The sequence below is a fragment of the Xanthomonas sp. Leaf148 genome, assembly GCF_001423585.1.
Lineage (GTDB): Bacteria > Pseudomonadota > Gammaproteobacteria > Xanthomonadales > Xanthomonadaceae > Xanthomonas.
Genome location: NZ_LMOP01000012.1, coordinates 403,063 through 459,087 on the forward strand (window position 1 = coordinate 403,063; position 56,025 = coordinate 459,087).

53 protein-coding genes, 1 other RNA gene and 1 pseudogene (2 of these 55 cut by a window edge) are annotated in these 56,025 nt (G+C 65.8%); 16 read left to right on the forward strand and 39 right to left on the reverse strand.

The features are described 5' to 3' along the window. The 5 genes from dcp to arfB all read right to left on the reverse strand — a co-directional run. Positions 1-1,021: the 5' portion of a peptidyl-dipeptidase Dcp gene (gene dcp / locus ASF90_RS18840; RefSeq protein ID WP_055853671.1), read on the reverse strand. Its footprint begins 1,160 nt before the window's first position; only the first 1,021 of its 2,181 coding nucleotides appear in the window; the start codon lies at positions 1,019-1,021; its stop codon lies beyond the left edge, outside the window. 254 nt (positions 1,022-1,275) lie between these two features. Beyond that, positions 1,276-2,286 carry an isoaspartyl peptidase/L-asparaginase gene (locus tag ASF90_RS18845; RefSeq protein WP_055853673.1) on the reverse strand — a complete coding sequence of 337 codons (1,011 nt, stop codon included), beginning with the start codon at positions 2,284-2,286 and terminating at the stop codon, positions 1,276-1,278. A gap of 208 nt (positions 2,287-2,494) precedes the next feature. Then, positions 2,495-2,854 carry a DUF6869 domain-containing protein gene (locus ASF90_RS23680; RefSeq protein ID WP_153066515.1) on the reverse strand — a complete coding sequence of 120 codons (360 nt, stop codon included), beginning with the start codon at positions 2,852-2,854 and terminating at the stop codon, positions 2,495-2,497. Positions 2,855-2,921: 67 nt separating this feature from the next. After that, positions 2,922-3,551: a lysophosphatidylcholine acyltransferase gene (locus ASF90_RS18850; protein ID WP_055853674.1), complete on the reverse strand. Its 630-nt coding sequence runs from the start codon at positions 3,549-3,551 to the stop codon at positions 2,922-2,924. 2 nt (positions 3,552-3,553) lie between these two features. Continuing rightward, complete coding sequence (gene arfB, locus ASF90_RS18855; protein WP_011257289.1) at positions 3,554-3,985, reverse strand: alternative ribosome rescue aminoacyl-tRNA hydrolase ArfB; 432 nt, start codon at positions 3,983-3,985, stop codon at positions 3,554-3,556. A gap of 57 nt (positions 3,986-4,042) precedes the next feature. Between arfB and ASF90_RS18860 the strand changes: the two genes are divergently transcribed. Continuing rightward, positions 4,043-4,618 (forward strand): DUF2059 domain-containing protein, encoded by a 576-nt coding sequence (locus ASF90_RS18860; RefSeq protein ID WP_193552578.1) that lies wholly within the window; start codon positions 4,043-4,045, stop codon positions 4,616-4,618. A 955-nt stretch (positions 4,619-5,573) separates the two neighbouring features. Here the strand turns inward: ASF90_RS18860 and ASF90_RS18865 are convergent. Continuing rightward, positions 5,574-6,344, reverse strand: coding sequence for a pseudouridine synthase (locus ASF90_RS18865; RefSeq protein WP_055853677.1), 771 nt, complete (start codon positions 6,342-6,344; stop codon positions 5,574-5,576). Between the two features lie 81 nt (positions 6,345-6,425). Here ASF90_RS18865 and ASF90_RS18870 point away from each other — a divergent pair, with 81 nt between their 5' ends. Further along, a complete protein-coding gene (locus ASF90_RS18870; RefSeq protein WP_055853679.1) occupies positions 6,426-6,887 on the forward strand; it encodes a thioredoxin family protein in 462 nt (153 codons plus the stop codon). A gap of 171 nt (positions 6,888-7,058) precedes the next feature. On the opposite strand, the gene ubiB is transcribed toward ASF90_RS18870, so the two are convergent. Together ubiB and ASF90_RS18880 are read right to left on the reverse strand one after the other, a co-directional pair. After that, entirely contained in the window at positions 7,059-8,732 is a 1,674-nt protein-coding gene (ubiB, locus tag ASF90_RS18875) for a ubiquinone biosynthesis regulatory protein kinase UbiB (protein ID WP_055853682.1), read from the reverse strand. Beyond that, entirely contained in the window at positions 8,729-9,373 is a 645-nt protein-coding gene (locus tag ASF90_RS18880; protein WP_055853684.1) for an SCP2 sterol-binding domain-containing protein, read from the reverse strand. Before ASF90_RS18880 ends, ubiB begins: the two co-directional genes overlap by 4 nt. 369 nt (positions 9,374-9,742) lie before the next feature. On the opposite strand from ASF90_RS18880, the gene ddlA reads away from it, so the two are divergent. Both ddlA and ASF90_RS18890 read left to right on the forward strand, forming a co-directional pair. Continuing rightward, a complete protein-coding gene (ddlA, locus tag ASF90_RS18885) occupies positions 9,743-10,849 on the forward strand; it encodes a D-alanine--D-alanine ligase (RefSeq protein ID WP_055853685.1) in 1,107 nt (368 codons plus the stop codon). Next, positions 10,846-11,328, forward strand: a complete 483-nt coding sequence (locus ASF90_RS18890; protein WP_055853687.1) for a GNAT family N-acetyltransferase — start codon at positions 10,846-10,848, stop codon at positions 11,326-11,328. The genes ddlA and ASF90_RS18890 overlap by 4 nt, the downstream gene beginning before the upstream one ends. A 115-nt stretch (positions 11,329-11,443) precedes the next feature. Here ASF90_RS18890 and ASF90_RS22930 read toward each other — a convergent pair whose 3' ends face one another. Together ASF90_RS22930 and oleD are read right to left on the reverse strand one after the other, a co-directional pair. Beyond that, complete coding sequence (locus ASF90_RS22930) at positions 11,444-11,602, reverse strand: DUF1328 domain-containing protein (RefSeq protein WP_003468167.1); 159 nt, start codon at positions 11,600-11,602, stop codon at positions 11,444-11,446. 64 nt (positions 11,603-11,666) lie between these two features. Next, positions 11,667-12,677: a 2-alkyl-3-oxoalkanoate reductase gene (gene oleD, locus ASF90_RS18895; protein ID WP_055853689.1), complete on the reverse strand. Its 1,011-nt coding sequence runs from the start codon at positions 12,675-12,677 to the stop codon at positions 11,667-11,669. Positions 12,678-13,061: 384 nt separating this feature from the next. Between oleD and ASF90_RS18900 the strand changes: the two genes are divergently transcribed. Beyond that, positions 13,062-14,030, forward strand: a complete 969-nt coding sequence (locus tag ASF90_RS18900) for a serine hydrolase (protein WP_193552577.1) — start codon at positions 13,062-13,064, stop codon at positions 14,028-14,030. A gap of 5 nt (positions 14,031-14,035) precedes the next feature. Here ASF90_RS18900 and ASF90_RS22935 read toward each other — a convergent pair. The 3 genes from ASF90_RS22935 to oleC form a co-directional block, all read right to left on the reverse strand. After that, a non-coding RNA gene (locus ASF90_RS22935) (sX9 sRNA) lies at positions 14,036-14,111 on the reverse strand. A 243-nt stretch (positions 14,112-14,354) separates the two neighbouring features. Further along, entirely contained in the window at positions 14,355-15,908 is a 1,554-nt protein-coding gene (locus ASF90_RS18905) for a winged helix-turn-helix domain-containing protein (protein ID WP_055853693.1), read from the reverse strand. Positions 15,909-15,916: 8 nt separating this feature from the next. Next, a complete protein-coding gene (gene oleC / locus ASF90_RS18910) occupies positions 15,917-17,569 on the reverse strand; it encodes an olefin beta-lactone synthetase (RefSeq protein WP_055853694.1) in 1,653 nt (550 codons plus the stop codon). Positions 17,570-17,890: 321 nt separating this feature from the next. Here oleC and ASF90_RS18915 point away from each other — a divergent pair, with 321 nt between their 5' ends. Continuing rightward, on the forward strand, positions 17,891-18,274 hold the full coding sequence (locus tag ASF90_RS18915; RefSeq protein WP_055853696.1) for a YkgJ family cysteine cluster protein: 384 nt from the start codon (positions 17,891-17,893) through the stop codon (positions 18,272-18,274). A 57-nt stretch (positions 18,275-18,331) separates the two neighbouring features. Here ASF90_RS18915 and ASF90_RS18920 read toward each other — a convergent pair whose 3' ends face one another. From ASF90_RS18920 to ASF90_RS18935, 4 genes are all read right to left on the reverse strand, one after another. Then, positions 18,332-19,234, reverse strand: a complete 903-nt coding sequence (locus tag ASF90_RS18920; protein ID WP_055853698.1) for an alpha/beta fold hydrolase — start codon at positions 19,232-19,234, stop codon at positions 18,332-18,334. Positions 19,235-19,407: 173 nt separating this feature from the next. Beyond that, complete coding sequence (locus ASF90_RS18925) at positions 19,408-20,577, reverse strand: Fic family protein (protein ID WP_193552552.1); 1,170 nt, start codon at positions 20,575-20,577, stop codon at positions 19,408-19,410. Positions 20,578-20,695: 118 nt separating this feature from the next. Then, on the reverse strand, positions 20,696-21,712 hold the full coding sequence (locus ASF90_RS18930) for a 3-oxoacyl-ACP synthase III (RefSeq protein WP_055853700.1): 1,017 nt from the start codon (positions 21,710-21,712) through the stop codon (positions 20,696-20,698). A gap of 101 nt (positions 21,713-21,813) precedes the next feature. Then, positions 21,814-22,134, reverse strand: a complete 321-nt coding sequence (locus ASF90_RS18935; protein ID WP_055853702.1) for a DUF4156 domain-containing protein — start codon at positions 22,132-22,134, stop codon at positions 21,814-21,816. A 386-nt stretch (positions 22,135-22,520) separates the two neighbouring features. Between ASF90_RS18935 and ASF90_RS18940 the strand changes: the two genes are divergently transcribed. Further along, a complete protein-coding gene (locus ASF90_RS18940; RefSeq protein WP_055853704.1) occupies positions 22,521-22,982 on the forward strand; it encodes a hypothetical protein in 462 nt (153 codons plus the stop codon). Positions 22,983-23,008: 26 nt separating this feature from the next. Then, positions 23,009-23,485: a tRNA (cytidine(34)-2'-O)-methyltransferase gene (locus ASF90_RS18945; protein WP_055853706.1), complete on the forward strand. Its 477-nt coding sequence runs from the start codon at positions 23,009-23,011 to the stop codon at positions 23,483-23,485. Between the two features lie 334 nt (positions 23,486-23,819). Here the strand turns inward: ASF90_RS18945 and ASF90_RS18950 are convergent, their stop codons facing one another. The 6 genes from ASF90_RS18950 to poxB form a co-directional block, all read right to left on the reverse strand. After that, a complete protein-coding gene (locus ASF90_RS18950; protein WP_055853708.1) occupies positions 23,820-25,040 on the reverse strand; it encodes an MFS transporter in 1,221 nt (406 codons plus the stop codon). Between the two features lie 97 nt (positions 25,041-25,137). After that, positions 25,138-25,749 (reverse strand): hypothetical protein, encoded by a 612-nt coding sequence (locus ASF90_RS18955; protein ID WP_055853709.1) that lies wholly within the window; start codon positions 25,747-25,749, stop codon positions 25,138-25,140. 132 nt (positions 25,750-25,881) lie between these two features. Further along, positions 25,882-26,676 carry a hypothetical protein gene (locus ASF90_RS18960; RefSeq protein ID WP_055853711.1) on the reverse strand — a complete coding sequence of 265 codons (795 nt, stop codon included), beginning with the start codon at positions 26,674-26,676 and terminating at the stop codon, positions 25,882-25,884. Positions 26,677-27,085: 409 nt separating this feature from the next. Next, complete coding sequence (locus ASF90_RS18965) at positions 27,086-28,426, reverse strand: sigma-54 dependent transcriptional regulator (RefSeq protein WP_055853713.1); 1,341 nt, start codon at positions 28,424-28,426, stop codon at positions 27,086-27,088. Next, on the reverse strand, positions 28,411-29,853 hold the full coding sequence (locus ASF90_RS18970; RefSeq protein ID WP_055853715.1) for a HAMP domain-containing sensor histidine kinase: 1,443 nt from the start codon (positions 29,851-29,853) through the stop codon (positions 28,411-28,413). Before ASF90_RS18970 ends, ASF90_RS18965 begins: the two co-directional genes overlap by 16 nt. Before the next feature lie 44 nt (positions 29,854-29,897). Continuing rightward, positions 29,898-31,607, reverse strand: coding sequence for a ubiquinone-dependent pyruvate dehydrogenase (gene poxB / locus ASF90_RS18975; RefSeq protein WP_193552576.1), 1,710 nt, complete (start codon positions 31,605-31,607; stop codon positions 29,898-29,900). Positions 31,608-31,969: 362 nt separating this feature from the next. Here poxB and ASF90_RS18980 point away from each other — a divergent pair, with 362 nt between their 5' ends. Next, the gene (locus tag ASF90_RS18980) at positions 31,970-32,566 is read left to right on the forward strand and encodes an Ax21 family protein (RefSeq protein WP_055853980.1); all 597 of its coding nucleotides are present in this window, start codon (positions 31,970-31,972) and stop codon (positions 32,564-32,566) included. Between the two features lie 283 nt (positions 32,567-32,849). Here ASF90_RS18980 and ASF90_RS18985 read toward each other — a convergent pair whose 3' ends face one another. The 6 genes from ASF90_RS18985 to ASF90_RS19015 all read right to left on the reverse strand — a co-directional run bounded on the left by ASF90_RS18985 (position 32,850) and on the right by ASF90_RS19015 (position 37,013). Continuing rightward, positions 32,850-33,875: an NAD(P)H-dependent glycerol-3-phosphate dehydrogenase gene (locus ASF90_RS18985; protein ID WP_055853719.1), complete on the reverse strand. Its 1,026-nt coding sequence runs from the start codon at positions 33,873-33,875 to the stop codon at positions 32,850-32,852. Positions 33,876-33,890: 15 nt separating this feature from the next. Next, positions 33,891-34,406, reverse strand: a complete 516-nt coding sequence (gene secB / locus ASF90_RS18990; RefSeq protein WP_055853720.1) for a protein-export chaperone SecB — start codon at positions 34,404-34,406, stop codon at positions 33,891-33,893. Between the two features lie 109 nt (positions 34,407-34,515). Then, a complete protein-coding gene (locus ASF90_RS18995) occupies positions 34,516-34,950 on the reverse strand; it encodes a rhodanese-like domain-containing protein (RefSeq protein WP_055853722.1) in 435 nt (144 codons plus the stop codon). 76 nt (positions 34,951-35,026) lie between these two features. Further along, the gene (locus tag ASF90_RS19000; protein WP_055853724.1) at positions 35,027-35,449 is read right to left on the reverse strand and encodes a hypothetical protein; all 423 of its coding nucleotides are present in this window, start codon (positions 35,447-35,449) and stop codon (positions 35,027-35,029) included. A gap of 30 nt (positions 35,450-35,479) precedes the next feature. Continuing rightward, complete coding sequence (locus ASF90_RS19005) at positions 35,480-35,950, reverse strand: YiiD C-terminal domain-containing protein (RefSeq protein ID WP_055853726.1); 471 nt, start codon at positions 35,948-35,950, stop codon at positions 35,480-35,482. Positions 35,951-36,203: 253 nt separating this feature from the next. Beyond that, positions 36,204-37,013 (reverse strand): glycosyltransferase family 25 protein, encoded by an 810-nt coding sequence (locus tag ASF90_RS19015; protein ID WP_055853730.1) that lies wholly within the window; start codon positions 37,011-37,013, stop codon positions 36,204-36,206. 263 nt (positions 37,014-37,276) lie between these two features. Here ASF90_RS19015 and ASF90_RS19020 point away from each other — a divergent pair, with 263 nt between their 5' ends. The 3 genes from ASF90_RS19020 to ASF90_RS19030 all read left to right on the forward strand — a co-directional run bounded on the left by ASF90_RS19020 (position 37,277) and on the right by ASF90_RS19030 (position 40,483). Beyond that, complete coding sequence (locus ASF90_RS19020; RefSeq protein ID WP_082473619.1) at positions 37,277-38,140, forward strand: uroporphyrinogen-III synthase; 864 nt, start codon at positions 37,277-37,279, stop codon at positions 38,138-38,140. A gap of 103 nt (positions 38,141-38,243) precedes the next feature. Beyond that, complete coding sequence (locus ASF90_RS19025; RefSeq protein WP_055853735.1) at positions 38,244-39,221, forward strand: uroporphyrinogen-III C-methyltransferase; 978 nt, start codon at positions 38,244-38,246, stop codon at positions 39,219-39,221. Continuing rightward, positions 39,218-40,483: a heme biosynthesis HemY N-terminal domain-containing protein gene (locus ASF90_RS19030; protein WP_055853736.1), complete on the forward strand. Its 1,266-nt coding sequence runs from the start codon at positions 39,218-39,220 to the stop codon at positions 40,481-40,483. The genes ASF90_RS19025 and ASF90_RS19030 overlap by 4 nt, the downstream gene beginning before the upstream one ends. 55 nt (positions 40,484-40,538) lie before the next feature. Here ASF90_RS19030 and ASF90_RS19035 read toward each other — a convergent pair whose 3' ends face one another. Next, positions 40,539-41,081, reverse strand: coding sequence for a hypothetical protein (locus ASF90_RS19035; RefSeq protein WP_055853738.1), 543 nt, complete (start codon positions 41,079-41,081; stop codon positions 40,539-40,541). Between the two features lie 122 nt (positions 41,082-41,203). After that, entirely contained in the window at positions 41,204-42,499 is a 1,296-nt protein-coding gene (locus ASF90_RS19040) for an acetyl-CoA C-acetyltransferase (RefSeq protein WP_055853739.1), read from the reverse strand. An 88-nt stretch (positions 42,500-42,587) separates the two neighbouring features. On the opposite strand from ASF90_RS19040, the gene ASF90_RS19045 reads away from it, so the two are divergent. Both ASF90_RS19045 and ASF90_RS24545 read left to right on the forward strand, forming a co-directional pair. Beyond that, positions 42,588-43,472, forward strand: coding sequence for a hypothetical protein (locus ASF90_RS19045; RefSeq protein ID WP_055853741.1), 885 nt, complete (start codon positions 42,588-42,590; stop codon positions 43,470-43,472). A gap of 40 nt (positions 43,473-43,512) precedes the next feature. Then, a pseudogene (locus ASF90_RS24545) lies at positions 43,513-43,897 on the forward strand (glyoxalase). Positions 43,898-44,329: 432 nt separating this feature from the next. Here ASF90_RS24545 and ASF90_RS19055 read toward each other — a convergent pair. From ASF90_RS19055 to glnA, 7 genes are all read right to left on the reverse strand, one after another. Next, entirely contained in the window at positions 44,330-44,977 is a 648-nt protein-coding gene (locus ASF90_RS19055; protein ID WP_055853744.1) for a superoxide dismutase family protein, read from the reverse strand. 47 nt (positions 44,978-45,024) lie between these two features. Further along, complete coding sequence (locus tag ASF90_RS19060) at positions 45,025-45,624, reverse strand: superoxide dismutase family protein (RefSeq protein WP_055853746.1); 600 nt, start codon at positions 45,622-45,624, stop codon at positions 45,025-45,027. A gap of 783 nt (positions 45,625-46,407) precedes the next feature. After that, positions 46,408-47,835: a nitrogen regulation protein NR(I) gene (gene ntrC / locus ASF90_RS19065; RefSeq protein WP_055853748.1), complete on the reverse strand. Its 1,428-nt coding sequence runs from the start codon at positions 47,833-47,835 to the stop codon at positions 46,408-46,410. Beyond that, on the reverse strand, positions 47,828-48,883 hold the full coding sequence (locus ASF90_RS19070; protein ID WP_055853749.1) for an ATP-binding protein: 1,056 nt from the start codon (positions 48,881-48,883) through the stop codon (positions 47,828-47,830). The genes ntrC and ASF90_RS19070 overlap by 8 nt, the downstream gene beginning before the upstream one ends. A gap of 265 nt (positions 48,884-49,148) precedes the next feature. Then, positions 49,149-50,591 carry an ammonium transporter gene (locus ASF90_RS19075; RefSeq protein WP_055853751.1) on the reverse strand — a complete coding sequence of 481 codons (1,443 nt, stop codon included), beginning with the start codon at positions 50,589-50,591 and terminating at the stop codon, positions 49,149-49,151. Between the two features lie 22 nt (positions 50,592-50,613). After that, positions 50,614-50,952 (reverse strand): P-II family nitrogen regulator, encoded by a 339-nt coding sequence (locus ASF90_RS19080; protein WP_002808480.1) that lies wholly within the window; start codon positions 50,950-50,952, stop codon positions 50,614-50,616. Between the two features lie 274 nt (positions 50,953-51,226). Then, positions 51,227-52,636 carry a type I glutamate--ammonia ligase gene (gene glnA / locus ASF90_RS19085; protein WP_055853753.1) on the reverse strand — a complete coding sequence of 470 codons (1,410 nt, stop codon included), beginning with the start codon at positions 52,634-52,636 and terminating at the stop codon, positions 51,227-51,229. 224 nt (positions 52,637-52,860) lie between these two features. On the opposite strand from glnA, the gene ASF90_RS19090 reads away from it, so the two are divergent. Both ASF90_RS19090 and ASF90_RS19095 read left to right on the forward strand, forming a co-directional pair. Continuing rightward, entirely contained in the window at positions 52,861-53,655 is a 795-nt protein-coding gene (locus ASF90_RS19090; RefSeq protein WP_055853755.1) for an undecaprenyl-diphosphate phosphatase, read from the forward strand. 249 nt (positions 53,656-53,904) lie between these two features. Then, positions 53,905-54,720, forward strand: a complete 816-nt coding sequence (locus ASF90_RS19095) for an META and DUF4377 domain-containing protein (protein WP_055853757.1) — start codon at positions 53,905-53,907, stop codon at positions 54,718-54,720. 720 nt (positions 54,721-55,440) lie between these two features. Here the strand turns inward: ASF90_RS19095 and ASF90_RS19100 are convergent. Beyond that, positions 55,441-56,025, reverse strand: the 3' portion of a protein-coding gene (locus ASF90_RS19100) for a YbhB/YbcL family Raf kinase inhibitor-like protein (RefSeq protein ID WP_055853760.1). 27 nt of this gene lie beyond the right edge of the window; only the last 585 of its 612 coding nucleotides appear in the window; its start codon lies beyond the right edge, outside the window; the stop codon is at positions 55,441-55,443.

Here is a 56,025-nt window from a genome sequence, read left to right on the forward strand (position 1 = left end):
GCAGCTTCAGCGCCGCTTCCGGAGTCTTGGCCATCTGGTTGCCCAGGCTATAAGCGGCGTAATTGTCGAAGCCGAGCAACTTGGCTTTTTGTGCACGCAGCTGCGCCAGACGCTGGATGGTCTGGCGGGTGTCGTTGGCATCGCCCTTTTCTGCACGGGTTTCGGAAGCCTTCAACACCTCGGCACGCAGCGCGCGATCTTTCAACGACGCCAGTACCGGCTGCTGGGTCGTGTTCTGCAAGGTCAGAAGATACTTGCCATCGAGCTTGCGTGCCTTGGCGGCATCGGCGGCGGCGGCAATATCGCCTTCGCTCAGGCCGTCGAGTTTGGCCTTGTCATCGACCACCACTGCACCGGCAGCGGAGGCTGCAACCAGACGCGTATGGAACTGGGTGGATAGCGTGGTTTCTTCCACGTTGAGCTTGCGCAGGCTGTCCTTGTCGGCATCGGAGAGCTGCGCGCCAGCGCGCACCAGGTCTTCGTAATCATGCTCGACCAGACGCTTTTGTTCCGGCTCCAGGTTCAGCGTGTCGCGCTGGTCGTACAGGGTTTTGACGCGCGCGAACAGCTTCGGGTCGAGGTTGATCTCGTCCTTGTGCGCGGCCAGCTTGGGCGCGATCTCTTCCTGGATTTTCTGGCGTGCGTCGCTGGTATCGGCCTGCACCAGCCCGAAGAAGATGCGCGACACGCGCGTCAGCGTTTCGCCACTGCGCTCCATCGCTTCGATGGTGTTGTCGAAGGTGGGCGCTTCGGTGTTGTCGGCGATCTTGCGCACGTCGGCCAGATGCAGGCGCATGCCTTCTTCGAACGCGGGCAGGTAATCGCTGTCCTTGATCTTGTCGAACGGCGGCGCCTGGAACGGCAGGGTGCTGGCGCTCAACAACGGGTTCGGCGCAGCGTCGGCGGCCGGGGTGGTGGTCTTTTCGGGCACGGTGGTGGACTCCTTACCGGATGGCTCTTTTCCAGAACATGCGGCCAGTGCCAGGGTGATGGCGGCGGCCAGAACGACGGTACGCGACATGGCGTGTGATTCCTGAGTGGGTACGGCAGCCGATCACGCTAGCGGGTTTGCGCGGTGCTGGCATGTGCCGTTGGATTGGATGGATGCAGCGGTTTGGGGACGGTGCAGGCAAGCGCGCAGCCGCAGGCTCGGCACGCCTGGCCGGTGTGAGCGACACGGTGCAGCAGGGGGTTTTGCGGCTTTCCTGGGTTCGATCGCGAGATAGCACTCAGTCGAAACGGTAAGCGGGTCCGGGACCCGGCCGACCCCGTCCGTCAGAGCGTCTCGTCCTTGAAGATCGCCACATGCGGGCTGCCGTCGGCGCCGATCCAGCCGCGGTACATGCCTTCGGTATTGAACGGGAAGGCGATGTTGCCTTGCGCATCCAGCGCAATGGCACCGCCATCGCCGCCTGCCTTGGGAATCTGCTGATCGATGACCGCATCGGCCGCCTGTTGCAGCGACTGCCCGGCGTATTTCATGCGCGCACAGATGTCGTAGGCCGCCACCGCACGGATATAGAACTCGCCCCAGCCAGTGCCGGACACCGCGCACTGCGCATTGGCATAGGTGCCGGCGCCGATGATGGGCGCGTCGCCGACACGGCCGTAACGCTTGTTGGTCATGCCGCCGGTGGACGTGCCGGCAGCCAGATGGCCGTCGCGATCCAGCGCGAGCGCGCCGACGGTGCCGAAGTGCTTCGCGGTTTCCAGGTCGAGCGCGGCCTGTGCCTGGCGGTCGCCGCTTTCGGCCTTGAGCGCTTTTTGCAGTTGTTGCCAACGCTTGTCGGTACGGAAATAGCTGGGCTCGACCAAGGTGACACCCTGCTCGCGCGCAAACTGCTCGGCACCGTCGCCGACCAGCATCACGTGCTTGGAACGGTCCATGACGCTGCGCGCCAGCAGAATCGGGTTCTTGACCGTGTGCACGCCGGCAATCGCGCCGGCCTTGCCGCTGGCGCCATCCATGATTGCCGCATCCAACTCGTTCTTGCCGTCGTGAGTGAACACCGCACCGCGCCCGGCGTTGAACTGCGGCGCGTCCTCCAGCACGGTGATGGTGGCGGCCACCGCATCCACCGCGCTGCCGCCGCGCGTCAACACCGCATGGCCGGCACGCAGCGCGCGTTGCATCGCCTCACGTGCCTGCGCTTGTTCGTCGGGCGAAAGACTGGATTTTTCCACGCCCGCGCCCCCATGGATCACCAGCATCGGCGTGGCGGCCAGCGCGGGGCCGGCACAGAGCAGTAGTGAGAGGCATAGCGCGCGAGCGGACGAAGCGATCATGGTGTTTCCTCACTGCAAGTTGGTTGAGTGACCAGGTGGTGTCGGGCATGGCGGCAAGCGCGATCAGCGAAGGCGGGTTCGACATATTCGCCAATGCCGGTGCGCTCTATCGGCTGCGCGGTGGGGTCGCACTAACACCGGGTGATAGCCGAAAATCAGGAGTTAGCTGATCCGCAAAGTAAATTAGGCTCGAATGAACTGTTGAGCGTCACCAAGTGGAACTCCTTGCTACCTCTAAACGCGCCCACACCTCTGGTGTGCCGCTCTTCCACACGCCGCCAAGTAAATGACGAAATGCCGGATTACGGCGTGCCTCCAGCTCGATTCGCTCAATATAGTCGAGCCCGGAATCATGAATTAGATCTTCAAGTGGCCCAGCCGCGAGCACGCCAATCACGGAATCGGGAGGATTCTTGCCCAGGACTGCGAGAATCGTGCTCCAAGATTCATCACTGCCTGGAGCATCCATGAATCTTTTAACCGCCCACCAAAGCGGGTGGTTTTCGTTTGTGCCCGCGCCATCTTGCTGAAAGGCGATGTACGCCGATGCCCAAGTTTCAATGTCCATCAGCCCTCCATACCGCTTTACATAAGTTGGGAGACCCTGAGCAACTTTTCGGCTGCTCTCCCGCCCCTCACAACGTATCGCGATGCTTACCGCGCCACGGCCGGTACCAGGTGCGAATGGCGGCGATGTCGGCGGCCATGTCGGTGCCGGTCCAGAACGGTTCGCCGATGCCCACGGTCTTGCTGGGGTAGTCGAAATACACCGGCAGGATCGGCACCTTGGCGTCGGACGCGATCTTCCAGAAACCGGCCTTCCACTGCTCCACACGCTTGCGCGTGCCTTCGGGGGTGATCACGTACCACATCTGTTCGGAGTTGCGGATCAACCGCACCGCCTGGCCGATGGTGCCCTGCGGCGAGCTGCGGTCCAGCGGGATGGCGCCCAGCTTGCGCAGCAGCGGCCCCAGCGGCCACCAGAACAGCTGCGCCTTGCCCAGCACGCGCACATCGAAGCCGAGCGCGAACTTGGCGGCAAAGCCCACAAAGCCATCCCAGTTGGACGAGTGCGGCGCCACGATCATCACCAACTTGGGCTCGTCGGGCAGCCGCCCAAGCAGCCGCCAGCCGGTCAGGCGCAGAGCGGTACGGCCCAACCAGCGGCCGAAGCGACCGTGCGCACGCGGCATTCTGGGCGGGGTTGACTGCAGCAGGATGTTGGCCTGTGTGACCGGCGGCAACGATGGGTCGGTGTGACTCACGCTTACTCCCAGTGGGACGCAGAGCGTCCACGCTTGATATGGCTGCGCTCACGCTTGGCATCCAGCCGCCGCAGCTTGGCACCGTGACTCGGTTTGGTAGCGACCCGACGCTTGGGCACCGACAGGCATGCACTGATGATCTCGGCCAGCCGCTCGCGCGCATCGTCGCGGTTGCGGTCCTGGGTGCGAAAGCGCTGCGCGTCGATCACCAGCACGCCCTCGGCGGTCATGCGGCGGTCGCGACGCGACAACAGCCGCGCACGCAACGGCTCGGGCAGCGAGGGCGACCCCGCCACGTCGAAACGCAGTTCCACCGCGGTGGACACCTTGTTGACGTTCTGCCCGCCCGCGCCGCTGGCGCGCACGAAGCGTTCGACGAGTTCGCTGGGCGGAATCGTCAGGCTGGGGGTGATCTGGATCGGGTCGCTGGCCATTAGCCCGCGATTGTATCGGCAGCGGCGTGGACGCGCGCGCGAACGCCAGCTTCCCGTATCCTGCGGCCGGTTCCCCGATCGCAGGATGCTCCGATGACACCTCATTCGTTCGCCGCCGCAGGCGCGCTTGCCCGCCGCCTGCTGCTGCTCGCCCTGCTGGCGGTGGCCGCCCCGGCCGCGCTGGCGCAGGCACCCACCGATGCCGACGTCAACCGTCTGCTGGCCGCCTCGCGCGCGCAGACCATGCTCGACACCATGCTGCCGCAGATCGAAGCGATGCAGCAGCAGCAATTCGCCCAGCTCACCGCGCAGCGCCAGTTCGACGCCGATCAGCAGGCGCAGCTGCAACGCATCCAGGAACGCACCCGCCAGACCGTGCGCAAGGCGCTGTCGTGGTCGGAGCTGCGCCCGATGTACGTGGACATCTACAAGCGCTCGTTCTCGCGCGAGGACGTGCTGGCGATGGCCGAGTTCTACGAGAGCTCGGCCGGCCAGAGCCTGCTGGACAAGACCCCGGCGCTGACCCAGAACCTGATGGGCGCCATCCAGCAAAAGATGCTGCCGCTGTTTGCCGATCTGCAGAAGGATTTGGAGAAGATCGTCAACGAGCCTGCTGCGACCAAGAAGCCCTGAAAGGACGGCAGTCGGGAATGAGGAGTGGGAATTCGTCGGTGCGCGATTCCTGCAACGGTTGCTGATGCGGGTTGCGTGCAGTGCCGGTTACGGGAGTGCTTCACCTTTTCAGCTGGCGGAAGACGACTGTCTTGGCGCTTCTGCCGCCGGAAGAGCTGCTGCCTTGAGCCCGCAGTGGCGAGCGTGCCCCCATCCGCCCTTCGGGCACCTTCCCCCGCAGGCGAGGGAAGGAAGCAACGCGGGGAAGGCGACCAGGGAGGGCGGCAACACGGAAAGGCGAACATTGCGCGTCGCGCTTGAGCCCCTCTCCCGCCTGCGGGAGAGGGGTTGGGGTGAGGGGATGCTTGCGCAGATCTCTAGCAGGCTGAGTGGACGTTTCGATCAGGCTCAGTGGACGTTTCGATCTCTCTTGGCGCTTCTGCCGCCGGAGGAACTGCTGTCTTGAGCCAGCAGCTGCGAGCGTGCCCCCATCCGCCCTTCGGGCACCTTCCCCCGCAGGCGAGGGAAGGAAGCAATTCGGAAGGTGACCAGGGAGGACGGCAGCGCGGGAAGGCGAACATTGCGCGTTGCGCTTGAGTCCCTCTCCCGCCTGCGGGAGAGGGGTTGGGGTGAGGGGATGCTTGCGCAGCTGTCTAGCAGGCTGAGTGGACGTCTCGATCAGGCTCAGTGGACGTTTCGATCTCTCTTGGCACTTCTGCCGCCGGAAGAGCTGCTGTCTTGAGCCCGCAGTGGCGAGCGTGCCCCCATCCGCCCTTCGGGCACCTTCCCCCGCAGGCGAGGGAAGGAAGCAACTCGGAAGGCGACCAGGGAGGGCGGCAACACAGGAAGGCGAACATTGCGCGTCGCGCTTGAGCCCCTCTCCCGCCTGCGGGAGAGGGGTTGGGGTGAGGGGACGCTTGCGCAGATGTCTAGCAGGCTGAGTGGACGTTTCGACCTCTGAACCAGGCACGCCACATCACGCTGGTTGCAGGACTCCCAACCCCGCAATCTCCCACCCAAACAACGCACACGCCTTGGCAAATTCCACATCCAGCGGCGCGGTGATGCTGATGCGCCTGCCATCGGCCGGATGCGGAAATTCCAGGCGTTCGGCGTGCAACAGCATGCGGTGGATACCGAGCATGCGGAAACTGCGGTTGTGGCGTCCATCACCATGGCTGGTGTCGCCGATCATGTGATGCGACAGATGCTTCATGTGCCGGCGAATCTGCCGAAAGCGCCCGGTCTGCGGTTGGCAGCGCAGCAGCGCATACCGCGAGGTGGCAAAGCCGGTGGACGGAATTTCCAGCTCGCCGGTCGCCAGCCGCTGGAAGTGCGTCACCGCCGGCTTCTTGACCGGTTTGCCGGGGCCGCCATCCAGGTCGTGGTCGACGATGAACCGATCCTCGGCCGGCCAGCCGCGGCACACGGTCAGATAATTTTTATCCACCTCGCCAGCCATCAAGGCCTTGCCCAGCGCGCTGGCGCTGTCGCGGTCGAACGCCAGCAGCAGGCAGCCGCTGGTCGCGCGGTCGAGCCGATGCACCAGGAAGATCGGTTTGCCCAGTTGCTCGCGCAGGCGATCGGCGAGAAAGTCGTCCTCGCCGCGCGCCAGCTTGCTGTCGTGGACCATCAGGCCCGCGGGTTTGTCGACGACGGCCAGGACATCGTCCTGGTAGAGAATCTGCAGATGCTTGGGGGATATGCTCACCGGCGGATTATCCGCATCGCTGACACCGCATGCCACTGCGCTGCGCTATCCACGCGCCCGTTGACCGCATCAGGCCGCTGGCACAGCATGCCGATTCCCCCTCACGGAGCGTCCCCCATGCGCACCTGGCTCCTGCTTTGCCTGCTGGCGGTCGCTCCGCTGGCGCAGTCTTCGACCCTGCCGTACGACGACCATGCCGACGCCGGCACCCAGCTGCGCGATGCGCTGGCCGCCGGCAAGAAAACCCACAAACCCACGCTGGTGATTTTCGGCGCCAACTGGTGCCACGACTGCCGTGCGCTGGATACCTCGCTGCACAGCGCAAAGAACGCGCCGCTGATCGACCGCTCGTTTGTTGTGGTCAAGGTGGACGTGGGTAATTTCGACCACAACCTGGACATCAGCCAGCGCTACGGCGACCCGATCCAGAACGGCATCCCGGCTGCGGTGGTGGTATCGCCGGCCGGCACGCTGCTCTACACCACGCGTGCCGGCGAGCTGGCCAACGCACGCCAGATGAGCGACGACGGCATCTATCAGTTCTTCGACCAAGTGGCGCACGCCCACCGCGCGCCCTGACGCGCGGGTGTGCAGGGTTGGCGGTGCGGGCTCACACCAGGGCGCGAACCGCCAGCCGTTGGTGTGTGCCCGGCAACATCGCGCTGCATGTCACGGCAGCGGTGTGCAGCGATGCGCTGCACGCGGGCAGTGCAGCAGCGTGCACGCGCGGATTGTCGCGCAGCCAGTTGCCTAGCGACGCAGCCACGCGACCAGCAACGCGACCGACCCGGCGCCGCCGCTGATCCAGCTCCACACCGGCACCGTGCCCAGGTACCAGCCATCCGGATGCAGGCCGTACAACACGGCTGCCACCACCAACAGTCCGCTACCGGTGATGGCCGTGACCACGCGGGTCTGCAGCTTGCGCAGGCTGATGTCCAGCGCGCGCAATTCGCTCGAACGGATGTACAGCTGATGCCGGCCTTCCACCTGCTGCTTCAACCAGCTGTGCACCAGGCGCGGCATGTCCGGTGCGTGGGTCATGATTTCCGGTAGCCGCTTGCTCAACTCGCCCAGCATGCGCCGCGGGCTGTAACGCTCGCGCAGGATGCGCTCCAGCACCGGTCGCGCCACCGCCCAGATATCCAGCTTGGGATCGAGCTGACGGCCCACGCCTTCGATGTTGAGCAGCGTCTTCTGCAGCAGGATCAACTGCGGCTGCAAGGTCAACTCGTAGCGCTGCGCCACGCGAAACAACTTGATCAGCACCTGCGCCAACGAAATTTCCGACAGCGGCCGGGTGAAGTACGGCTCGCACACCGAGCGCGCGGCCGCTTCCAGCTCGTCGATGCGCACGTTGGACGGCATCCAGCCCGCCTCCACGTGCAGCTCGGCCATGCGGCGATAATCCTTGTGGAAGATCGCCATGAAGTTCTCGGCCAGGTAGTACTGATCTTCCTGCGAGAGCTGGCCCATGATGCCGAAATCCAGCGCGATGAAACGCGGATTGAGGCGCCGCTCCGGGTCCGAGTCGACCCAGATGTTGCCGGCGTGCGCATCGGCATGGAAGAAGTTGTCGCGGAACACTTGCGTGTAGAACACGCGCACGCCCTTGGCCGCCAGCGCCTTACGGTCGATGCCGGCAGCATCGAGCTTGGCGATATCGTCGGACGGAATGCCGTACACGCGCTCCAGCGTGAGCGCGCGCTCGGCGGTGTGCGACCAGATCACTTCCGGCACGTACAGATCGTCCGAGCCTTCCCAGAACCGGCGCAGCACGCTGGCATTGGCGCCTTCGCGCTGCAGATCGAGTTCGGCCGACAAGGTGCCTTCGATCTCGGCCACCACTTCGCGCGGACGGATCTTGTCGGCGCGCGGATGGGTGCGTTCGACCAGCGTGGCCAGCGAATGCAGCAGCGCGATATCGGCGTCGATCTGACGCTCGATGTCCGGGCGCAACACCTTGACCACCACTTCGCGGCGCACGCCGTTGGCGTCCGGCGGCAAGGTGGCCGCATGCACCTGCGCGATCGAGGCCGATGCCAGCGGCACGGTGTCGAAGGAAGCGAATGCCACGCTGACCGGCAGGCCCAGCGCACCTTCCACGATCAGGCGCGCGGCCTGCCCATCGAACGGCTTGACCCGGTCCTGCAGCAAGGTGAGTTCTTCGGCCACATCGGCGGGAATCAGGTCGCGGCGGGTCGACAGGATCTGCCCGAACTTGACGAAGATCGGGCCGAGTTCCTGCAACGCCAATCGCAGCCGTGCACCGCGCGATTGCGCGGCGATTTCGGCGCTGGCACGCGGCACGAACGGCTTGGCCAAGCGCAGCCAGCGTTCGGCGGCGGTGCCTTGCAGCAGGTCGTCCAGGCGATAGCGCAAGATCACCCGGCCAATGCGGCTGGCCCGCAAAATCGCCTTCATGCCGCGCCTCCGGCGGTAAGCAGGCGGGTCACGCGCGCGGCCATCCGCTCCACGTCGTCGCGCAGCTCGTCCACGTCATCGTGGAAGGCCTCGAGCTCGGCACGCGGCACCACATCGCGCGATTCTTCGGTGACGAATTCGGCCGCGCTATGCGCCAGATCCGAGGCGCTGCGACGCGCCTGCTGCAACGCTGCACGCACCGCGCCGGCGATCTGCACGCCCAGGATCTCGCCGAACACCGCCACGAACGGCAACTGCCAATCCGGGTCGAAGCGGCCGGCCAGTTGCTGCAGCTGACGCGCCAGTTCCGCATCGCCGGAGACCTTGAGTCGCCCCGCCGGTGCACCACTGCGGCGCGCGTTGGCCAGAAACGGCAGCTGCCCCAGCAACCCGGCCAGGCTGCTGCGCACCGCCAGATCCGGCTCGTGTGTCTGATCGACCGGGCCGACCAGCAGCCGGCGCTCGTGCACGCGGATCTGCAGCGCCAAGGCGGGCGCGTCCAGGGTCAGCGCGATGCGCTGGCCTTCCAGCGGCAACAGGGCATCGCGGGTATCCGGGTCCAGCGCGAGTGCGCGATTGAGCGCGGCCTGCAGGGCCTGGCCGGCGAGCGGCTTGAGGGAGTTGAAGAATGATCCGGGCATGGGCGCATTCTACCGCCCCTGCATGTCGCAGCTGACTGACGGTGATGAGGCGTTGCGCGCTGGGGGCTGTTGCGGTGGCCATGGCAGGCGCTTGTCTGGCAGTAGAGCGATCAATGCGGGGGCCGCTGCCTGGATTGTCTGGATTGTCTGGATTGTCTGGATTGCCTGGATTGCCTGGCAGGCCGGCGCTGCACCGCGGCTCGCCGGGATGCTGCGCTTTGTAGGCCGCACGTCATCGGCCATCGCGCCCTGCGGCGATGAGCGCGGCGTCCGTGCACAGCTGCCGACCGCGCAGGATCTGCCGACTTCCTTCGGCCGGCCGGTCACGGGCATGCTGGCGCCTTCTCGAACAGTTGGCAGGAGCAGGCGATGCGCAAGATCCGGGTCGGTCTCATCTTTGGCGGCAAATCCGCCGAGCACGAGGTTTCGCTGCAATCGGCGCGCAACCTCCTGGACGCGCTCGACCCGCAGCGCTTCGAGCCGGTGCTGATCGGCATCGACAAGCAGGGCCAGTGGCATCTGAGCGCGCCGGACAGCTTTCTGCACGATGCCGACGACCCGGGCCGGATCGCCTTGCACCGCAGCGGCCGCTCGGTGGCGGTGCTACCCGGCGCCGAGCACGCGCAGCTGCGGCCGGTGGATACCGAGCAGGCACTGGCACAGATCGATGTGGTGTTTCCGATCGTGCACGGCACCCTGGGCGAGGACGGCTCGCTGCAGGGCTTGTTGCGCATGGCCAACCTGCCCTTCGTCGGCTCCGGCGTGCTTGGTTCGGCGGTGGCGATGGACAAGGACATGGCCAAGCGCGTGCTGCGCGATGCCGGCCTGGCGGTGGCGCCGTTTGTCTGCTTCAACCGCCACACCGCCGCGCAGGCCGATGTGGATGCGCTGATCGCGCAGTTGGGGTTGCCGCTGTTCGTCAAGCCGGCCAACCAGGGCTCATCGGTGGGCGTCAGCCAGGTGCGCAGCGCGGACGCCTTTGCCGCCGCGCTCGCATTGGCGTTGTCCTACGACCACAAGGTGCTGGTGGAAGCGGCCATTGTCGGTCGCGAGATCGAATGCGCAGTGCTGGGCAATGCCACGCCACAGGCCAGCGTGTGCGGCGAGGTGGTGGTACACGATGCGTTTTATTCGTACGACACCAAATACATCAGCGCAGATGGCGCCGACATCGTGATCCCCGCCGATCTCGATGCGCAGACGCAGCAGCGCATCCAGCAACTTGCGGTGCAGGCGTATCAAGCGCTGGACTGTGCCGGCATGGCACGCGTGGATGTGTTCCTGTGTGCTGACGGGCGCATCGTGATCAACGAGGTCAATACGCTGCCTGGCTTCACCAGCATAAGCATGTATCCAAAGTTATGGCAGGCAAGCGGGCTGGACTATCGTAGCTTGATCACGCAGTTGATCGAGCTGGCCTTGCAACGGCATGCGGACGATCAACTGCTGCGCAGCGCGGTGGACGCGCGCGCATGAGTGCGGCGCAGTTACGCGCAGTGCAAGCGCACGACCATGCGGCACTGCTCGCACTCAACAATACGCACGCCACCGCACTGTCGTTGCTCGATGCCGATGGGCTCACCGCTTTATTGCAGATGGCCTGGCACGCCCGCCTCGTCCCACCGGCCGACGGCCTGTTGATCGCACTGGATCAGAGCGCTGCCTATGCCAATGCAAACTTTGCATGGCTGGCGGAGCGCTTCGCGCGCTTTGTGTACGTGGACCGCATCGTGATCGCCGCCCATGCGCAGCGACGCGGCCTTGCGGTGCAGCTGTACGACGACCTCATCCGCAGCGCGCGTGCAGCAGCGCAACCGCGCGTGGTGTGCGAAGTCAATCTAAGCCCGCCCAACCCGGCCTCACTGGCATTGCATCGACACCTGGGATTCGTGCCGATCGGCGATGCGCTGCTGGCCAATGGCAAGCAAGTGCAATACCTGGAAAAGCTGCTGTGAGATGCAAAAACCCCGCTGACAACCGCCATAACGCACATGGCCCGCCTCCTTGCGGAAGCGGGCCATGTGAGCGCCGACCGGCAGCGCCGCTGCCGTGACGTATCGCGGTGAGGCGTTAGACCTTGCCGCGACGGAACATCGAGATCACTGCCAGGATCAGGAACACCACGAACAGGATCCAGGCGATGTTGGTCGCCGCACCGGCGATACCGCTGAAGCCCAGCACAGCGGCGATGATGGCGATGACGAAAAAGATGATGGCGTAATGCAGCATGGCAAGGGTTCCAGAAGTTGTCGTGCCGAATCGGCGCAGACGTATCCTGATCAGATGGCGGTCTTTATCGAGTGATGGCGATGTCGTTGGAAGATGAGGATCGCAGCCGATTCAGGCCTTCTTCGATGCTGATACGCGGTACATAGCCGAAGTCGCGGCGCGCTGGTTCCATGCTGTACCAATGCGGCGTACACAGCTGTTCGACCAAGAACCGCGTCAACGGCACTTCGCCAGGCAGACGCAACAGTGGCCATAAGGTTTCGCACACCGCACCGATGCGATACGCGGTCTTGAACGACAACGAGCGCGTCACTGCCGGCGCGTCCACGGCCGCGAGCAAGCGATTGAGCAACTCGCGCATCGGCAACGGTTCGCCGTTGGAAATGAAGTACGCCTTGCCCGCGCAGGCAGCACCCTGCGCAAGATGGTCGAACGCATCGAAATGCGCTTGCGCGGCGTTGTCGATGTACGTGCTGTCCACCAGGTTGCTGCCATCGCCCACCATGCGCAGGCGACCGGCGCGCGCGCGCGCCGCCAGCCGCGGCAACAGATGATTGTCGCCCGGCCCCCAGATCAACCGCGGACGCAATGCCACCGTGGCCAGCTGCGCATCGTTGGCCGCCAGGACCGCACGCTCGGCGATCGCCTTGGTCGCTGCGTACGCGGCGCGCAGGTCTTCGCCATACGGCACTTCGTCGGCGCCCAGGCCCTCCACCGGATGGGTGGCGCGATGGGTGACGCTGGGCGTGGAGGTGTAGATCAGCCGCGGCACGCCATTGGCGCGGCACGCGTCGAGCACGTTCTGCGTGCCCACCACATTGGCCTGGTGATAGCTGTCGTAGCTGCCCCAGGCGCCGGCCTTGGCGGCGTTGTGAAACACCGCATCGATGCCGCTGAAGGCATGCCGCACGGCCTGCGGGTCGGCCAGGTCGCCACGGATCTGGCCCACGCCCAGCGTCTGCAGCACCGGGTAATCGCCGCGCTGGAAACTCACCACCTCGTGCCCGCGCGCACGCAAGCCGCGGCACAACGCCTGGCCAAGAAATCCACCACCGCCGGTCACCAGCACTTTCATCACGCCACACCCATCGCTCCTGCAGGGCGCACACAATAGCCGGACAGGACCGTCAGGGCGACGCAGCGTGCATTTTTTCTCGCGAGCGGCGCGGCTAACCCTTTGATCGCAAAGACCTTCATAATTCTTCATTGCGGCATCAGGCAGTTCATTCGCGGCGCAGGCGTCATGGCCGGACCCTCGATCGCTGGAGTTGTCATGACCCGCCTGTCACTGCTGTTGCTGCCCCTGCTTTACGTCTCCACGCTGCACGCCGCGGCGCCAGTTGCCACCTCGACAGCAGCAGCGCCCGCGCCGCCGGCCGCCACACCGCCAGCCCTGGACGACGGCTGGCCGGTCGCCAACGCTGCCGCCAAGGGCTGGAACCTTCCGCTGCTGGCGCAGATGGAGCAGGCGCTCGCCGCCGATCTGGCCCCCTCCACCACCAGCCTGGTGATCGCACGCGACGGCGCATTGGTCTACGAGCGCTACCTGGGCGATGCCGATCGACAGACCCTGCACGACACCCGCTCGTTGACCAAGAGCGTGACCGGATTGCTGGTCGGGGCGGCCATCGCGCGCAAGCTGATCCCCGACGTGCAGGCCAAGGTCTACGACGCTTTTGGCGAGCGGCACTGGCAGCACCCCGATCCGCGCAAGCGTGCGATCACCGTCGAAGACCTGCTGACGATGAGCTCGCAGCTGGAATGCAACGACGAAAATACATTTTCGGCCGGCAACGAAGAACGCATGTACGTGAGTGCGGACTGGACGCAGTTCGCGCTGGATCTGCCGATCCGCGGCTATGCGCCGTGGACGCCGCGGCCCGCACAGAGCCCGCACGGCCGCGCGTTTTCGTATTGCACCGCCGGCTCCTTCCTGCTGGGTGCGATGCTGGAAAAAGTCGCCGGCGAGCCGCTGCCGGCCTTTTCGGCGCAGGTGCTGGAAACACCGCTGGGCATCGAGCGGGCGCAGTGGAACCTGTCGTCCGAAGGTGTGGGCATGGGCGGTGGCGGCACCCGCTATCGCAGCCGCGACCTGGCAAAACTCGGCCAACTGCTGCTGGCGCACGGCCGCTGGCAAGGCCGCCAGGTGATTCCTGCCGACTGGGTGCAGGCGATGACCAGCGTGCACGCGCAGGCGCGCGAGGATGCCGATTACGGCTATCTGATCTGGCACTTCCGGTTTCCGGTGCGCGGTGTGCAACGCGATACCTGGGCGATGTCCGGCAATGGCGGCAACTACGTGTTCGTGGTGCCTGACGAGCGCCTGGTGGTGGTGCTCACGCGCAGCGCGTACAACACGCGGCAGATGCACCAACAGTCGCAGCGCTTGCTGACAGACTACGTGCTCAAGGCGCTGCCTGAGCACTGAGAGCCGGTAAAACAACGTCGCAAGCAGTCGTCAGCTGGGTGTGGACGGCGCGCTCTGACTCGGCATGTCCGCGTGGAACATGCCAGACCGAGCACCGTTCGCACCTGCCTGGCGGTGAACGCAGCTGTCAGTTAGCCACTCCAAACACGGGTTGGCGTGCATGGCGTGTTCGCCACCCGGACCTGGCAACCGATGCGACACCACACCGGCGCGCCGTAGGGCGCGGCCGGTGCCTGCTGCGCGCAGATCTCGATGGCTCACTCTGGATCTGACCTCACCGTCTGAGCATGCAGTCGGCCCGCCCGGAGCACGCTCACCCAAGTGTCAGTCGTCGTTGGATGTTGCCTGCGCACGCAGCACATCGGCACGCCGTACCTGCCCACGCTGGGCAGCAAGATCGGCATCGATACGTGCCAGCAACGCGGCAAACTCCGGCGACCCGCGCAATGGCTGCAGCAGCGGCGATTGACGCAAATAGCCGGCGTTGCGGTAGCCGGCGGCCTCGGCGCGTTGCAAGGCGCGCATCGCCGCGTCGGGCGCATCCGCACTCAGCAACAGCACCGCGGCATCGACTGCATCAAACGGGTCGCCACCACGCGCGACGCTGCCGAGCAACTCCTGCGCATGCGCGTGCAGCGTGGCGGCTGGCGGAGGCGGCTCGGCGTGCAGCGCCCACACCACCGTCTGTGCAAAGCTGCCCTGTGGGCGCAGCTGCAAGGCCTGCCGCGCTGCGCTGCGTGCAAGCGCGGTGTCGCCACGCGACCACGCCAGCTGCGCCTGCAACAAGGACAGCCCGGCATAGTCGGTGCCGCGGCCCAATGCGTCGTTCAATGCCGTCTGCGTCTCTGCCGCGCGGCCATGCTCGAACAGAAACGTGGGCCAGGCCAGATTGGAAAACGCATCGTCCGGATACAGCTGAAAGTTCTGCCGATAGCGTGCTTCGGCGCCACTCGCATAGCCGAGCAGGCTCAGGTTGCTGGCAATCTGGATCGGCAGAAAGCGCACGCGTTTTGGCTCGCGCACGGCCAGGTTGGCCGACAGCGCCTGCACCAGTTTGCCCTGTCGCTCGTACAGGTAGGCGGCCGAGCCGCGCACGGCATCGGCCGCCGGATCCAGCTGCAACGCCTGCTCGTAGGCGGCCAGTGCAGCGCCATTGCGGCCCTGGCAATCCAGCGCGTAACCACGCGCGGCGTAGGCTGCCGCAAGACGCGGTTGCGCCTTGATCACCGCATCGGCCAATTGCTGGGCCTGCTGTGCAAATCCGCCGTCGCTATCGTATTGGCACACGCGTGCGGCGTAGGCGCGACTGAGCCCGAGCTGGGCCTGCCGATCGTCCGGCGCTTGCTGCAGGCGTTGGCGATACAGACCGATTGCGCGGTCGTTGTCGTCGCGCTGGCCGATGCCGGCGTAGTAGTCGGCACGCTGCAACAACGCCGCCTTCGCGGGTGGTGCGTCGCCGCGCTGCACCCACCAGGCCGCAGCGCCGCCTGCAACGACCAGCATCGCCACAACAGCGGCGATCCACACGCCACGCCGCCGTGGCGCAGGCACAGGCGGCGCCTGTTCCTGCTGCACCGGCACGCACAGTTGATACCCCTGCCCCCGTACCGAGCGCAGATAGCGCGGCTGCCGCGAGTCGTCGCCCAAGGCCTGCCGTAGCAGCCGCACACGTTGGGTGACGGTTTCTTCGTTGACCAGCGCCGGTGCCCACACGTTCTGGATCAACGCGTCGAACTCCACCACGCGTTGACCCTGTTGCAGCATGTAGTGCAACAGGCGAAAACTCAGGCCGCCTACCTCAAGCGCCACGCCGTCGCGCTCCACGCGCTGCCGCGCCACATCGATGCGCAGATCATCCAGACGATAATGCGCGGACATCGTGGACGTCAGGAGCGCTGCTGCGCCGCCCAGACCGCCAGTTTTTCGCGGCCGATCTTGGCGTTGTGGCGAATATCGACCGGAAAGCCGGAATGCCGCAGAAAACGCGTGATACCGGCGGTATGCGGATGCGCAGCGCCCAGCGCACGCAATGCGGTTTGCACGTCCGCAAAAGCCGATGCCGACACGCCCGGCTGCAACTCCACGCACAGCACCGGTTGCTGTTGCCCGGGCGCACCCACACCGACCAAGGCGGTGCGCCGCACCTGCGGATGCACGTTGAACACCGGCTCCACCTGTTCGGTGTACAGCGGGCCGGTGGCCGTTTCCACACGATGGGTCTTGCGCCCGCAAAACCACAAGCGTCCTTCCGCATCGAAATAGCCGACATCGCCCATGCGGTGCACGATGCGCTCGCTGCCATCGTCGCTACGCTCACGGATCTTGGCGATCCGTGTGGCCGCATCGCGATTGAAGTAAGTATCGGTGGTGGTGGGGCCGGCGACGGTGATCTCGCCGACGTCGCCCACGGCCAGCACACGCGCGCCGCTCCAATCGGCAATGGCCGCATCGTCGATGGCGATGATGCGCACCTCATTGGGCGCGACCACCTGCCCCACGCAGGTGCCGGCACCGGCTTCGGTGGCGGCACGGGTCGCGTCAAGAGTGCGACCTTCGATCGCCGCTACCGGCAGACATTCGGTGGCGCCGTACGGGGTCCAGAATTGCGCATCGGCCGGCAGCAGCGCGCGGATGGTGGCCACCACATCGGGCGGCACCGGTGCGCCTGCCGACGTTGCCAGGCGCACGTTGGGCAGCGGCTGCCCATAGTCGGCCAGCACGCGCATCAGCGCCGGCGAGCCGAACAACTGCGTCACTCCGAAGCGGTTGAGCGCATCGTGCAGCTTGCGCGGGTCGGCGGTGGCCGGACGGGTCGGGTCCATATCCGGGATCACCGAGGTCAGCCCCAAGGCGGGATCGAACAAGGCAAACGGTGGAAACGTCGGCAGGTCCACGCCACCGGGCTGCATGCCGAAGGCGTTGCGCAGCAGCTCGATCTGCCCGACAAAATGCCGGTGCCGGTACACCACGCCCTTGGGAACGCCGGTGGAGCCGCTGGTGAACAGAATCGCCGCCACATCGTCCGGTGCGGTATCGGCCAGTTGGCTGCCAGCGCCGGCGCCATCGCGCTCTACGCGCGCCAGCGTCACCCCGCCCCAGCCGTAGCGTCCACCGACAGTGACGATCTGCTTGGCAGAGCGCGCCCAACGCAGCAACCGGCGCGCCAGCTGCGCGAGTGGAATGCCGATAAACGCCTGTGGCTGCGCTTCGTCCAGACACTGTTTGAGCGCGCGTTTGTCGATGCCCGGGTCGACCAACACCGGCACCGCACCGGCCTTGAACAACGCAAACATCAGCAGGAAGAACTCCGGCGACGGCCGCACCATCACTACCGCGCGCGCACCACGGCCGATGCCGTGCAGTGCCAGGCCGGCCGCGATCGCATCGCTGCGTGCATCCAGTTCGGCATAGCTCAAGGTCACGTCGTAGGCCGCAAACCCGTTGGCGGCGCGGCGGCCGGGGCAGCGGATGGCGATCTGATCGGGGCGCTCGCGCGCCAGCTGCGGCAAGGTGGCAGCGATATTGCAGAGAGTAGTCATCGCCGTATTATCACCCATGCACTTACGGTGCCGGCTGCTTGCATCTATCGCCAGGATCAGGCGTGCACTAGCCCTTGCAGGGATTGCGCGCCGCACGCCGCGATCGGACTAATCGAACGGGAGCCGACGTACGGATGCGGCGCCTGTTTGGCGCTATACGGCCTAACCACCGCGCAATGCATGCACGCCCTTTGTCGGTCTTGGCAGGTCCAGGCAGATGAATCGCTGACCTACGCGCTACCACGCCCCTTGTATCGCAGCACGGTTCGGTCAAAATGCCGCGCTCCCCACGCGATTTCGCCGCGCCAGGCCCGGCATTCCATGGCACACCCCTGCCTTACCTGCGGCGCTTGCTGCGCCTATTTCCGCGTCAGTTTCCACTGGAGCGAAGCCGATCCCGCATTGGGCGGCAGGGTGCCGATCGAACTGACCGACTCCTTGCGCACGCATGAGCGCGTGATGCGCGGCACCTCGCAATCGCAACCGCGCTGCATCGCCCTGGATGCGGACATCGGCCGCTACAGCCGCTGCAGCATCCACGATCGCCGCCCGTCCTCCTGCGCCGCCGTACCGGCCTCGCTGGAATTCGGCGAGCGCAGTGCGCAATGCGACAAGTCGCGCCTGGCGCATGGCCTGCATGCGCTGACGCAGGACGATTGGATCGGCGTGGACGACGCACAGCGCAATCCGCTGCCAACCTCGTGAACATGCCTCGCTGCTGACCTGCGCACCAGCGCATGGGTCAGCAGCGGCGTGCATCGCTTACAGCGGATGCGTGTCCAGAAACGTGCGGATCGCCGGCACCAACACGTCGTGCTTGTCTTCGAGCACGTAGTGATTGGCATCCTCGAATGCAGTCACGTCCGCATTCGGCAATGCGCGGCGAAAACCGGCCAGAAAGTGCTTGTCGAAGCAGATATCGCGCAGGCCCCAGGCGATAAATGCAGGGCGGTCGGCAAACGACGGCAATGCCTGTGCGGAACGCTCCAGCAACGACCAGCCCTTGTCGGCCGGCGACAGCGGAATGTCCTGCATGAAACGGATCGTGGAGATGCGGTTGCGCCAAGTGTTGTAGGGCGCCACATAGGCGCGCCGCACGGCCGAGGGCATGCGCTTTGATACGCCGAACCATGAGGCGCCGGACGAAAACGCATTGAAGGTGCGGATAAACCATTCGCCCGGCCGCCAATGGCGTCCCATCGCAATCTGCCACGGCATCGGCTTTTCCGGCGGCAGCGGGAATGCGGCAGTATTGGTGATCACCAATCGTTTGACCTGCGCGTGATGCGACAACGCCCAGCCGAACCCGATCATGCCGCCCCAGTCATGCACCGCCAGCGTGACCGGCCCGGTGATGCCCAGGTGCCGCAACAAGTTATCCAGATCGTCTACGCGCGACTGCAAGGTGTAGTCATAGCGCGGCTGCGCATCGGGTGCATCGTCCGGCTTGTCGGACAAACCCATGCCGATATGGTCGGGCACGATGCAGCGGTAGCGATCGGACAGCCCGCTGACCAGATGCCGCCACAGATAGCTCCACGACGGATTGCCGTGCAGCATCACGACCACCTCGCCATCGCGTGGACCCTCGTCCAGATACGACATCGCAACGCCGGGCCGCACATCGAGGCGCTTGGGGGTGAAGGGGTAGCCTGGGTAGTTCATTGATTTCTCGACTGTGTTGAATCCGGGCAATGCGCCTTATCACAGCATCTGCACATGCAGCCGGATCTCTCTCATGACTATTTTGACGTGTGGCCGGTACACCCGGCCACGACAGCGGCACGCACACCACACCAAACCGGCGGCAGCGCAACAGAGCGCGCACGTTACATCAGTCATAGCGGCTGCGCGCCCTCGCTGAGGATGCCGAGGTAGGCCTGGTACGCGAAGATGCGATGCCGCTGCTGTCCGGTGAGTTCGTTGACGATGTCCAGTTGCTCAAGGGTGCGTATTGCCGCGCGGATGGTCGGCGCGCTCAGCGACAGCTGCGGCGCAACCTGCGGCACGGACAAAACGACCCGGCGTGCAAAGTGCTCGAACACCAACCCGACATTGCCGGCACGCTGACCCAGCGCCGTAATCCTTGCGCGATCGCGTGCCAACAGCGCGAGCAGCCGCTGCGCGGTGTCGACCGCCTGTTGCGCTGTTTCCGCGACGCCATCCAGAAAGAAGCCCAGCCACCCTTCCCAATCGCCGGTTGTCCTGACTGCATTGAGGCGGTCGTAGTACTCGGCACGGCGACGTTTGAAGTACAGGCTCAGATACAGGCTGGGTGCGCGCAATACGCCTTCGCTGCACAAGATCAAGGTGATCAGCAAGCGCCCGAGGCGCCCGTTGCCATCGCTGAAAGGATGGATGGTCTCAAATTGCACATGCGCAAGCGCCGCCTTTACCAACGGCGGCGTCTGCCCGGGCAAGGCGTGCAAAAACTGTTCGAGCGCAGCCAGCGCTGCAGGCAGTGCATCCGGTGGTGGCGGGACGAACTGCGCCAGTGCAGGCGACGCGCCACCTATCCAGACCTGAGTCCGGCGAAATTCGCCCGGCTGTTTGCCAGCGCCGCGCCCGCCTTGCAGAAGCAAGGCATGTACTTCGCGCAACAGCCGCAGCGATAGCGGAAAGTCGTCCTCGCGTAATCGCCGAAGCCCATGATTGAGCGCGGCAACGTAGTTGGAGACTTCTTCGACATCGTCGATCGGCACACCGGGCGCGGCATCCATTTCAAACAGCAGCAGGTCCGATAGCGACGACTGCGTCCCTTCGATCTGCGACGATAGCAACGCTTCCTTGCGCACGTATTGATACAAGAACAGTTCCGGGTCGGGCAGCATCAGTGTGATGCCGTCCAGCCGTCCCAGCGCCTGGTCGGCGCGCTCCTTGCGCGCGACCAGCTCGGCCACAGTGAAGTCCAGTGCCGGTTGTGGTGGTAACGGATCCGGGATGAAAGCCTGATAGCGGCTTGCGGCCAAGGCCCCGGCGACGTAATGGCCTGTCGTGCGGTGTGGCATGGTTTTCCTTACAACCGACGACTGGGCCAGTAAGGAAACTTTTTTACCACTTTCTTTCCTAAGTAGCGATTCAGCGCGGCATAAATGAAGGCTTATGCCGCGCCCGAGCTGGCAACACTCACCAAACCACTTCCGCCATCGAGCAGTTCAGCCCCGAGCCGATGCCCATCAGTGCGATGCGGTCGCCCTTCTTCAAGCGGCCGAGCTCCTTGAGCTTGCTCAGCACGATCGGCACAGAGGCAGGGCCGATGTTGCCGTGTTCGCCGAAGATGGTCATGACCTTGGCTGGGTCGATGCCGAACGATTTCACGAACGAGGCGGTGTGCGGGCGGCTGACCTGATGGATGACGAACTGGTCCAGCTCGTCCACCGCCCAGCCCATCGCCTGCTTGGCGGCCAGGAAGGTCTTCTGTGCCAGCTTGATGCCTTCGATCAGCAGCAAGCGGGTGTCGGTGACCATGCGGTCCAGGTTGCCGCGGCACAGCTTGTTCCACTCGGTAGCCGAACGGGTCACGCCACCTTTGTAGCGCGGCGCGTCGGGCACCAGCTCGGTGCGCGCCATCACCATCGCGGCAGCGCCGCAGCCCAGGGTCAGCGCGGCGAGTTCGTTGCGGAACTCCTCCTCGGTGACGTCCGGAGAAGTCATGCGCTCCAGGGTCTTTTCATAGACCAGGTTGGCGGTTTCGCCATCGACGACCAACGCGTAGTCGATCTCGCCGCGTTCGAGCATGCGCGCAGCGATGTCCATGCCGTTGATGAAGGCAAGGCAGGCGTTGGCCACGTCGAAGGTCACGCAATGGTCGCTGACCCCCAGGTTGCCGGACACGATGGACGCCGTGGACGGCTCCAGGTAGTCGCGGCTCACCGAGGTGTTGACCAGCAGGCCGATCTTCTCGATGCCGATGCCGGCATCGATCAGCGCCTTGCGCGCGGCCTGGGTGGCGGCGTCGGATGCCTGGACATCCTGGTCCCACAAGCGCCGTGCATGGATACCGGCAACGTCGCCCAACACGTCGGTCTTGATCCCGAGGCGGTCGTAGGTCGGTTGCAGGCGCTCGTTGATTTCCTTGGAAGTCAGCGTATGCGGCGCATCAATATGCGCCAGTCCCGCGATGGAGACATTCTGGAAGAGCATCGAAGTAGCGCCATGGCGTCAGGCGAGGGGGCGTCAGTCTAGCCGCTGGCTGGTTTTACCGCATCTTTACATTTGAATCGCCCCCGCCCCAGCCCAACGGTTCAGCGCGGTGGGCAGCGGAAGGCGTTGAAACGCTGGCTTCCGTCGGCCGGCTGGCCCTGCGCCTGGACGGTATTGGCATTGGCGCCCGGGGCCTCGTTGCGCGCCAGGGTCTCCAGTTCTTCCTGCACACGCAGCGGGTTGCGGTTGTAGAAGCCGACCTTGCTCTTGACCGTCACCACCACCTCGCCCTGCTGCTGACAGCCAGCTGGCACAGGGCCTGCGGGCAATACCTGCACGCTCTTGCCGCTTTGTTCGATCGGCACCCAGGTGCACGCCGCGGTGGTGGTGGCAACCAGAACAGACAGCATCAGCACGCGCATAAGTCATCCACACCGAAGGGCAAAGCCGGATTGTGCCGCAGTTGTCCGGCGGTCAAACGCGTGCCCGGCATGCGCCATACGCCTCATTCAGCACACCGGCACTTGCGCATATCCGCCGCATGGAACTGATGGCGTCGCTGTCCATTGCCCGCAAACGCGTCCGGGTGTCCGGACGCGGACACCCGCAAAGATCAAATACATCTTTAAAAACAATGCTTTGAAGATGGCACGCGGTTTGCTCTATGCAACCGGCACCGGAAGCACGCAACAGAAAGCTGACTTTTTGCTGAACAAATAAACGACAGCCTCGAAAGTTCTTGCACATACCGAAACGGTGTACTACCTTACTACAACACCACTTGTCACCCACACCAAGAGACCTCGCCATGAAGACCCAGACCCTGCGCATCGCCCTCTCCGCCGCCCTCCTGGCCGGCACCACGTTCGCCGGTTTTGCCCAAGCCGCCAGCCTGACCACGCTGGACACCGTCCAGGTTCGCCCGGCCGCCGACCAGATCGCTCAGCAGACGCTGGAACGCAGCAGCGATATCCGCACCCTGACTGCCGTGCAGGTGCGCCCGTCCGCCGAGCAGCTGGCTGCCTTCGCTGCCGAACAGGCCGGCCCGCGCGTTGTCACCCTTGCCGCGGTGCAGGTCCGTCCGTCGGCCGAACAGCGCGCCGAGCTGGTGGTTCGCAGCAGCGCCGCCACTGCCCAGAGCGCCTCCGGCCAGACCGCCGCCGCGATCGGTGCGTTGATGGGTCAGGTCATGGTCAATCTGCCAGTGCCGCAGCTGCAGCCGTCGCCGGCCGAACTGGAAGCCCTGGTCAGCGCCGCCATCAGCCTTTAAGCGCGCGCGCAGCTACACTTGCGCGCATGTCAGCACCCGTCCTCGATGTCATCCTGTTTCAACCGGAAATTCCGCCCAACACGGGCAATGTGATTCGCTTGTGTGCCAACACCGGCGCGCGCCTGCACCTGATCGAGCCGCTCGGCTTCGACCTCAGCGACAAGCAGCTCAAGCGCGCGGGCCTGGACTATCACGAATACGCGACTCTGCAAGTGCACGCCGACCTGCCAACTGCCTTGGCTGCCATCGCGCCCACGCGTGTGTTTGCCCTGAGTACGCGCAGCACGGTGCGTTACGACACACCGCAGTTCGCCGACGGCGATGCGTTTTTGTTCGGCCCGGAAACCCGCGGCCTGCCGGCCGAGGTGCTGGAGTCGATCCCGCCGCAGCACCGGCTGCGTCTGCCAATGCGTCCGGACAATCGCAGCCTCAATCTGTCCAACACCGTTGCGGTGATGGTGTTCGAAGCCTGGCGGCAGTGGAACTTCGCTGGCGGTCAGTAGCCTCGACGCAACACCAACAGCAAGCACTGCGCGCCCGCTATCGGCAATCAGCAATCTGCATGGACCACTGCACGCTCGGTTCCTGAGCGAGATGCCCAGGCGTCTACCGATCACTTGCCGCAGGTGTTCCACAGACCTGGTCGACCACCACACACACGGCACTGCCCACGCCTTACAGCGCGATGATGATTGCCGTGTTGTCTGCATGCGCACTGCAGGTCTTCAGGCTTTACATCCAGGCTTGCGATTCTCGACAACACAGCGCAATGCACCACGCACCGCTGGCGATGGACGTCAATACACACGCGCTTTCTTGCACGCGCTTGCGCAGCCACTACGACGCGGTCTGCACGCCGGTCGCTGCCTGCAACAGGCCGCGGCAGCCAGCCCATAACGCCACTGCCAGCAAGGCGATTGCGCCCAGGCTCAAAAACGCGATGCGGTAGCCGAAGGCGTGCGCGAGCCAGCCGCCGAACGCCGGGCTGAGCGCCGCGCCAATCCCCTGCACCGTCATCACCGCGCCCTGGCCGACGTTGACCCGGCCGGTGCCGTGCAGCAAGCGCGCCACCAATGCCGGTACCACCACGCTTTGCAGACCGGCGCCGAGCCCATCGAGGATCTGCACCGGAAATACGCCCCAGCCGTGAATCACCGAGGCCGCCACCAGCGCGCGCAGCGGCAAGGCCATGAAGGCCAGCAGCAATACCCACCAATGCCCGTGCACGCGGATCCAGCGCATCGCCAGCAACGCAACCACCACCATCGTGGCTTGGGCGACCACAATCGTGGTGGCGGTCAGCGCGCTCGGGTCGCCGGCATGCGCGGCCACGATCGCCATGCCATACAACGGCAGCATCGCCGCGTTGCCCAGATGAAACAGCCCCAGCGTGACCGCCAGCAATGCAAGCGGCCGGCAGGTCAGCAACACCCGCCAGGCGCTCAATGCGTCTGCGCCATCGGCATGCCCCAGGCCGCGCGCAGCGCGATGGTCGATGGCGGTTGCCGGAATCGACAGCACGGCCGTCAGCGCCAACACGCCGAACACCGCCGTGAGCGCGAAGATCGCGCCAAACCCGTAGCGCCATCCCAACCAGCCGGCCAGCACCGCCGCCAGCATGTTGCCGGCGTGATTGGCGACCTGGTTGCGCGCCAGCTGATGATCGAACCCGCATGCACGCACCAGGCCCAACGTGATGCCGGTCAGCGCCGGGCCGATGCCGGCTGCCGCCAGCGCCGATGCGATCTGTGCAGCGACCACGCCGGAAGCGGTCGGGCGCAGCCAGATCAACGCGGTGGCGAGCAGGATCGCCAGACAGCCGACCACCACCACGGCGCGCTTGCGCCGGGTGGCATCGACCAATGCGCCGGCCGGCGTGGTGGCGAGCATGCCGGCAATGCCCCCCACGCTCATCACCGTGCCGATCGCGCCCACCGACCAGCCCTTGGACTGCAAAAACACGCTCAAAAACGGCCCCAGCCCGTCCTGGACATCGGCCACGCTGAAATGCAGCGCTTCCAGCGCGCGCGTACCACGCGGTCGGGGCGACGTGCTCATGCACACCGCCCTGCTGCGTGTTGCCCTGCACGGCCTGCCTGCTGGGCAACGCCGATGACGCCTGTCTCATTGCAGCGCAGCGGGCACATTGCGGCGCCTAGTGCTTGGGCTTGTGCGCGCCCGGGCCATGCGGCGGATGGTCGATCTGCTTCAACGCAGCGGCCTTGCTGCCCAGCGCATGCGCATGGATCAACACGCCATGCGGTGTGGCCTTGGTGTCGCCTTCGACTACCAACGGCTTGCCGACCACCAGCTGCTTGGCGAAGTCGACGCCGGCATGCGGCGGAAACCGCACCGTCACTTCGTCGTCGAACAGCACGCCATGCACCTGCCCGTGTGGGCCATGCAGCAGCCGCGCGATGGTGCCGGCGTGCTGGGTGAGCTGCGGCTTGGGCGGCTTGCCGGCCGGCGGTTTGGGCTTGGGCTTGGCATGCGGCCCATGCGGGCCCTCGTCGAGGATGCGCTTGCCGCCGTCCGGGTCGATCGCCAGGGCCACCAACATGTCCACATCGCGTGGCTTGAGGCCGCGCACGGTCAATGCGCTGCCGGGCTTGAGCGCCTTGAGCAAGGCCGCCGACAGGTGCGGCGGTGTGTGTACTTCAGTGCCATCGGTCAACAGCAGGCCATCGATATCGGCCTTGGGATTGAGCAGAAAACGCGCCAGGGTGCCGCGGGTTTCAGGGAGGAAATCAGGATCGACCCAATGCATTGTGAACTCCAAACTAGAGAGGACCGGCCAACGCCGGCAAGCCGCGCCCGACGCCACGCGGGTGGCATGACGGAGGCGCGTAAACGAACATCTGGGTGGGCGCCGCCGTCGCGTTCGCGGCGGCGACTTGCTTCAGCGCGGTGTCGGTGGGGCCGCCGGCGGCACGGGCGGCCCAGGTGGTGCTTGTGGCGGTGGCGGCGGAAGCGGGCCATCCGGGCGCGGAGGAACGAACAACGCACGCTGCGACGCGCGGTCGCGACCCACTGCGCTGGCTTCGATCGCGCGCCCGGCTGCGGTAGCGACACCGAACCCTCGCACGCTCAGCGGTGCACCGGTGCGCAGCAGGTCGCTCAACTGCAATGCCAGATGCGGCGGCATCCGCACCACGGTGCCGTCGCTCAGCAACGCACCGTTGGTTTCGCCGCCCGGGCCGTAGACCAGGCGCTCGATGCGTCCGTCCGCTGTTAACGGCGTGAGTGCGGCAGGCGCGGGCGGCGGCATGTCGCCTGCCAACGGCGGGCGGTCCACCACCTCGCGCTTGCTGCGCGTGGAGCGGATGCTGCTGGCACGCAGTACCGGCAAGTCGCCCAGGCGATAGCCTTGCACGCTCACCGCATCGCCGCGGCGCACGGCCGCCTGCAGGTCATCGGACAGATGCGGTGCAAATGCCACCTGGGTGCCGTCGCGCAACCACAGCCCGTCCACGTCGCCGTTGGGATTGAGCATGAAACGCTCGACGGTACCGCTGACCTGCACCGGCGTGGCAGCCACCGGTGCGGGCGGCGCAGGCGGCATCGGCGGCGGTGGGGGCGGCGTGCCCACCGGCAGACGCGGTGCGACCGGCGCGGCCGGCGGCGGCGGAACCTGCGCCGCCGCGGTAGCCACGCTGCAAGCCAATGCAACAGCAAGTGCGGTCTGACGAAGCATGTGATGTCTCCAATGCGGCAGGAGTGCCGCTCGCTATGGGTACAACGCAGACATCGTGCCAAATCTGAAAGCCTTGTTTTTCAAGGCGGATGGCCTGGAACAGGGCACCTAAGATGTCTGCACTTCATCCAGCGTTGTCCGTTTTGCAGACACGTGCGCTGCGGTGTCCCCTGTCCGGGCAGCATCGGAGGCCGGCGTTCACGATTGCAGGCTGCGTCTGTGGCTGCGTCTGTGGCTGGCTGCACGGCTGCAAACGCTAGCGCTGGCCCATGGCCGCCTGTCGATGCCCTGGCGATGGGATGCCTCTGTTTGCAACGTCCTGCCGGCAATCGGGCCGGGCGGGCGAACCACTCGATCAGCACCGGTTCGTCGCCCATCCGCGCAGCCTTGCAGGCGCCAGCCCGCGCGCCTACTGCAAGCCGTAGTCGTCGAGCTTGCGGTACAGCAGCTGCCGATGAATGCCGAGCCGGCGTGCGGCCTCGGCACGATTGCCGCCGCTGTGCGCCAGCGCATCCTGGATCATCTGTTTCTCCAGCCGCGCCACCGCTTCGGGGAGCTGCATTTCCGGAGCCGCCGGCGGCGCCTGCGGCGACGCGAGGTCGCCGAGCGCCTCGTCCAGATCGTCCGCCTCGATGCTGTGCCCGCGCACCAGCACCTGGCTACGCTGCATGACATTGCGCAGCTCGCGCACATTGCCCGGCCACGGGTAGGCCAGCACGCGCGCCTGCGCGGCCGGCGACAGCGTGCGTGCACTGCCCTGCCCTGTGCGCAGAAAGTAGTCGGCCAGCAGCACGATGTCCTGACCACGCTCGCGCAGCGGCGGCAGCTCGATCGGCACCACGTTCAAGCGGTAGCGCAGGTCGCTGCGGAACTGCCCGGCGGCCACCCACGCGGCCAGATCGCGATGGGTGGCCGCCAGCACGCGCACATCCACCTTCTGGGCACCGCGGCCGCCCAGCGGCGTCACTTCGCCTTCCTGCAAGAAGCGCAGCAGCTTGGCCTGCATCGGCAACGGCATGTCGCCGATTTCATCCAGAAACAAGGTGCCGCCATCGGCCTCGCGGATCAGGCCGATGCGGTCGCCGGTCGCACCGGAAAAGGCGCCCTTGCGATGACCGAACAACTCGCTCTCCATCAACTCCAACGGAATGGCCGCGCAATTGACCGCGACAAACGCCGCATTCGCCCGCGCACTGGCGCGATGCAATGCACGTGCGGCCAACTCCTTGCCGGTACCGGTCTCGCCGGTGATCAGCACCGGCAGGTCCGATGCGGCCGCCAACCCGATGCGCTTGTGCACGGTGCGCATCGCCGGGCTGTGGCCGACCAGCGCATCGTCTTCTTCGGGCAAAGGCAGTGGCACTGCGTCGGCCGCAGCCTCCATGCGGCTCAGCAACGCACGTTCCACCACATCGACGATATCGGCACGCCCCACCGGTTTGACCAGATGATCGAACGCACCCAGCGTCATCGCCTCGATGGTGTTGCCGCTGGACACATGGGCGGTGAGCATCACCAGCGGCACCTGGGCCGCCTGCGCATCGCCCGCCCGCGCGCGCAACACTTCGATCCCGTCCATGCCCGGCATGCGGAAATCCACAAACGCCAGATCGACACCACCTTCGCGCAACTGCGCCAGCCCCTGCGCACCGTCGCTTGCGGCAATCACGCTGTGCCCGAGCGAGCGCAGCGTCGCCTGCAAGGTGGCGAGAAACGCTGCGTCGTCGTCGATGATCAGGATGCGCGCCATGGCAGCTCCACACTGAAATAGGTCATGCCATCGGCATGGGTGTAGTGCGCCTGGCCGCCGTGCGCGCGCGCGATCTCGCGCACCAGTGCCAGCCCCAGCCCATTGCCGTCGCTGCGGCCGCTGACGAACGGTTCGAACAGCTGCGCCGCAATCGGCTCGGGCACGGGCGCACCGCGATTGCTAACTTGCAAATGCAACATGCCTTCGCGCTGCTCCGCACACATCACAACCTGCGTGCCTGGGTCGGCGTGCTGCAACGCATTGCGCAGCAGATTGTGCAATGCGCGCCCAAGTTGCTGCGGATCCAGTGACCACTGCAGCGGTGCATCCGGCACCTGCAGCTGCAGTTGATGCGCCGCGTGCGGCAACAGTGTGGGATCCAGCAGCTCCTTCAACCAGTCCTGCACCACCACTGTCTCGAGATGAAGGCGGATCGGCTGCACCATGCCGAGCAGGCTTTCGACCACGCCATCCAGACGCCGGATCTGCGCCAGCATCAGCGCACCATGCGCGGCGTCGTCGGGGGTGACATCGCGGCGTGCGATCTCGTTTTCCACCGCAAGCCGCATGGTGGCGATGGGGTTGCGGATTTCATGCGCCACCGTTGCAGTCATGCGCCCGAGCGCGGCAAGCCGCTCGTGCCGCGATAGCTCTTCGGCCAGCTTGCGTGTCTGCGCCAGCGCTTGCGCAGTGCGCTGCGCGTAGCCGGTGACCGCAGCGCCGAGCCGATCGAGTTCGGGCGCACCCGTGTGCGGAATCTGCGGCATCTCGGTATCGGCCGCCAATGCGTGTTGAATCTTCTGCAGACGCTGACTCCAGCGCCGCACCACCACGCCCAGCGCAATCGCCGACACCGCGACCATCGCAAAGATCAACACCATGCCGACCACCAGCGGCCGCCACGCATCCGAACTGCTCGCCGGTACCCGCGACATGGTCCACGCGGCGGTGCCGGCCGCCAACGGGCAGGCGCTGATCAGCAGCACCTCGCGACTGCCGTCGCGGCGGAACTGCACGGGCTTGCGTCCCTGCGCGCTTTGCCGTGCAGTGCCCACGATGGTTGTCCACTCGGCTGCCGGGATATCGGTCTTGTGATCGCTGCCGTCATAGGTGGGGTAGGCATAGGCGATGAAGCCCTTGTCCATATTCCACACGCCGCCTTCCACGCCGGGCGCATCGGCCAGCACTAATTGCACCACCACCGCAGCCAAGCCGGCGCCGTTGTCGCCGCTGCGCGCGGCCTCGCTTGCGCCGGCATAGCGCTGCACGATGCGCATGCACTGCCCGCTCAACTGTTGCCGCGCGTCTTCCAGCCGCACACCTTCGGTCTGGCGATACAGGCCATACAACATCGTGGCCACGCCCAGGCAGGCGGCCACGATCACCATCCAGATCAGCAACAATTGCCGCAGTAGCGAACGTGGCATGCAAGCGATCCGGGCAAGGTCGGCCGATGATAGAACTGGCCGCGTTAGCGCAAGTTGGTCTTGACCAGCTCAATCACCTCATCGCCCCGCCCGCTCATCACCGCCTTGAGCAGGTACAGGCCCATGCCCTTGGCTTGTTCGAGCTTGATCGCCGGCGGCACCGCCAGTTCCTGCGTGGCGATGCGCACATCCACCAGCGCCGGACCGGAGTGCGCAAAGGCCTGCCGCAACGCACGCTCCAGCTGCGACGACTCGTCCACGCGAATGCCCAGAATGCCCATCGCATTGCTCATCGCGGCGAAATCCGGGTTGCGCAACTCGGTGCCGGTATCCAGATAACCGGCAGCCTTCATTTCCATCGCCACAAAGCCCAGCGAGGCATTGTTGAACACCACGATCTTCACTGGCAGGTTCAACTGCGCCAACGAGATGAAATCGCCCATCAACATCGCAAAGCCGCCATCGCCGGATAGCGAAATCACCTGCCGCCCGGGGAACGCCGCCTGCGCGCCCAGCGCCTGTGGCATCGCATTGGCCATCGAGCCATGGTTGAACGACCCCAGCAAACGGCGCTTGCCGTTCATGCGCAGATAACGCGCCGCCCACACCGTGGGCGTGCCGACATCGCAAGTGAACACCGCATCCTGATCGGCAATCTGGCTGATCAGCCGGGTCACGAACTGCGGATGCAACGGCTCACCAGGATCGGCCGGCACTGCCAGGTCATCCAGCCCTTCGCGCGCCTTGCGATAGTGCTCCAGCGATTTTTCCAGGAAGCGGCGGTCTTCGCGACGCTGCAACTGCGGCAGCAAGGCCGCGATGGTTTCGCCCACATCCGCCGCAATGCCCAGCTGCAGCGGCGTGCGCCGTCCCAAGGCACCGGGGTCGCGGTCCACCTGCACGATGGTGGCGTCCTTCGGATAGAACTGCCGATACGGGAAATCCGTGCCCAACATGATCAAGGTGTCGCAGTTGAGCATTGCGTGGTAGCCGGAACTGAAGCCGATCAAGCCGGTCATACCGACATCGAACGGGTTCTCCCATTCCACATATTCCTTGCCACGTAGCGCGTGCACGATCGGCGCGCCCAGCCTCTCTGCCAGCGCCACCACCGCATCGTGTGCGCCTGCGCACCCGCTGCCGCACAACAAGGTGACCGCCTTGCTCTGCTGCAACAGCTCGGCCAACTGCTGCACATCGTCGGCAGCAGGCAGCACGCGCGGCGCGCGCAGGGCAGGCCATGCACTCGACAGATGCTTGTCCACCTCCAGCAACGCGATATCGCCGGGAATCACCACCACCGCCACGCCTTGCTGCAGGATGGCCGTACGCATCGCACGATGCAGCACTTCCGGCAGCTGCGCCGGATTGGTCACCAGCTCCACAAAGTGGCTGCACTCGCGGAACAGCTCCTGCGGGTGGGTTTCCTGAAAATAACTCAAGCCGATCTCGGACGATGGAATATGCGCGGCAATCGCCAGCACCGGTTGCCGGCTGCGATGGCAGTCGAACAAGCCGTTGATCAAATGCAGATTGCCCGGCCCGCAACTCCCGGCGCACACCGCCAGCGTGCCGGTCACCGCCGCCTCGGCGCCTGCGGCAAACGCGGCGACTTCTTCGTGGCGCACATGCATCCACTCGATGGTCTGCATCTCGCGCAATGCATCGGTCAAGCCATTGAGGCTGTCGCCGGTCACGCCCCAGATCCGCTCCACACCCGCGCTCTGCAGCGTCTCGGCCAGAAACCGCGCCACCGTCTTCTTCTTCGCCACGATGCAGCTCCGCTACTAGTCAACAGGCCTGCAATGCTCCCAGCGGCGATGTCAGTGCAATGTGCTCGTGCATGAAAAGTGCTGAAAAACCAGATGATTTAAACGTTTGTGCACACACGTCTCACATTGCAGGTGCGCAGTGAATGCCGCGTCACGTTTTGCACGTGCGCTACGCGCATCCGCTAAGGACCACAAGAAAGCGCAGCTGAATCTGGCGCGATGATTCATTCACTGCTCAGTCCAAAATTCATGTCGCGTTCCATCGAATAACGGAGAATTTACATCTCGGCAGCGAACGGCATTCGCCTCAGCGCCGGCCCAAACCATAAGTACAGGTATTGATCATGAAGACTTCACTGCTGGCCCTCGGCCTCCTCGCAGCCCTGCCGTTTGCGGCCTCCGCTGCTGAAAACCTCTCCTACAATTTCGTCGAAGGCGACTACGTGCGCACTCCGACCGAAGGTCGCGATGCAGATGGTTGGGGCCTGAAGGCTTCTTACGCCGTTGCTCCGAACTTCCACGTGTTCGGCGATTACAGCAAGCAGAACGCTGACGACAACGACAGCGTGTTCGAAAGCTCCAACTCCGACTTCCAGCAGTGGGGCGTCGGTGTCGGCTACAACCACGAGATCGCCACCAGCACCGACTTCGTTGCCCGCGTTGCTTACCGCAAGCTGGACCTGGACAGCCCGAACCTCAGCTTCGACGGCTACAGCGTAGAAGCCGGTCTGCGTAACGCGTTCGGCGAGCACTTCGAAGTCTATGCCCTGGCTGGCTACGAAGACTTCTCCAAAGAGCGCGGCTTCGACATCGGCGACAACTTCTACGGCCGCCTTGGCGCCCAGGTGAAGTTGAACCAGAACTGGGGCATCAACGGCGACATCCGTATGGATGGCGACGGCAACAAGGAATGGTCGGTCGGCCCGCGCTTCAGCTGGTAAGCCGCACGTTTGACTGCAACGCGACTCTCTCTCCCGCGTTGCATTGGAAGCCCGGTCCCCCGACCGGGCTTCTTTCTTTTGCGCGATTGGTCGATGGCGACGCAGCGTCGCGTGGTTGTTTCGCACACGTGCGTGCGCAGCACTTCTGGACGAAGCACTGGAGTCGCCTCGCACTTGAGTTACCGCGAAGCGGTGATGCGTCTGATATGCACCAACAAAAAGCCCGGCAGTGCCGGGCTTTTTGTTGTCTTCGTTGCATCACGCGATACGCATTGCCGCCCGATCAGGTGAATAACGCCTGCGGATACTCGGGCTTGCGCTCGCGCGCCAGCAGTTCCTTCAACGCCGCTTCCGGTGTGATTTCGCCATGCAGCACTGCGCGTACGGCATTGGAGATCGGCAACTCGATGCCGTGCTGTTCGGCCTGGCGCATGACTTCGTCTGCAGTCTGCACCGACTCGACCACCTGGCCGATCTCGCGGATCGCATCGTTCAAGCTCTGCCCGCGCCCCAGCGCCAACCCCAGCCGCCGGTTACGCGACAGATCGCCGGTGCAGGTGAGCACCAGATCGCCCAACCCGGCCAACCCCATCAACGTTTCCGGGCGCGCACCGATCACTGCAGCCAGGCGCAACATCTCGTTCAAGCCGCGCGTGATCAGACCCGCACGCGCGTTGAGGCCAAGCTGCATGCCGTCGGCCACACCTGTGGCCACGGCCAGCACGTTTTTCATTGCGCCACCCAGCTCGGCGCCCACCATGTCATCGCCGGTGTAGGCGCGGAAGGTGGGGCCGTGCATCGCATCGGCCACGACTTGGGCAAACGCCGCATCGTCGCCGTGCACGGTGACGGCAGTGGGCAAGCCGAGCGTGACTTCCTTGGCGAAGGACGGCCCGGTCACCACGGCCAGCGCAACGCTGGGACCGAGCAGATCGCGCGCCACTTCATGCAGAAAGCGCCCGGAACCGGGTTCGAAGCCCTTGGTCGCCCATGCCACCCCGGCGTTGACCGGACGCAACGGAGCGATCAAACGAATCGTTTCGGTGAATGCATGCGAGGGCACCACGACCAGGATCCAGCTTGCATCGGCCATGGCGGCCTGCAGGTCGGTGGTAGCACGCAACGTCTCCGGCAACGGAATGCCCGGCAGATAACGCACGTTCTCGTGAGTGCGGTCGATGGCATCCACCATCGCCGCATCGCGTCCCCAGAGCACGGTCGAGTGACCGTGTCTGGCAAGAAGCGCGGCCAGGGCCGTGCCCCAGGAACCGGCGCCGAGAACGGCGATCTTGTGGGTCGAATCGCTCATCGGCGCAGACAGTGCTTAGGCGTTGCCAGCCGGCTCGGAATCGGCCAGCGAGGTGCCTTCGCCCTGCGACCGCTGACGCAGGGTTTCTGCGTACAGGGCTTCGAAGTTGATCGGCTGCAGGTAGAACGGCGGGAAGCCGCCGGCCTGGATCAGATCGCTGACCAGGGTGCGCACGTACGGGAACAGGATGTTCGGGCACTGCGTGCCCAGCAGCACGTCGATCGCCTGCGGCTCCAGGCCGACCAGGCCAAACACGCCGGCTTGCTGCACTTCGGCCACGTAGGCGGTCTTGCCACCGGCGGTGCAGGTCAGGGTCACGGCCAGCACGACTTCGAAGGCGTTGTCGTTGAGGCGCTGGACCTTCTGATTGAGGTTCAGCTGCAGCTCGGGCTGGTTGGCGTCATTGAAGACGGCCGGCGCGTTCGGCGATTCGAAAGAAACGTCCTTGACGTAAATCTTTTCGATGGTGAAAGCGGGGCCAGCAGCGGCGTCGGCCGGCGCAGCGGCGCCGTTGAGGATTTCGTCGGACATTCCTAACTCCAAAAGCGGTTCGGTGGATGCAGCGTTGAGTGATGCAGACGTGAAAACGCGAGTATCTCACGCAAGCAATGGGGGCTTGCGAGCTGCCGCACAAGGCGGATCAGCGGCCCTTGATCAGTGGCAATTCGGCCATTTGCCAGGCAGCGACGCCACCTTCGAGCCAGTACACCTTCTCGAAGCCGGCTTTCTTCAGCGTCTTGGCCGCACCTGCAGAGGTGTTGCCGCTACGGCAGACCACCACCACCGGCGATGCCTTGGCGTTGGCAAGCAGCTTGCTGGCCGGGTCGAACTTGGCCAGGGCCACGTTGCGGCTGCCGGCGATATGGCCCTTTTCGAAATCGGCGGTGGGCGACAGGTCAATCACCAGCGCGTCTTCGCTGTTGATCAAACGGGTCAGCTCGGCCGGCTTGAGTGCGCGATACCCGCGGAACAGGCGCGCAACCTCGGTGACGATCAGGGCGATGGTCAGGCCCACCAGGGCCATTGACAACATGGGGTTGCGGCCGACAAAGGCCTGCAGCTCTTCGAAATTCACGGGGTCAGGGTCAGTCGAGCGGGCGGGAATTGTCGCACAGCTGGCACGCGCGACGGCCAGCGAGGCAGCAGCCGGGCTACTGGCCCTTCCACAGATCGGGCAGGCCGCTGGCCAGCCACCAGCGCTTTTGTTCGGGATTCCAGTGCCAGATCTCGATGCTGCGCACCAGCCGTTCGGCCTGGGTATTGCGGTTGATCACGCGCAGCTCGACCTCACGGCGCAGGTCGCCATTGGGCTCTTCGCCCACGCGCAACTCGCGGTAGCCGGAAATCTGCACCTGCTCATAGCGTGAGCGTTCCAGGTCGCTGAGCGGATGGGCCTGGGCGTAGGTCGGTTCGACAAACCCCTGCGCGGCATCGAAATCGCTCCAGCGCACCGCCGCCGTGTAGGCGGCCTGGGTGGTTTCCAGCGCGCGCCCCTGGGCGCGACTGCCGGCAGTGGCCACCCCGCTCAGCATCGCCAGCCCCAGCAGGACGACTGCTCCCATCAGTGCACGCATACGTATTCCCCCCTTGATCCAGCCCGCATCCTACCGTTTTGGAAACGCCACGAAGCGCCCGCTCAACGTGGCCGCCGCTGCGCCCGACCCCAGCGCGATCTGCGCGCGCATGCCGATACGGGCCTTGCCGCGCTGACGGAAGGTCGCCAGAAAGGCGTCCCAGCCGCCCAATTCGGCGGGCTCGGCATCGGCCACCAGGTCTTCGTACACCGGCGCGACATAGCGCAGCTGGCTGTCGGCGACATACACGTCGGCTTCGTGGCCGGCCAATTGCAGTTGCAGCGTCAGCCACCCCCAGCTGGCCAGCGTCATCAACGAGGCCAGGCTGCCGCCGAACGCATTGGCCTTGTCGTTGACGTTGGCCTGCAACGGCGCGCGCAGGCGCAGCGCCCCATCGTGCAAGCCATCCACGGCAATGCCCATCGACAACACCGGCGGCATGGCGATGAACTGCTGCTGCAGCGACTGCAGGGCGGAGACGAGCGTGCACGAAGGAGTCATTGGAAAGGCTGGCAGACGACGAAGGGCGGCATCATGCCGCAATGTCCGGCGAGCGTCTTGTGCATGTGGATGACATGCGGTACCGCATGGTGAACGCGTGCAGCATCGGGCTGTTGCACGCCTTGGTTTTCCGTCAACAACCCGGTAAGCACGCCGGCATCGGGCACTGTGGACTGTGCATGCAATTGCGGCGCGCGAGCGCGCAAGTGCGAGACTGCGATCAGCCCATGGCGCCACCGTAGCGATCGTCGTTTTACGGCGCGAACACGACCTTGCGATAGCCCTGCGCCACGCGCAGCAGCGTCGTCGCCTTGGCCTTCCAGTGCGCGCTGCGTTGCTTTTGCGCGCGCGTCAGCGGCGCATCGATGGTGCTGGTGAACACGATCTGCTCCGGCGCTGCGTGGAAGAACTTGTCCTGGATACAGGCGGCCGGCGACAGCTGATAGGTGGACAGCTGCTGCGCCACCGGCGATTCGTTCCAACCGAACAAAAAGATATCGGCCATGGTGTGCCAGCGCGCGTCGGCGGCCAGCAGCAGTCGCGCCGCCTCGCGGCTGATGATCAGCGCACCGGCGCACACCGGCCAGCAATGTTGGTAGGTCGATGGACGCACCAGCCGCAGCTGGCGCCCGGCAATGTCGGCGACCTTGGCATCGAGCTTGATCCGGTTGTAGGACGGCTCCAGGCGCACGATGCTGCTGCCCGGTGGGAGCCAGTCGGTGCTGCGCAACAGCGCTGGCAGCGCATCGGACAGGTGCATGTCGTCTTCGAAGATGGCGGTGTACGCAGCGTCGGACTCGGCAGCGATGCGCCAGGCCGCCTGATGGCTCAGGAAGCAGCCGATGTTGGACGCGGTCCATTTGCGCGGGCCGGTGCTGAACGCATCGCCGGAGTTTTCCAGCGGGCGCTCGCGCACGAAGTCGGCGATCTGCTCCGGCGTGAGGGTGGCACCGTCGATGGCGGCAATGCGCTCGAACGACAGGCCCAATGCCTGAAACCGCGTCGCCATGGCCTGCAGGCGATCTCCGCTGCGCTGCATGTTGATGAGGTAGGACTTGATCACGGTGCCACTCCAGCTCGATTGTCGTGGCGGATCGTGAGCGGAGGCGCTGATTGGCTCACCCCCGAGTACGAGGTTGTGGCCGCACAAACGCAGGTATCCCGCCAAGCGGGCACGCGTGGCCAGGCAAGGCGCGAGGAGGAGGAACGACGAAAACGACCGCTCACGACCACCACACGGGTGCGGCTGGTGCTCGGAATCGGCACGCCCCAATCGTCCGATAAGGTTTCTGTGCACTGCCCATCCCCCTGGCAGCGGCTCGCGCCGTGTTCGCTGGCCGCTCTGCATCGTCGTGCGCGCCAACGCAGCACGCGCACCACCCCGAGACGGCATGGCTCTCGCATAATCGCCAGATGACCCGCCCTCCCCCGCTCGCCGATCCCTGGACCCTGCTCTCGCTGCGTCCCAGCGGGGAGCACGCGCCATTGCGGCGGGTGGTGGCACGGCATGGCGGGCGGCTGCTTGCCCTGTCGCCGTGGCGCCTGCAGACCAACGACACCGCGCAGGCGCGCGCCGCCTTGCAGCACGCGCTGGAGGCGCCCATCGCGGTGTTCACCAGCCCGGCAGCCGTGCGCGCCGCGCATCAGCTGCGGCCCTTGCAGCGGCCGGTGCAGGCGCAGTGGGTGAGCGTGGGCGAAGGCACCGCGCGTGCGCTGCACGCCTGTGGCATCGACGCGGTTGTGCGCCCTGCGCGCATGGACAGCGAAGGCCTGCTCGCCTTGCCGCTGTTCGCAGCGCCGTTGCAGAGCGTCGGCCTGATCACCGCGCCGGGTGGACGCGGCATGTTGGCGCCTGCGCTGGAACACCGCGGTGCGCGCATCCTGCGTGCGGATGTGTATCAACGCGTGCCGCTGCGCTTGCGCCCGTCGGCGCTGCACGCCTTGACCGACGCACTGCCGCGCAGCGTCCTGGCCATGAGCAGTGCCGAGGCGCTGACGCTGGTGCTGCAACAGTTGCCCGCCGCGCTGAGTGAGGCGGTGCGGCAACGCCCGCTGGTTGCCTCCAGCGAACGCCTATGCGACGCCGCGCAAGCGGCAGGCTTCTGCCACGTCGTCCGCGCGGCAGGTCCATTGCCGGAGCAACTGGTCGCTGCCGCTGCAGCGATCGTGACACCATCACGACCTTGCTGAACTGCGAACTCAAGCACAGCTTGCGGCGCTCTGCCGGCGCACGCCATGCTGTGCCAGATGACTGCGGCGCCTGCGCCGGTCGTGACCGCCCGAGGATGTCCGAATGACCGAAATGCCCGCCACCACGCGACGGTTTCCCTGGGCCTGGCTGCTGCTTGTGCTGGCCATTGCCGCCGTGGGCGTGGCGCTGTTTCTCGGCTGGCGTGCGTGGCAGAGCTATCACGACGCGCAATTGCAGGCAGCGCAGGCGCAGCAGCAACGCTGGGACGGCACCCAGCAATTGCTGGAAACACTGCGCCGCGATCAACGCCTGGCCAATGAGCGCCTGCAGGATGCGGCCGCCACCAATCGCGTGCTGCGCGATGAAATGCTGGGCCTGAGCCAGCGCAGCGCCTTGCTCGAAGACACCGTGCAAAAGCTTGCCGACCCGAACCGTCATGGCGCACAGGCGCTGCGGCTGGATGAAGTGGAACTGTTGCTGCGGCTCGGACAGCAGCGGCTGAGCATTGCCGGCGACGCCGATGGCGCCCGTCGCGCCTACGCGCTGGCCAACGGCGCACTCAACGGGATCGACGATCCGGGCTATCTCAATCTGCGCCAGGCACTGGTGCAGGAGCGCGATGCGCTGGACCGCCTCGGCGCCGGCCCGCAGGCCCAGGCGGCGCAGGCGCTCGACCAGTTAGCCATCGATCTGCAGCGCTTGCCGGAACAATCCGCACAAACCACCGAAGCGGCGCGGCCGTGGTGGCAGAAAGTGCTCGCACCGCTGGTGGATATTCGCCCCAGCCGTGGCGACGCCTTGCTGACCGCCGGCGACCGCAACGCCGCAAGCGATGCCTTGCAGATCGAAATCAGCCTCGCCCGCGCCGCTGCAGAACGTGGCGATCCGCAAGGCTTTGCACAATCGCTACGCCGCGTGGAGACCTGGACCACCCGGTTATGGCCGGACTCGCCGCAACGCCGTCAGATGCGTGCGCGCCTGCGCACGCTGCAACAAGCGCCACTGCGTCCGCGACTGCCGGAACTGGGCACCACCCTGCTGCAACTGCAGGCCATGCGTGAAGGGAGATCCACCCAATGAAAGTGTTGCGTACCGTCTTGATCCTGTTGGTTGCCGTGGCACTGGGCGTGCTCGGTGCGCAGTGGTTGTCGCATCAGAACAGCTACGACCTGGGTAACGTGGTGGTGAGCGTGGGTGGCAACGACTACCGCGCCGCAATGCCGCAGGCGGTGCTGATCCTGATCATCGCGCTGCTGGTGATCTGGCTGCTGTGGACGCTCATCAGCCTGCCGTTCCGCGTATGGGGCAAGTACCGCCGCAAGAAGGGCCGCGCGCGCCTGATCGAAGGTCTGCGCGCCGCCGACCACGGCCAGTGGCAACGCGCCGAGCGCCTGCTCGTCACTGCCAGCGAAGACGACGAGGTCAGCGGCATTGCGCTCGCCAGTGCGGTGCGCGTGGCAGATGCACGCGGCGACGAGGCATCGGCCACCGCGCTCGCACAGCAGTTGGCCGAGCGCGACCCCACCGCTTACGCGCTGTTGCAGGGTGAGCGGCATCTGGCGCGGCAACGGCCGGTCGAGGCGATCAACGCGCTCGATGCTGCCAATGCCCAACCGCTGCCGGCACGCGGCCTGTTGCTCCGCACGCATGCGCTGACCCAGATCGGCCGTGCCGATGAAGCCTACGGCCAGCTCGGTGCCTTGCGTCAGCAAGCAGTGCTGGCACCGGAGGCTTACAGCGCACTGGAAGCCACACTGGCCGAACAGACCCTCTTGCAGGCCGGCGATGCCAATGCGCTGGCCGAGCGCTGGGAGGCACTGCCCAAGCCGCTGCGCACCTACCCGGCCGTGGTCGGTGCATACGCGCAACGTGCCGCGGTACTGCATTGGGACGATGCCGCCGTGCATAGCCTGGAACAGGCGCTGGATACGCAATGGGACGAATCGCTGGTGCGCCTGTACGGCGTGCTGCCGCTGGAAAAATACGATTCGCGCCGGGCCAGTGCGCAGCGCTGGCTGACCCAGTATCCGGACAGCCCGGGCCTGCTGTTGACGCTGGCGCGGCTGGCACGCCATCAGCAGCAGTGGTCGCAGGCCGAAGAGTTCCTGCACCGCGCGCTTGCCAATGGCGCCGGCAGCGAGGCCTGGGAGGAGTTGGGCCATGGATTTGCCGCCGCCGGCGACCTGCTCTCTGCGCAGCATTGCTACGCCAATGCATTGCGCGCCGCACGCGGCGAGCCGGTGCATGAAGGCATGCCGCAGCAGTCGCTGCGCGGGCCGATCGTGTCAGCAAGTCCGGCGCCTGCGGCCGACCCACTCGCACCGGACGATCGCATTCTGTAATCGCTGCGGTTGTTCGACCTTGCAGCGGCGCACACCACAGGTGCGCCGCGTTGCATCAACGCTGGCGCGATGCCTGTGGCGGTGGCGGCAAGTCGCTCAGAAATGCATCGCAGGCACCCAGATACCGTGCCTGCGCATGGTCGACCTGCGTCGGCGACAACACGCGCGAACCCAGGCGGCCGATCAACAACATCGCCGCCATCACGCCGGCACCGATCACCCAGCGGAACTGGCTATCGAGCGACAGCCCGCACACCAGCAACGCCAACACCGATGCCATCGCCACCGCGACGAAACGGGCGCGGCGGCGCTCGTGTTGCGCGCACAGGGTGAGCACATGCGCGCTGCGTTTGCGTAGCGCAATGGCCAGGATCACGTACGGCAACACGCCCAGCAGCAGCGCGGCGTAGATCACTGGGTGGTGCCAATGAAAGATGTAGCGACGGGGCGGCATGTCGGCCGGCGCATTGCACTTGACGCACCGCGGCGGCAGATTGGCACCCGCCGTACACACCAGCACATCGCCCTCGCGCCACACATCGCCGTTCGCCGGCGGTAGATACAGGCTGGGCGGCTCGCGAAACGCGTCATTCGACATCCATGCGTCCTTGCTGGTTTGGGATTGGGGATTGGGGAGTAGAGATTCGCAAGAACAGGATTCCGCTTCTGATGTTGCCAATCCCTAATCGCGAATGCCAAATCCCACGCTGCGCAGCAGCGTCAACGCTCGATGATCGCCACCACGCCCATGCCGCCGGCGGTGCAGATCGAAATCAGCGCGCGGCCGCCGCCGCGTTCTTCCAGTTGCTTGGCGGCGGTGGCCACCACGCGCGCGCCGGTGGCGGCGAACGGGTGGCCGGTGGCCAGCGACGAACCCAGCGGGTTGATCTTGTCCGGGTCGATGCGGCCCAGCGGTGCGTCCAGCCCCAGACGCGTGCGGCAGTAATCCTCGCTCTCCCACGCGCGCAGCGTGCACAGCACCTGCGCGGCAAAGGCTTCATGGATTTCGTAGATGTCGAAGTCCTGCAGGGTCAGACCCTGACGCGCCAGCATCTGCGGTACCGCGATGGTCGGCGCCATCAGCAGGCCTTCGCCATGCACGAAATCCACTGCCGCCACCTGCGCATCGCGCAGATACGCCATCGGCGTATGGCCGTGCGCCAGCGCCCAGGCTTCGCTGGACAGCAGCACTGCGGCGGCGCCATCGGTGAGCGGGGTGGAATTGGCGGCAGTCAAGGTGCCACGGCCGGAGGTCTTGTCGAACGCCGGGCGCAAGGTCGCCAGCTTTTCCAGCGAAGTGTCGGCGCGCAGGATGTTGTCGCGCGAGACCCCACGGAACGGGGCGATCAGCGAATCGAAGAAGCCGCGCTCATACGCAGCCGCCAGCTTGTGGTGCGAGGCCACTGCCCATTCGTCCTGCGAATCGCGCGAGATGTTCCACTCCTTGGCCATGTCCTCGCAGTGGGCGCCCATGCTTTTGCCGGTGCGCGGCTCGGCCACGCCGGGGAAGTCCGGCTTGAGCTCGCTCAACTTGAAGCCGCGCAGCAACGCCTTGAGTTTGTCGCCGGTGGCCTTGGCGCGGTTGGCGGCCATCAGGCGCGCGCGCAATTTCTTGCCATAGACGATCGGCACTTCGGAGGTGGTGTCCGAGCCGCCGCCAATGCCCGAATCGATCTGCCCCAGCGCGATCTTGTTGGCGATGGTGATCACCGAATCCAGGCTGGTGCCGCAGGCGCGCTGCAAGGTGATGCCCGGCGTCAGCGGCGACAGACCCGACGACAGCGCTGCCTCGCGGGCCAGGTTCCAATCCGAGGAGTGCTTGATCACCGCCCCCATCGCCACTTCGCCCAATTGCTGGCCGTGCAGGCCGAAGCGCTCGACCAGCGCGCCCAGCGTGCGCACCGACATGCCCAGGTTGCCCACGTCCGCGTAAGCGGTGTTCTGACGACAGAACGGGATACGAACGCCGCCCAGAATGGCGACGGGACGGGCTGCGGGCATCGGTTGACCTGGCATGGAGGACTCGGGGACATGGCCTGCACAGGGCCGGCAGGCATAATGGCCGCAGTGTAGCTTCGACCCCGTGATGGGCCAACCGCGAATCATGAGCAAGACCGAACACGGCGTGACCGCCATGGGTGTGATGGCGCTGGAATTGACGGGCGGCACCGCCCCCGAGCGCGGCGCCCTGGCGCCCGAGCAGGCCGGCATGCTGGCCGAACGCATTGGCCGCGACCTGGCGCAATGGATCCCGGAGATCCGCGCACTGGAGTTGAGCGTGGCGATGGCGCATTTCGACCCGGCCGAAGTGCTGCGGCCGGGCTGGCCGCTGCATCGCCGGCTGGAGGAACTGCATGCCCGCGCGCCGGGCCGCGACCAGGGCCCGCGGGTGCTGGCCTTCGGTGCCGATGCGCAGGGCGAGATCCCCTTGCCGTTCCAGGCCGATGCCCAGTTGACCGGTGGCGGCCTGCGCGTCTTGCCGTTCCTGCTGTCCGGCGACCCGGACATCGTGGCGAGCGTGGCCGAAGCGATGGAAGAAGTGCTGCTGGCCCAGGGCATGGCCCAGGCCGACACCGCGCTGCTGGCGCAGGAGAGCTTCGGCGCGCGCATCGAGCATGCCCGCTATCTCACCGCGCACGATCTGGCGGCAATGATCTCGATGCAGTACGACAACCAGGGCCTGGCACCGCTGTGGCCGCTGATCGAAGCCGCCCTGCTCGCCCCCGACAGCGAAGAATGGCTGCAGCAATCGCCCGAGCCGGTGTTGCGCTATGTCGATGGCGAAGTGCGCATCGCATTGTTCGACCCGGCCGGCTGGTGCGATTACTACACGCACGACCGCGAGAATTGCGAGCGCCTGCGCGGCGTCTACGAACAATTCCTCTCGCGCCAGCGGCAGATGGCTGCCGTACTGGAAGCGCACGGGTTGCCGGTGCTGTACGTGCATGTGGAGCCGGGCCAGGACCCGCGCCTGGCCTTATCTGCATAAGCGATGCGTCGGTGTCCACCGCGCGCCTGCCTTGCAGGGCGTGTTGGACACCGGCGTGTATGCGGCAGACCTGGAGCGTGCCTGCGCGTTTTATGCGTGTGTACTTGGCCTGCAGCCGATGCACTGCGATGCGCGCATGCCGGCGTACGCGAGTGCGCCGGGGCAAGTGTTGCTCCTGATTCTTGCAGGGAAGTACCTCGAACACGGCTGCATGACCCTGCGGGACGATTCCACCGCACAACAGTAGCGGACGCGCGCTATGCACTGGCGATCGCTAGCGATGCACTGACCGGTTGGGAAGCGCCTTTGCAGGTGTGCAGCGCGCCGATCGAAGGCCGCACGCGGTGGCCGGCAACGTATTTACTTCCGCGATACCGATGCGCACTTGCTGGGTGGCGACTCAGAGTCTTTGGCCAAATTACTGAGCGCGGTTGGCAAAGCCACTCACCGCAACACGGACCGCTCGTGCTCGGATCCGCTCACGATTCATCCGCGCTGGTTACCACTGCGCCATCTACCCAGCTGAAGATTGCTTGTTACGGATTGGCTGCTCCGAGCGCGTATGCGTGCACAGGCTCGACAGCGCAGCAGTTGGCGCACTGATGCGTCAACTGCAGTATTTACCGCTCTATCGATGCACGGTCCAACCATGCACGCTCCGCTGAGCAACGTTGCCGCGCCGTAGCAGCAGCAGCGTCTGCAAGACCATGAGCGGGATGCCGCGTTCGCGTTGCCAACCCACCATTCTGACCGGCGAGATAACGCGCCGACGCCTGATACACAGCTGCTTACCGCGGCCGTTGTGCATTACAGGACAAAAGACGCGACGGTCATCGGATGCCGCCGCGTCCATGCGCTTACTTGGTTGCAGCCTGCGCGTTGTCGGTGGTGATCACGCCGCAGGCCAGACGGCCGCCGGCGTTGCCGGTGGGCTGGGTTTTGTAGTCATCGGCATCGGCGTGCACGATCACCGCGTGACCTGCGATATCGAACTGATCGGCCTTGCCCAGGTTGACGTTGCTGGAAACCGGGCCGTCGATGCTGGCATTGCCCTGCGCATCGGACTTGATGTTGGGCATGTCGCCGCCGTGATGCGGGTCGGCACTGACGTTGCCGTGATCGGACTGGGCCGGGTTGAAATGGCCGCCGGCGCTGCTGCCGTCCGGGGCGCTGCAATCGCCCTTTTCGTGGATATGGAAGCCGTGTTCGGTGTTGGGCGTGAGCCCACTGAGTTGGCCGGTCACGCGCAGCACGCCATCGACGGTCTTGAAGGTCACCGTGCCTTTGACGTCATTGCCCTTGGTCGGCTTGAGCTCGGCGGTGGCCGTGGTGGTGGCGGCCGCACCGGTCACCATGGCAGCGGCATGCTCGCCACTGTGCGCCGCGTCGGCCGGGGTGCTGGCCGTCGGTGCGGGTGTGGGCTCGGCCGGTGCGGGCTCGTCGCGCTTGCACGCGGTCAACACCAGGGCGGTCGCCAGGAACAGGGTTGTGGGAAGAATGCGCATGGGAAAACTCCTGTAGAGACCGCAGCTGCGGCCATTGATGCCCCAACTCAGGGCTGCGAAGGGGGGGTGCGCCACTGGGTGACGCGAATGACGCCGCAGGCCAGGCGTGCACCCGCATTGCCGCTGGGCTGGCTGCGATAGTCGTCGGCGTCGGCATGCACGATGAGTGCCTTGCCGATCACATCGCTGGGCGCGCCATCGCCCAGGCTGATGCCGGCCAGGATCATGTCCAGATGCGCGACGCCCTCGGCGTCGGCACGCAGGTTGTCCATATCGCCCAGGTGATGACCGCCGCTTCCGGCGCGGCCGTGCGAGGCTCCGGTTGGATTGAAATGCGCGCCCGCACTGCTGGCATCGGCCGCGCTGCAATCGCCGCGTTCGTGCACATGGAAACCGGCCACGCCACCTGGGCGCAGGCCACCGACCGTGCCGGTGATGCGGATGCCCTGCAGCGCCGGCACCAGCACGACCCGGCCGCTGACCAAGCTGCCCGACGCCGAAGCCAGTGCGGCTTCGGCCTGCTGCACCGGACGCGCGGGCACCACGCGCGCCGCTGGCGGCGGTGGCGGGGGAGGTGGCGGCGTGCTGCTGCAGGCGGCCAGCGCCAGAGCGGTAAGGGCAACGATCGTGGACGACCGATAACGCATCGAGCTGTTCTCCTGATCAGGCTGGAAACCTATGCGGGCGCATGTTCACGTGTCATGAAATGCGTCTGGGCAGCGCAGGAGTTTACGGGGTTGGTGTGGATGGTCGGGTTGTTTGCACGCCCGCTGTGCGGGGAGCCTTGCGCTGCTTCGACGATGGCGTAGGCCGATCAGGGGCCACCACGAGTTCATCGATGGCCAGGGGGATGCGGTGTCATGTGGATGGTGAAACACGTGCAGTGAGGGTGCTCAATGTGTGGTGATGCGCGTCAATCTCGTTGCGTGCTCGTTGCGTGCACTACGTGATTCACGCGTTTCGTGCGCGAGCTGATTCAAAGGAGCGACGCAGGCGGCTGCGCTTTTATCGGCTTGGGTGCCCTCACCCCACCCCCGCTCCGCTCCACGCCCCGGCCCGCGCTTGCGGCGCGGGCGCTCCAAGGCACGCGCGCCCGCGCCGCGCAAGCAGTGCCCTCTCGCCCCGCAGGCGGGAGAGGGGCTTCACCGCAGCGATCGGCAGGGTTCGCCGCAGTGCTTGAGGCATTTCATCGCAGCGATCCGCGGAGTTCGCCGCAGCGATCGAGGCGTTTCATCGCAGTGATCGGCAGGGCTCGCCGCAGCGATCACCTGCCTGCCTTCTCCCGCGTGCGGGGGAAGGTGCCCGAAGGGCGGATGGGGGCAGCGTTCACCGCCGAGTGACCAGGACCGTTTCGCTCACGTAAGCGCAAAAACGCCCACGCAACCACCCAGGCAGGATCCCGACCCCGCCCGGGCTAGCCGCCGGACTGCTCAGCGGCGCTTGCGGCCCGGGCCGAGTTTGCGGGTGACGGTGTTGCGGCCCAGGCCGAGGCGTGCGGCGGCTTCGGCGCGACGGCCCTGGGTGAGTTGCAGGGCGGCTTCGAGCAGGGTCTTGTCCAGGCGTTCGCGCGCTTCGGCGTGTACGCCCTGGGCGCCTTCGCTCAGGCGTTGCGCGGCCCAGCTGGACAGCATGTCGTCCCATTGCCCGACGCTGCTACGGCCGGTGCGCTGGCGACCGCGCGCCAGCGCTGCGTCCACGTCGACCACATCGATGATGTCGGCGGTGGCCAGGGCGGCCAGGCGCCAGCAGACGTTTTCCAGTTCGCGCACGTTGCCGGGCCAGTCGTATTGGCGCAGATCTTCCAGTGCGGCCGACGATAGCCGCTTGGGCAGCATGTCGAGCTTGCGCCCGGCCATGGCCAGGAAGTTTTCCGCCAGTTGCGCGATGTCGCCGCGACGCTCGCGCAGCGGTGGCAGCTGCAGGCGCACCACATCCAGGCGATGCAGCAAATCGGCACGGAAGCGGCCTTGTTCGACCAACGCTTCCAGGTCCTGGTGAGTGGCGGCGATCACGCGTACATCGACACGGATCAACTCGCGCCCACCGACGCGAAAGAATTCGTTCTCTGCCAGCACGCGCAGCAGGCGCGTCTGCAACGGCAGCGGCATGTCGCCGATTTCGTCCAGAAACAAGGTGCCGCCATCGGCTTGTTCGAAGCGGCCGATGTGCCGTTTGGTGGCGCCGGTGAAGGCGCCGGTTTCGTGGCCGAACAACTCGCTTTCCAGCAACTCGGCAGGAATGGCGGCGGTGTTAAGTGCGACGAAGGGTTTGCGTGCGCGCGGCGATTCGTTGTGCAGCGCGCGCGCGACCAACTCCTTGCCGGTGCCGGTTTCGCCGTTGATCAGCACCGACAGCGGCGCCTGCGCGAGACGTCCGATCGCGCGGAACAAGGCCTGCATCGCCGGGGTGTCGCCGATCAGCGCGGCCGAGCCTTCGGCCAGCGGGGCGCCGATGATCTTGTCGACACCGGCATCGGCGTCGGGCAGCGCGCGTGCGGCCAGCGCCACCGCATCGTCCAGATCGAACGGCTTGGACAGGAACTCGTGCGCACCACCGCGAAAGGCGCCGGCGGTGCTGGCGACATCGGTATAGGCCGACATCACGATCACCGGCAGCTGCGGGTGCTTGGATTTGAGCTTGTCGAGCAGGCTCAGGCCGTCTTCGCCGGGCATGCGCACGTCGGTGAACAACAGGTCCGGCATGGGCCGCATCGACAGCGCCTGCAACGCCGCGGCGGCGCTGTCGAAGCCATCCACCGCGTAACCGGCATCGCGCAAGGCCGTGGACAGCACGAAGCGGACCGAACGGTCGTCGTCGACCACCCAGATGTGGTGGGATGCGGCGGCGGCCTCAGCCATGCAGATGCTCCTTGTCGTGATCGCCGACCAGCTCGGGCAGCAGCAGTGTGAAAACGGTATGGCCCGGACGCGAGCGGTAGGTCAGGGTGCCGTGGTGCTCGCGCGAGACCTGCTGGGCCAGCGCCAGTCCCAGCCCGCTGCCCTCGGCGCGGCCGCTGACCAGCGGCAGGAACAGGTGCTCGGCCAGTTCTTCCGGCACGCCACCGCCGTCGTCGATGATTTCCAGCCGCAGCGACATCGCGTGCACGCGGTCGCGGATGCGCTGGCCGTGCTCGACGCGGGTGCGCAGGGTGACGCGGGTGGCGCCAGCCTGAAACGCGTTACGGACCAGATTCCAGACCGCCTGGGTGAGCCGGTCCACATCGCCCAGGATGTCGGGAATGCTGGGGTCGTAATCGCGCTGCACCTGCACCGACCAGCCGCCCTCGGCTTCGGCCAGGCGCAGCACGCGTTCGAGCACCACGTGGATGTTGAGGCCCTCGTGCGGGCGCAGCGGCGACGGCGAGAGCAGGCGTTCGAGCAAGGTGTTGAGGCGTTCGATTTCGGTGCCGATCAGCTCGATCAGCTCGCGCTCGTCTTCATCGCGGCCTGCCGAGCGGCGCGCCAGCAACTGCGCGGCGCCCTTCAAGCCGGCCAATGGGTTACGCAGTTCGTGCGCCAGGCCCTTGAGCGCGGCGCTCAAGGCATTGGGCAGCGCGTGGGTGGGGTCCAGCGCGGGGAATTCGTCGACCGGGTGCGTTTCCAACAGCCAGCCGCCATCGTCCAGCCGCGACAGCCAGCCTTCGGCAAAGCGTGGCGCGTCGTTGGGCAGGCCCAGCGCCAGCCGATGCAGGCGCAGCACGTCGCGTTCGTCGTTGAGCAGGAAGCGCGCGAGTGCGTCGCCCTGCACTTCCAGTGCAGCCAGCGGCTGGTCGACCAGCCGCCGCGCGCTGACGCCGAGCCAGCGCGCGAATGCCGGGTTGACCCCCAGCACGCGGCCGTCGCGGTCGGCCCAGGCTACCGGGGTACCCAGGCTGTCGAGCGACGGTGTGGAGGTCGTCATCCGCATTGCACCAATTTAGTGCAAACAGCATCGGCGTGCGCGAATGGCGCGCCGAACGCAGCCTGCATCGAAGCATCTGAGGCCGGGTGGCAGTGGAATGCACCGACCCGGCGCGCATCCGCGCCGACGGTGACGGGCGTGAGGCTGGTCATGCAGGCACCTCGGCAATGGATCCGCGCCGGCAGCGGCCGCGGTAGAAACCGACCCGGCGCGGGCAGCGCCGGCCGGGTCGTTGCGCCACCCGCGGAGATCTCGCCGCGGGTGTGCATGCTCAGGACTCGTATGCGGCTTCGCCGTGCGAGGTGATGTCCAGCCCCTCGCGCTCGGCCTCTTCGGTGACACGCAGGCCGAAGACCAGCTTGGCGACCAGGAATCCGACCACCGACACCACGCCGATCCACACCACGGTGATGCCCACGCCCAGGGCCTGGATACCGACCTGATGCAGCATGTCGTAATCGCCGCCCTTCTGGCCGCCCAGCGAGGCCGCCGAGAACACGCCGGTCAGGATCGCGCCGATGATGCCGCCCAGGCCATGCACGCCGAACACGTCCAGGCTGTCGTCGGCACCCAGCAGGCGCTTCAGACCGGTGACGCCCCACACGCACAGCACGCCAGCCGCCAGGCCGATCACGATGGCGCCGAACGGACCCACGGTGCCGCAGGCCGGGGTGATGCCGACCAGACCGGCGACCATGCCCGAGGCCACACCCAGGGCGGACGACTTGCCCTTGATGATCTTCTCGGTGAGCGACCAGCCCAGGATGGCGGCCGCGGTGGCCAGCAAGGTGTTGAGGAAGGCCAGCGCCGCACCGGCATTGGCTTCCAGGTTGGAGCCGGCATTGAAGCCGAACCAGCCCACCCATAGCAGCGAGGCGCCGACGAAGGTCAGGGTCACGTTGTGCGGCTTGATCGCCTCACGTCCCAACCCGGCCCGCTTGCCGACGAAGTAGGCACCCACCAGACCGGCGATACCGGCATTGATGTGCACCACGGTGCCGCCGGCAAAATCCAGCGCGCCCAGCCCGAACAGATAGCCACCGGTCGCCCAGACCATGTGCGCCAGCGGCAGATAGCCGAAGGTGAACCAGATCACCGAGAACAGCAGCACCGCGGCGAACTTGGCGCGTTCGGCAAAGGCGCCGACGATCAGCGCGCCGGTGATGCCGGCAAAGGTCGCCTGGAAGCCGATAAACACGTATTCCGGCAGGCTCACACCCTTGGTGAAGGTGGCCGACAGGCTCTCGATGGTCACGCCCTTGAGCAGCGCCTTGTCCAGATTGCCGATCCACGGGCCTTCGCCGGAAAACGCCAGGCTGTAGCCGTAGATCACCCACAGGATGGTCAGCAGCGAGAACACCGTTGCGACCTGGATCAGCACCGACAACACGTTCTTGGCGCGCACCATGCCGCCGTAGAACAACGCCAGGCCCGGCACCACCATCAGCAACACCAGCAGCGTGGAGGTCAGCATCCAGGCGACGTCGCCCTTGTCGACCACCGGTGCGACTTCAGCGGCAGCGGCCGGCGCGGCGGCCGGCTGCGCAGACGGCAGCGGTTCGGTGGTGACTGGTTCGGTCGGCAACGGGGTGACCTGCGGGGTGGATTGCGCTTGGGCGCTGCCCATGCCGCCCACCACCAGCGCGCTGAACAGCATCAGCATGCACACGCTGTAGAACCGGGCTTTCCACCCGGCAAAAAGAGCTGTCTTCATACGACCTCCAGAGGTGGGGGACTCAGAGCGCATCGGCGCCGATTTCGCCGGTGCGGATCCGCACCACTTGCTCGATCGCAGTCACAAAGATCTTGCCGTCGCCGATCTTGCCGGTGCCGGCCGCGTTCTGGATCGCCTCGACCACAGCGTCCAGCCGATCGTCGGTAACCACCGTCTCGATCTTGATCTTGGGCAAAAAGTCCACGACGTACTCGGCCCCGCGATACAGCTCGGTGTGGCCTTTCTGGCGCCCGAAGCCCTTGACCTCGGTGACGGTGATACCCGACACGCCAGCGGCGGACAGGGCCTCGCGGACCTCGTCGAGCTTGAACGGCCGGATGATGGCGGTGATCAATTTCATGCGCATACCCCGAAAGGTGGAAGGAACCGGCCGGCATTGCGCCGCCCGGCGGTGTCAGTCACCTGGATGCCAACCCCGGCATCCAATCGTTCGCGGATCGCGCAGACCCCGACGGATGCCATGCATCCGCCTCGTGGGAGAGGTCAGGCCCGCGCGCCGCGAACTGTGTGCTCTCTCGTACCCCTCGACTCCATGGCGGTGCCAGGGAGCCATCGAACATGTGCGGCGATGGCGGAGGTGGGAGGGGGGGCCTCCGCCATCACCGCGGTGGAACTCAGTTGCCGTAGTACAGCTGGTATTCCAGCGGATGCGTTGCCGCACGGAACTTGGTGACTTCCTGCATCTTCAGCGCGATGTAGCCGTCGATGAAGTCGTCGCTCATCACGCCGCCGGCCTTGAGGAACTCGCGATCCTTGTCCAGCGCTTCCAGTGCCTGATCCAGGCTGGAGCAGACCTGCGGGATCAACTTCTCTTCTTCCGGCGGCAGGTCGTACAGATCCTTGTCGCTCGGGGCGCCCGGGTCGATCTGGTTCTTGATGCCGTCCAGGCCGGCCATCATCAGCGCGGTGAAGGTCAGGTAGCCGGACTGCAACGGATCGGGGAAGCGCATTTCGATGCGGCGCGCCTTGGGGTTGGTGACCCACGGAATGCGGCACGAGGCCGAGCGGTTCCGCGCCGAATAAGCCAGCATCACCGGCGCTTCGTAACCCGGCACGAGACGCTTGTAGCTGTTGGTGCCGGAGTTGGCGAATGCATTGATCGCGCGGGCGTGCTTGAAGATGCCGCCGATGTACCACAGCGCCATCTGCGACAGGCCGCCATAGCCGTCGCCGGCGAACAGGTTGGTGCCGCCCTTGGTCAGCGACTGGTGCACGTGCATGCCGGAGCCGTTGTCGCCGACGATCGGCTTGGGCATGAAGGTGGCGGTCTTGCCGTTGCGGTAGGCGACGTTCTTGATGATGTACTTCATCGTCAGCAGTTCGTCGGCCTTCTGCACCAGCGAGCTGAACTTGGTGCCGATCTCGCACTGGCCGGCGGTGGCCACTTCGTGGTGGTGCACTTCGGTTTCGATGCCGACCTGTTCCAGCGTCTTGATCATTTCCGCGCGCAGGTCGTGCAGGGTGTCGGTCGGCGGCACCGGGAAGTAGCCACCCTTCACGCCCGGGCGATAGCCACTGTTGCCGCCGTCATACTTGGCGCCGGTGTTCCAGGCGGCCTCTTCGGAACCCACCTGGAAGAAGGTGTGGCCCATGTCGTTGGCGAAGCGGACCGAATCGAAGATGAAGAATTCCGGCTCCGGGCCGAAGAAGGCCTGGTCGGCGGTGCCGGAGGACTTCAGGTAGGCCTCGGCGCGCTTTGCGATGCCGCGCGGGTCGCGCTCATAGCTCTGCATGGTGGCCGGATCGAGGATGTCGCAGGTGAGCACGATGGTCGGATCGGCGAAGAACGGATCCAGATACGCGGTGCCGGCGTCGGGCAGCAACACCATGTCCGACTCGTTGATGCCCTTCCAACCCGCGATCGAGCTGCCATCGAACATCTTGCCTTCTTCGAACAACGCCGGCTCGATGATGTTGGCCGGAAAGGTGATGTGCTGCTGTACACCACGCATATCGACGAAGCGCAGGTCGACAAACTCGACCTTGTTGTCCTTGATCAGCTTTTCAACGTTTTCCACGGACATCGGAAGAAACCTCGGATTGGAGTGAAGTGGATCGTGGGCGGTACTACAGCAGGGACCATGCCAAACCACCGACGTTCACAAGTCGTTGATTTTGCTTGCATCACTTGAGACCGCTACACGTGAGATAGCACCTTATTGGTGCTACCTGCATTGATGGTGCACCGATATGGTGCATGTCGCAATGCACTATCCTGACGCCTCCCCCAATCCTCCCCTCTCGTCCGATGTCCGATCTGATTTCCGCCCTTCTCTTGGGCATTCTCGAAGGCTTGACCGAATTTCTGCCGATCTCCAGCACCGGCCACCTGTTGATCGCCGAACAATGGCTCGGACGCCGTTCTGACTTCTTCAATATCGTCATCCAGGCCGGCGCGATCCTAGCCATCTGCCTGGCGTTGCGGCAGAAGCTGTGGAGCCTGGCCACCGGGCTGGGCGAGCGTGCCAACCGCGACTATGTGCTCAAGATCGGCGTGGCCTTCATGGTCACTGCCGTGGTCGGGTTGATCGTGCGCAAGGCCGGTTGGCAGTTGCCGGAAACCGTGCATCCGGTGGCCTGGGCGCTGCTGATCGGCGGCCTGTGGATGCTGGTGGCCGAGCACTTTGCCGGCAAGTTGCCGGAGCGCGACGTGGTGACCTGGAAAGTCGCCATTGCCGTGGGCCTGGCGCAGGTGGTGGCCGGCGTGTTCCCCGGCACCTCGCGCTCGGCCTCGGCGATCTTCCTGGCCATGTTGCTGGGCCTGAGCAAGCGCTCGGCGGCAGCGGACTTCGTGTTCATGGTCGGCATCCCGACCATGTTCGCGGCCAGCGGTTACGCGCTGCTGGAGATGTACAAGGAAGGCGGATTCGGCAGCGAGAACTGGACCGACGTGGCAGTGGCCTTCGTGGCAGCGACCATCACCGGTTTTGTGGTGGTGAAGTGGCTGCTGGGCTACATCAAGAAGCACCGCTTCACGGTGTTTGCGGTGTACCGCATCGTGCTCGGCGCGGCCCTGCTGTTGTGGTTGCCGGCTGCAGCCTGAGCCGCCAAGCGCGCAGGCCCTGCCCGTCGCCGATTGTTACCGGCACGGCCACCGGCGGTCGGCAGCAGTTGTCGCTGGCGCCCCGTCCAAGCCGCCCTGCCGGCGGCTGGCGGCGATCACTCGCCAAGGCAACCGATGCCGCGTTTGTGCAGACGCGCATCGGCGGCACGTTGCCGGGCAGTGACGCCGGTCACTGCCCTGGCCGCACGCTGGCGGTATCACTGAGGTCTTGACCACCGGGAGCCGCCGATGCGTGCCGTGTTCTTTGCCCCAGCCCTGCTGGCGGCAGGCGTGACGGCCTGCGGTTCGGGCGCGACCCCCACTGCGCCCGGTGCCGACGGCTCCGGATCGGGCGCGACTGCCGCTTCGACCGCAGCGACAACCCCCGTCAGCGACAACGCGCCGTTACGGGCCGCCCTGCAGGCACAACACTGGCAACTGCAACAGGCCAGCGATGCGCACGGCACCGCCCTGCGCAGCCTGTTCGTGGCCGGTAGCGCGCCGTTGCAGCTGGATTTCGGCGATCAACGCATCCAGGTCAGCCAGACCTGCAACGCGCTGGGCGCTAATTACAGCGTGGCCGCGGCGCAGCTGCAGATCGGCCGGGTCGTATCGAGCAAACGTCTGTGCGCGCAGCCGCAAAAGATGACGCAGGAACGCGCTGCCAGCGAGCTGTTGTCCGGTCGTTTTGCGGTGGCGCTGGACACGGCGCAAGCCGCACCGCAGCTGACCCTGACCCGCAGCGACGGCACCCGCCTGTTGTTCGCCGGCGCCCCCACGGCAGATACCCGCTACGGCGGGCCCGGGCAGACGCTGTTGATCGAAGTGGCGGCCGATACGGTGCCATGCGCCTCCGACCCGTCGCGCGCCTGCCTGCAGCTGCGCGAGCGCGCCGATGGACAGCCTGCGACCGCGTCCTGGCAAACCTTCGACGGCACGATCGAAGGCTTCGAACACGAAGCCGGCATCCGCACCCTGCTGCGCGTCACCCGCTATCCGGCTGCGGCCGAGACGGACGGTGCACCGGTGTATGTGCTGGATCAGATGATTGAGGCGAGCGGCTAGCGCTGGGAATTGGGAATTGGGAATCGTCGCGCGTTGCACGATTGATGAAGCGATTGGCGCATCGGCAGCGTTGACGCGCTCTGCGTTGCAACGCGAGTGACGGTTGGCCAGCTGGGTGCCGTCACCGCAGCGGTCCGGTCATCGTCGCCTGGTGCAGACGCCATGCCGGATTCGCTTTTTGGCTTCAGCGTCGCACGGCATCAAGACCAGGTCGCCGGCACCCCGGCTCGCCGCAAAGAACTTACGGGCTGAGCACAACGGTTGGCCAGCTGGGTGCCGTCACAGCAGCGGCCCGGTCATCGTCGCCTGGTGCAGACGCCATGCCGGATTCGCTTTTTGGCTTCCGCGTCGCACGGTATCAAGACTCGGTCGTCGGCACCCCGGCTCGCCGCAAAGAACTACGGGCTGAGCACATCCGCGCGTACCACGCGTGTGTGAGCGGATCGGCTTCCATCCACGATGATGCTCAGCCGCCAGTCAACGCATGCATCAGATCAATGCGCACTGTTGTTGCGCTTGACGGGCATCTACGCACCTCTTCCGGGAGCGCTCTGCTAGACAGAAGTCGATCTTTGCGCGCTTCCATGCTGGCCTTGAGCAGCCGCACGTCGGCCGGATCGCCCGGACACAACGTGCGACTGCGGCGCTTGCAGCTTTCTTGATGGTCGGTACCGCGATGACCGCACGGCTTGGCGGCCATGCGGTCGTGCCGATCTGCGCTCAGCGCAGCGACGGGTTCAGCGTGTAAGTGCCGTGCAGCGCAGCTTCGGCCAGAACGTGACCCTGGATGGCCGACAGCACATCGGCTGCAGTGAAGGTGGCGGGCAGACTGAGCGTGGCCACATCCAGCGCGAACACGCGGAAGAAATAGCGGTGCAGGCGCAGGTCGTTGAACGGCGGATACGGGCCGTCATAGCCCAGATAGTCGCCGGCCATGTCGGGGTTGCCGGCAAACCATTGGGTATAGGAGTTCAGGCCCTGGCGTGCGCCGGCCGGGCCAGCCGGCTGCTGCTTGCCCTTGGCCACAAAGCCGTCGCTGCAGCTGCCTGCCGCGATCTCGTGCACGTCGGCGGGGATATCGGCCATCGCCCAATGCACGAAATCGGCGCGTGGTTGCTCGACCGGGATCTGCACATCCTCGCGCCCAACCGTTTCCGGCACCGTCGGCACATCCGGGTCCAGACACAGCAGCGCGAACGAACGCGTCCCTGGCGGAACATCGCTCCAGGCCAGGTGCGGGTTGCGGTTGGGCGCGAAGCCGTCCGGTGTGCCGGCGGCAAATTCCACCGCGATGGGCTTGCCGTT

What these genes read in the sequence shown, in the direction of transcription:
- ASF90_RS18845 (WP_055853673.1), bottom strand. Translation starts at nt 2,286, where the DNA reads ATGATCGCTTCGTCCGCTCGCGCGCTATGCCTCTCACTACTGCTCTGT.
- ASF90_RS23680 (WP_153066515.1), bottom strand. Translation starts at nt 2,854, where the DNA reads ATGGACATTGAAACTTGGGCATCGGCGTACATCGCCTTTCAGCAAGAT.
- arfB (WP_011257289.1), bottom strand. Translation starts at nt 3,985, where the DNA reads ATGGCCAGCGACCCGATCCAGATCACCCCCAGCCTGACGATTCCGCCC.
- ASF90_RS18870 (WP_055853679.1), top strand. Translation starts at nt 6,426, where the DNA reads ATGCGCACCTGGCTCCTGCTTTGCCTGCTGGCGGTCGCTCCGCTGGCG.
- ubiB (WP_055853682.1), bottom strand. Translation starts at nt 8,732, where the DNA reads ATGAAGGCGATTTTGCGGGCCAGCCGCATTGGCCGGGTGATCTTGCGC.
- ASF90_RS18880 (WP_055853684.1), bottom strand. Translation starts at nt 9,373, where the DNA reads ATGCCCGGATCATTCTTCAACTCCCTCAAGCCGCTCGCCGGCCAGGCC.
- ddlA (WP_055853685.1), top strand. Translation starts at nt 9,743, where the DNA reads ATGCGCAAGATCCGGGTCGGTCTCATCTTTGGCGGCAAATCCGCCGAG.
- ASF90_RS18890 (WP_055853687.1), top strand. Translation starts at nt 10,846, where the DNA reads ATGAGTGCGGCGCAGTTACGCGCAGTGCAAGCGCACGACCATGCGGCA.
- ASF90_RS22930 (WP_003468167.1), bottom strand. Translation starts at nt 11,602, where the DNA reads ATGCTGCATTACGCCATCATCTTTTTCGTCATCGCCATCATCGCCGCT.
- oleD (WP_055853689.1), bottom strand. Translation starts at nt 12,677, where the DNA reads ATGAAAGTGCTGGTGACCGGCGGTGGTGGATTTCTTGGCCAGGCGTTG.
- ASF90_RS18900 (WP_193552577.1), top strand. Translation starts at nt 13,062, where the DNA reads ATGGAGCAGGCGCTCGCCGCCGATCTGGCCCCCTCCACCACCAGCCTG.
- ASF90_RS18905 (WP_055853693.1), bottom strand. Translation starts at nt 15,908, where the DNA reads ATGTCCGCGCATTATCGTCTGGATGATCTGCGCATCGATGTGGCGCGG.
- oleC (WP_055853694.1), bottom strand. Translation starts at nt 17,569, where the DNA reads ATGACTACTCTCTGCAATATCGCTGCCACCTTGCCGCAGCTGGCGCGC.
- ASF90_RS18915 (WP_055853696.1), top strand. Translation starts at nt 17,891, where the DNA reads ATGGCACACCCCTGCCTTACCTGCGGCGCTTGCTGCGCCTATTTCCGC.
- ASF90_RS18920 (WP_055853698.1), bottom strand. Translation starts at nt 19,234, where the DNA reads ATGAACTACCCAGGCTACCCCTTCACCCCCAAGCGCCTCGATGTGCGG.
- ASF90_RS18925 (WP_193552552.1), bottom strand. Translation starts at nt 20,577, where the DNA reads ATGCCACACCGCACGACAGGCCATTACGTCGCCGGGGCCTTGGCCGCA.
- ASF90_RS18930 (WP_055853700.1), bottom strand. Translation starts at nt 21,712, where the DNA reads ATGCTCTTCCAGAATGTCTCCATCGCGGGACTGGCGCATATTGATGCG.
- ASF90_RS18935 (WP_055853702.1), bottom strand. Translation starts at nt 22,134, where the DNA reads ATGCGCGTGCTGATGCTGTCTGTTCTGGTTGCCACCACCACCGCGGCG.
- ASF90_RS18940 (WP_055853704.1), top strand. Translation starts at nt 22,521, where the DNA reads ATGAAGACCCAGACCCTGCGCATCGCCCTCTCCGCCGCCCTCCTGGCC.
- ASF90_RS18945 (WP_055853706.1), top strand. Translation starts at nt 23,009, where the DNA reads ATGTCAGCACCCGTCCTCGATGTCATCCTGTTTCAACCGGAAATTCCG.
- ASF90_RS18950 (WP_055853708.1), bottom strand. Translation starts at nt 25,040, where the DNA reads ATGAGCACGTCGCCCCGACCGCGTGGTACGCGCGCGCTGGAAGCGCTG.
- ASF90_RS18955 (WP_055853709.1), bottom strand. Translation starts at nt 25,749, where the DNA reads ATGCATTGGGTCGATCCTGATTTCCTCCCTGAAACCCGCGGCACCCTG.
- ASF90_RS18960 (WP_055853711.1), bottom strand. Translation starts at nt 26,676, where the DNA reads ATGCTTCGTCAGACCGCACTTGCTGTTGCATTGGCTTGCAGCGTGGCT.
- ASF90_RS18965 (WP_055853713.1), bottom strand. Translation starts at nt 28,426, where the DNA reads ATGGCGCGCATCCTGATCATCGACGACGACGCAGCGTTTCTCGCCACC.
- ASF90_RS18970 (WP_055853715.1), bottom strand. Translation starts at nt 29,853, where the DNA reads ATGCCACGTTCGCTACTGCGGCAATTGTTGCTGATCTGGATGGTGATC.
- ASF90_RS18980 (WP_055853980.1), top strand. Translation starts at nt 31,970, where the DNA reads ATGAAGACTTCACTGCTGGCCCTCGGCCTCCTCGCAGCCCTGCCGTTT.
- ASF90_RS18985 (WP_055853719.1), bottom strand. Translation starts at nt 33,875, where the DNA reads ATGAGCGATTCGACCCACAAGATCGCCGTTCTCGGCGCCGGTTCCTGG.
- secB (WP_055853720.1), bottom strand. Translation starts at nt 34,406, where the DNA reads ATGTCCGACGAAATCCTCAACGGCGCCGCTGCGCCGGCCGACGCCGCT.
- ASF90_RS19000 (WP_055853724.1), bottom strand. Translation starts at nt 35,449, where the DNA reads ATGCGTGCACTGATGGGAGCAGTCGTCCTGCTGGGGCTGGCGATGCTG.
- ASF90_RS19005 (WP_055853726.1), bottom strand. Translation starts at nt 35,950, where the DNA reads ATGACTCCTTCGTGCACGCTCGTCTCCGCCCTGCAGTCGCTGCAGCAG.
- ASF90_RS19025 (WP_055853735.1), top strand. Translation starts at nt 38,244, where the DNA reads ATGACCGAAATGCCCGCCACCACGCGACGGTTTCCCTGGGCCTGGCTG.
- ASF90_RS19030 (WP_055853736.1), top strand. Translation starts at nt 39,218, where the DNA reads ATGAAAGTGTTGCGTACCGTCTTGATCCTGTTGGTTGCCGTGGCACTG.
- ASF90_RS19035 (WP_055853738.1), bottom strand. Translation starts at nt 41,081, where the DNA reads ATGTCGAATGACGCGTTTCGCGAGCCGCCCAGCCTGTATCTACCGCCG.
- ASF90_RS19040 (WP_055853739.1), bottom strand. Translation starts at nt 42,499, where the DNA reads ATGCCAGGTCAACCGATGCCCGCAGCCCGTCCCGTCGCCATTCTGGGC.
- ASF90_RS19045 (WP_055853741.1), top strand. Translation starts at nt 42,588, where the DNA reads ATGAGCAAGACCGAACACGGCGTGACCGCCATGGGTGTGATGGCGCTG.
- ASF90_RS19055 (WP_055853744.1), bottom strand. Translation starts at nt 44,977, where the DNA reads ATGCGCATTCTTCCCACAACCCTGTTCCTGGCGACCGCCCTGGTGTTG.
- ASF90_RS19060 (WP_055853746.1), bottom strand. Translation starts at nt 45,624, where the DNA reads ATGCGTTATCGGTCGTCCACGATCGTTGCCCTTACCGCTCTGGCGCTG.
- ntrC (WP_055853748.1), bottom strand. Translation starts at nt 47,835, where the DNA reads ATGGCTGAGGCCGCCGCCGCATCCCACCACATCTGGGTGGTCGACGAC.
- ASF90_RS19070 (WP_055853749.1), bottom strand. Translation starts at nt 48,883, where the DNA reads ATGCGGATGACGACCTCCACACCGTCGCTCGACAGCCTGGGTACCCCG.
- ASF90_RS19075 (WP_055853751.1), bottom strand. Translation starts at nt 50,591, where the DNA reads ATGAAGACAGCTCTTTTTGCCGGGTGGAAAGCCCGGTTCTACAGCGTG.
- ASF90_RS19080 (WP_002808480.1), bottom strand. Translation starts at nt 50,952, where the DNA reads ATGAAATTGATCACCGCCATCATCCGGCCGTTCAAGCTCGACGAGGTC.
- glnA (WP_055853753.1), bottom strand. Translation starts at nt 52,636, where the DNA reads ATGTCCGTGGAAAACGTTGAAAAGCTGATCAAGGACAACAAGGTCGAG.
- ASF90_RS19090 (WP_055853755.1), top strand. Translation starts at nt 52,861, where the DNA reads ATGTCCGATCTGATTTCCGCCCTTCTCTTGGGCATTCTCGAAGGCTTG.
- ASF90_RS19095 (WP_055853757.1), top strand. Translation starts at nt 53,905, where the DNA reads ATGCGTGCCGTGTTCTTTGCCCCAGCCCTGCTGGCGGCAGGCGTGACG.